Raw genomic sequence first — 56,813 nt, 5'->3', positions numbered from 1 at the left:
CCATTATTTATCACTCCAATGGGACTCAATAAAACCGGCTCTGCCCGAACCGACATGATATCGTTCGTAGTGCATTTTGTTTTTCTTATAATAATGCTGATGATATTCCTCTGCTGGATAAAAAGGACCTGCGTCTAAAATTTCTGTAACGATTGGCTTTTTGAAAATCCCGCTTTGGCTCAGCTGCTCTTTCGATGCTTCAGCTAGCTTTCGCTGCTCGTCATGATGAACATAAATACCTGTACGGTAAGATTCCCCTCTATCGCCAAATTGCCCGCCATCGTCTGTTGGGTCTATTTGCTGCCAATACAGCTCTAGCAGCTTCTCATACGGGAACACGTCAGGATCAAACGTAATTTGAACCGCTTCTCTATGTCCCGTTGTATTTGTACATACTTCCTCATAGGTCGGATTCACTGTATGTCCGCCAGTATACCCTGATTCAACTTTGATAATGCCCGGCTGTTCATCAAAAGGTTTAACCATACACCAGAAGCAGCCTCCTGCAAATGTGGCTAATTCTTGTTTTTCAGACATATTAGTGCCCCCTTCATTTAAAAAATGGTATCATCATATTATAACATGATAAAAAATAATGAAAATGATACGACTTGTATACCAAAATAAAAGAAAGCATGACGTCGTATCTTTAAAATATAATGGGGGTTTAATGATTGGAACAAAGAAAACAAATGATGTACGAAATGGACACTTTACTGAGAACCGTATTTAAGCAGATCCGTTATGAAATTAACAGCCTGCTCGAAAACGAATTATCTCGGAATGAATTTCTTATTTTAAATCTGCTGCGTGAGCAAGGTGCAAAAAAAGTAACGGAATTCGCTTCCATTCTTGGAGTGTCAGCAAGTCATATTACCGCTGTGACTGACACACTCGTAGAAAAAGGCTGGATCACCCGTATCCGCTCAAAAGAGGACCGCCGCATCATCAAAATCCACTTAACCGATAAGGGTAAGGAAATTACTGAGCATTTTGAGAAAAAGAAAACGGAATACTTTATGGAGCGATTTGAATCATTTGATGACGAAGAACTAAAAACCATGATCAAATTATTTAAAAAGCTGGATAAAAGTCAAAAGGATTAAGCATAGATTTTAGCGCTCAGGACATGCTACGGATAAAAAGAGGTGGAAATGAACCATGACAAGCCCTTACCTTTGTCCAAACTGTAAAACAAACAGAACGCGCTTTAATCTCATTGAGCAGCTTTCAGAACCTGTCAAGCTAGATCCAGCAACAGGAGCAGTTGTCGAAAGATACGAAGGAGAACAGCTGTCTCCTTTTCACTTGAGCTATCAAGGTCCTCAAATGAAAGTCCAGTGCGGTGTTTGTGGTTTAATTGAGGATGAAAAAACGTTCATTAAACTAGCTGAATATCATCAATATTCTTCTCCTTCTTAACATGCCGGCCTGACGGAATACGTCAGGCTTTTTTCTATGCTTCTTTTGCCTATACAGATCGTCTTTTTCATGCATACGCTACAAAAAACACCATTGCATGAGAAAGAAGGGATTGATGACATGCAGCAGCTCCTTTATCATGACTTTCCATATCGGCCATTCGCTGGCACCTACGAGCATCTTCAAAGCAGCCCTTCATCAAAAGCCTTTATTCGATTATTTCACGCTGCACCAGATCTCAGTGAGCTCGCTGTTTATGTGAACCGGAAGCAGGTAATGAAACCAATGCCTTACAGCCATTTGACCGCTTATATGGAGTGGGATGAGGGAATGTATGAAATAGAAGTGTTCAAACTGGCTACAAATGAGAGAATTCTTCATTCCCGCATTCGATTTAAGAGCGGCGAGGTCTACACATTATGTATCACAGGTGCCCGTGCAGGCTTTGCACTGCTGACTGAGCAGCAGACTCCTTTGATTAAACAAGAAGACCTGTCAGCACTTACATTTGTACAGCTGTCTCCGGACCTTCCTTCTATAGATATATATGAACGAGACCAAGGGATCATATCGAAGGAGCTTGATTATGTAAACAGCACCCACATTCATCATTTCTCTCCAAATAAATATCATTTTGAATTGAAAGCCGCCGGCACTCAAAGTGTACTGCTTGATATCCCAAAAGTTCATCTGCAAACAAAGCGTGCATACCTGATCCTGCTTCATGGTTTTGCGAACGGAGAACCTGAACTTATGGCAAAGGTGGTCTTGTCTCGGCAACTATAAAAAAGAGCCTTTCCTAAAATGGAAAAGGCTCCTTACGAGACATCTTCAGCTTTTTCTTGCTTTTGAAAATCAAAAGCAAGAATCATCGTGCCAAGAAATAATGCACAGTAGGCAATATTTAAGTAAAACTGATCGATATTTTCTGCTTTTAAAGCATTGGCAGCTGTTATGCCGAAGTACGCAGCAAATAAAAACGACAGTAAACTAAAATATTGATAGACTCGCTTCATGATAACACTCCTGACTCACACGTTCTATTGCTTTGGATGATAATATGAAAATTCAATTTCATCGTTCTGTAGATCAATTTTGTTTGCTTTTACATACATATCATTCGTCAGCGGCATTTCTGAAAGACGCACTTCAACCGTTTTTTGATCCGGTTTTACATGAACGAACTCTGGCAGCTCATAGAACTGACCCATGTAGCTTAAAACAAAACTAATCGGAATGCTCAATTGTCCAATTGAAAAGTCATCCACTTTCAAAAGCACATCACCATTATCTTCAACAGTTGGCGTAAATGAGACGTTTGCATCAATCGTTGAAGAGAAAGCTTTAATTGCGCCTGTTACTTTCACATCTTGATCGATTGCTACATGAAAGTCTGGCATATCATTTGATCCTTGATTTTTCAAATAATCATTCACAAAGCTGGTGAGTGATTCCTTTGAGCTGGATATATTAAAAGCATATTCGCTTTTCACTTCTTTGGTTGAAGCGGATTGACCGCCTGGCAGCAGCATCAAAATACCGCAGCCAATCACAATCAATAGATTGATTGCAAGTAAAATAAAAAATAAGCTTTTCCATTTTTTCATCTGTTTCACCCTATTCCTTCGGCAGCCCTTCTTTTTTCACTTCGGAGAATAAACGATTTGCCATAAGAGAGTACCCCTTTTGGTTTGGGTGGAAATCATCTTCTGCCAGTAATTTTTCATCAGAACCTTCTTCAAATAAATCTGCTACATTGACCATATCCGCATTGCCGTCTTTTTTGAGTTCCTTTTTGGCAGCGGCATTCCAGTCTTGAACGACTTCATCAATATCTCGCAGCTCAGACAAACTGAATTTAAAAGGATTGTACATGCTGACATACATGATTTTCGCATGATCATTCTGTTCTCTCAGTTGAGCAAGAATGGTTTTAAAGCGCTCTTCAAAAGGACCCTGCTCTTTTTGAAAAGGAGCAAACGTCAAATTAAGCACATTTTGACGGACAACATGCATGAGATCATTCCCGCCGATCGTAAAGAAAATATAGTCAGCGTCTTTCAGTCCGTCCTGCACCTTTTTTTCTTTTAATCTTTTTAATAAATCTACTGTTCTACTGCCTTTAATAGCATAGTTTTTTAATGTGACAGACTGCACGCCGTCCACTGCTTCTATCTTGTCACGGGTCATGCCTGCATAGCCTTTTTTATCTTGATCTCCGATTCCTTCTGTTAAGGAATCTCCAACCGCTGCGATGGTAATATGTTCTTTTACTTTTGGTGTGTCTTCTAGTTTATCCTTTATGCCAGCCTCTTGCGCGGAACATGCAGAAAGAACAAAAGCTAGAGACATCACAATCAAAATCAAACGAGCCTTCAAACGATGATGTCCCTCCTTTTTCTGATTAAAAAAGTGTATCATGTTTTCGCCCATTTGAACATCCTTATGCTAGCTTCGGTTCAGCGTTTTGATGTCCTTGATGATGTCATCATAAGGTGTGTTTTGCACCCCATCATAGTTTTTCATCACTTTCCCATCTTGATTGACAAGGAAAAACAGGGACTGATGAATCACTTGGTCTTCATCTTCAGGTTTTTTTACAATGGTTTTAAAACTTTTCATTGCGAATTTTTCAATTTCTGACTGTGAATACCCAGTGAGAAAATCCCAATTTTTAAAGGACAATGGATAGGCTTTTGCAAATTCCTTTAGCTTTTTCGGTGAATCGACCTCTGGGTCCACGCTAAAGGAAATGATATGCGCTTCCAATTTTTCTTCTTTTAACCGTTTTTGCAGCTCTGTCATATGAGCAGTCATCGGCGGACAAATCGTTTCACAGCTTGTGAAAATAAAATCAGCGACCCATACTTTCCCCTTCAAATCATCCAATGACACCTTTTGGCCATCTTGGTTTTCAAACTCAAACGGCTCTATTTGATAATTTAAAGCATCCTTGATTTGTCCATTTGAACATGAGACTAAAAGAAGCACGCTTACCATCATAAGCGCACCAAGTAAGGCTCCCCTTTTTCTATACATGATATGTCCATCCCCTTTTTCTATCAATCGGTATAAAAAGTAAAGCCTATTGCGCCCTTTCCAGTATGACACGAAATAATCGGTGTTGTGTAGGCGATGTCAATCAGTGCTTCAGGTGTGTGATCAAGCAGCGCTTTTTTTAGCTTTTCAGCGAGTTCTAATGCATCTGCATGTGCGATCCCAATGGCTTGAACTGTTTTTCCCTTCACCGCCTGTACATACTGTTTTGTCAGATGGCGGACAAGCGCAGAGTAGCTTCTCACATTCGCTTCTGGCGTATATACCCCGTCTGTTAAGCTGGCAATAGGTTTGATGTGAAGAAGTGAGCCGATGAGCGCCTTTCCTCTTCCAATTCTGCCGCCTTTGACGAGATTTTCTAATGTATCGATCGTGACATATAGCTTTGTTTGATGACGGATTTTATCTAATTCTGTGATAATATCTTCACGGCTTGCACCCTTTTTGGCTAGTTCTGCTGCTTTGATGACTTGAAATCCTAATCCATAGGAAATAAAATTCGAATCAATTACCGTGATATTTCCATCTACCATTTTCGAAGCGCTTTCAGCAGTTTGAACAGTACCACTCATTCCACCAGTTAAATGGATACTGATCACTTCACTTCCATCTACCGTCAGCTTTTCATATAATTCGACGAATTGACCGATCGCAGGTTGAGACGTTTTCGGCAGTTCCTCAGCGGCCTCCATTTTTTCAATAAATTCATCTGGCTGTATATTCACTCGGTCAATATAATCAACTCCAGAAATGGAGATATTGAGCGGAATCACGTGAATGGAAAGATCATTGATTTTTTCTTGCGGAAGGTCCACAGTTGAATCTGTTACAATTTTAATTTGTTTCACTATCGTCTCATCCTTGCTGTCTTAGTCTTTACTTATGATATTACCTTATTTCCTGCACACTTGAAAACAACTGACCTAACGTTTTTGAAATTGTCACATTTTCTTCTTGTCATGAAAAAAATCCTTGCCAAACTGAGCAGCTGCCATTTCAAAATGGCTACCTCCCCCTTTTGACAAAGATTTCTGCTTACGCATTGTGTTTCAGTGTAGGCTCCTGATAGATCTGTTCATATGTGCTCCACTTGACGTTACGTTTCACATCCTCTCTGAAAGAGTACACAGCTCTCTTTCCTTTAGATACATAGACTTTTTTCAAGAAAGCTTCAAGTCTAAAGGTGAGCATGAAACGATACGTCTCATCTCCCTTTAGAACAGGGACTTCTGTTACCTTGATCTGAGCTCCATCCATCCGTCTAAAACATATTGTTTTGAGCAGCACAAACGATCAATCCTCTTTTCCAATTATCTGTTAAGCCTAAATAAATAGGTGGAATAAATCTTGATCTTTATTCACTTCAACATAGTGGAAGCCTTTTTTATCCATCCGCTCAATCAGCGCTGCATAGTCATCTTTTTCTTTCAATTCGATGCCGACTAGCGCAGGACCTTTGCTTCGGTTATTCTTTTTCGTATATTCAAAGCGTGAGATATCATCATTTGGCCCTAACACTTCATCTAAAAATTCACGAAGCGCTCCTGCTCTTTGCGGAAAATTGACAATAAAGTAATGTTGAAGCCCTTCATAGATCATCGAGCGTTCTTTGATTTCCTGCATTCTGCCGATGTCATTATTTCCTCCACTGACAATACAGACAACATTTTTCCCTTTGATCTCCTCGCGATGAGCATCTAATGCTGCGATCGGCAATGCGCCAGCCGGTTCTGCTACAATCGCACATTGATTATACAGCTCTAAAATCGTTGTACATACTTTCCCTTCTGGTACAAGACTGATTTTATCGACAACAGACTGAAGCGATGTAAACGTCTTTTCGCCAATCCGCTGAACCGCTGCTCCGTCTACAAACTTATCAATCGAATCAAGTGTCACAACCTCGCCCTTCTCATGCGAGGCATGCAGTGAAGCTGCGCCAAGCGGTTCGACTGCAATGATTTCGGTTTCTGGTGAGATATTTTTGATATATGTACCAACACCAGATAACAGACCTCCACCTCCGACACTTACAAATAAAAAGTGAGGCTCCACCTCGATATCATTTAAGATTTCGACAGCAGTCGTTCCTTGTCCTGCCATCACATCCAGATCATCAAACGGATGGATAAATTCGCGCTTCTCTTCATCTCCGCATTTTACGGCTTCATGATACGAATCATCAAACGTATCTCCGGTTAAGATAATTTCAACATATTCTTTTCCGAACAGCTCCACTTGTGATACTTTTTGCCTTGGCGTCGTAGCAGGCATAAAGATTTTCCCGTGGATGCCTAAATATTTACAAGAATAGGCAACACCCTGCGCGTGATTTCCAGCACTTGCACAGACAATGCCATTTTCTAGTTTATCTTTTGGAAGCTGGCTCATTTTATTAAAAGCGCCTCTTAATTTAAAGGAACGAACTACTTGAAGATCCTCTCTTTTTAAGTAGACATTGCATTCATATCGTTCAGAAAGTCGCTCATTTTTTTGAAGTGGTGTATGAATGACTACATCCTTCAAATTTTGATGGGCTTTTAAGATGTCTTTCACTTGAATTAGCGTATTTTCTTTGAGCAACGGTTTCATGTACAAGATCCTTTCTCTTTAACCTTATTTAATTTGTCATTATAACATGAATATTCAAAAAATAAACCAATAGATCACGATCCATCATAAATTTTATAAACTTTTTCGTTTTCCTGTACATTTGTTTTAATTGGGTGTTACAATTGAACCAATTAGAACCACAAAGAAAGGAATCACCCTATGGCTATACATTCGTTCACTTCTATATATGGAGATCATCAAGATATCAAGCATGCTATTCATCTGGCAAAACAATTCTCAGGAAACGAGCAGCCTGTCTTGATAACAGGAGACATCGGCACAGGCAAAACGCTATTCGCCCAAGAAATGGCGAACGTATCTGTTCCACACGCATCACTGACACACATGTATTGCCCCATCTTGAATGAAGAAACCTTACAGAAAGCCTTCACAGAAAAAAACAATCAAATTCTTTATTTAGATGAAATCGGTGCATTAAGTATTTCTATGCAGCACCAGGTCATTCACTTTCTAGAAACGTCACCTGCAACAAAAGTAATCGCTTCTTCGTCTTTATCAATAGAGGCACTCAGGGTTTCTTCTACCTTTTTACCCGAGCTGTTTTATCGTCTGAATGTTCTTCATTTGGCCCTTCCAGCTTTAGCCGAACGAAAAACAGATATTCCTGTGTTAACAAATGCTTTCTTTCAAAAGCTGAACATGGCACCGAATATTGATCCAAGTGTTTGGGAAGCCTTGCAGCAGTATCCATTTGAAGGAAATGTCCAAGAACTCAAAAATATTGTTCATTACGCTGCGTCCATACTCGAGGGCCACACGGTATTTTTACATCATTTACCGCCCTTTGTGTTAGCACCCCTTCCCTCAGCCGTGAAAGGTAAAAAGGAAGAACACCAGCTCACACTAATGGAAAAACAAGAGTTTGTTTTCTTGCTGGAAGCCATTAAATCTCTCAATGAAAAAGGAGAAGCAGCCAGCAGGCGTATCTTGTCTGAATTAAGCAAACAAGGAGACATCCCGCTGACCCCTCAGCAGGTGAGAAACCGCTTAGATGATCTTGAGAAAAAAGCATACGTGACAAAAGGAAAAGGCAGGGCCGGAACGAAGATTACACTTGAAGGTCTTTCATTCCTGAAGTCGCTTGATGGTTATATACCGGTTCAATAAAAGGAGGACATCCATTGTTTACTGTAAAAGAAGAAATTGCAAACGCCATTACACATGGCATTGGTGTTATTTTATCCATCCCAGCTATTGTGTTTCTCGTCTTATTCGCTGTTCAATACGGCACCGTCACAGACATTATCAGCTTTTCGATATTTGGTGTATCCATGCTGCTGCTCTATTTAAGCTCAACCCTGCTTCATAGCATTCGGCACAAAAAAACAAAAGATATTTTTGAAATTCTCGACCACTCGGCTATTTATGTATTGATTGCTGGTACATATACACCCTTTTTACTTGGACCACTAAAAGGTGCACTGGGTTATACACTCCTTGCGATTGTATGGGCGCTTGCTGCTGGTGGGATTGTCTTTAAAATCTTTTTCGTCAAACGCTTTATTATCGTATCTACCCTTGTCTATTTATTAATGGGCTGGATGATCATCATTGCCATCAAACCGCTTTATATCCAATTAACAGGTGCAGGATTTGGCCTCTTACTGTTAGGCGGCATTTTATATTCAGTCGGAACCATCTTTTATATTTGGCGGAAAATCCCCTATCATCATGCGATTTGGCACAGCTTTGTTCTCGGCGGCAGCGCCTCGATGTTCTTCTGTATTTTATTCTATTGTGTGAACGTTCCTGCTGCATGAAAAAAACCAGCATCCACTATTCGGATGCTGGTTTTTTTTATGCACGCTTTTGTGCGTAATCACTGATCATGACAGGAGCTTTAATATGAATATCCACATTAACAGGACGCAGTCTTTTCACGATCTTCCCAGTTAAAAGACGATCCGTTCCGCTAGTTTCAATCGGTACAAGCGGACAATCGTATTCTTCAGCAAGCGCTTCTGCAATGTGACGATATGCTTCTGAAAGCAAGATACTCTGCCCAGACATGACTCTTTCCTTTGCTTCTTCTAATAAGACCTCATCCGTTTGATTCTGATGAATAACCGCCATTTTTTTGAGCCATTGTTTTATAATCGGATACCGAAAGAGCTTCGGCTTTGCCATGAAAGCAAATGGCTTCTCAAGGTGGCCAATCAATAATGTCGTCGTGACTGGATTCAGCTCTTTTGTGACATAAATAACTGGGCCATCTGGCAGCTTCTTTTGCTGATGAATGGTCATGACTGATCCTGATTGATCAATACATCCCCGGGCAAACCTTTTTGCATGCTCATGAATGAGATGCATTCGTTTCGTATAGGAAATGCGTGGATCCGTTAATTCATGATCGTACAAATGCCTCATACTTTTTAAAAAGGATACAACAACATAAATCGTTAAAAACCAATAACGAAACAACCGTACTCCTCCTACTCACTTATCCTTTTTTGTCATAGACGACAAATTCATAATTGTAGGGGTTCTTTTCGTCACAATGGCCTTTTTCGCGTGATACAATCGTCCATTCATCTTCATTGTAATACGGGAAATAGCGGTCTCCTTCAAACGCATGGTGAATGTGCGTGATATAGAGACGATCCGCATATGGCATCATTTCTTCATACAGTTTAGACCCGCCAATGATAAAGAGCTCTGCCTCACTTTCCGCAATTGCCAAAATGTCAGCAATTGAATGAACAACCTCGCATCCTTCTGCTTTAAAAGAAGAACTTGTGGTCAGCACAATGTTTCGGCGATTAGGCAGTGCTCGTCCAATCGATTCAAAGGTTTTTCTGCCCATGACAATCGTATGACCGCCTGTGACTTTTTTAAAATACGCTAAATCTGCTGGTAAATGCCAAGGCATTTGATTATCTTGACCAATGACTCTATCTTTACCTGTCGCCACAATCATGGAAATCATACACTGACTTCTCCTTTAATATGCGGATGCGGATCATAGTTCTCAAGCACAAAATCATCAAACGTAAAATCAAAAATGCTCTTTACATCTCTCGTAATACGAAGTGTAGGAAGCGTGCGTTCTTCGCGCTCTAGCTGCATTTTCACCTGTGGAAGATGATTTTGGTAAATATGAGCATCTCCGAGTGTATGAATAAACTCTCCTGGCTCAAGATTTGTGACTTTGGCAATCATCATCGTTAGAAGAGCATATGAAGCGATATTAAATGGCACGCCTAAAAAGATATCTGCCGATCTTTGATATAGCTGGCAGGAAAGCTTCCCGTTTGATACGTAAAATTGAAACAGACAATGACAAGGAGGCAGCGCCATTTGATCAATTTCCCCCGGGTTCCAAGCACTGACGATCAGTCGTCTTGAATTCGGGTTGTGCTCAATATCATGAATCAGCTTTGCGATCTGATCCACTGTCTCGCCGTCTCCGCTCGCCCATGATCTCCACTGCGCCCCGTATACACGGCCCAGCTCTCCATTTTCATCTGCCCATTCGTTCCAAATCCGGACACCATTTTCTTGAAGATATTTGACATTTGTATCACCTTTTAAAAACCAAAGCAACTCATGAATGATTGATTTCAGGTGTAATTTCTTTGTGGTTAAAAGAGGAAACCCTTCCTGTAAATCAAATCTCATCTGATAACCGAACGTGCTGATTGTACCTGTACCCGTTCTGTCACCTTTTTCATCCCCGTGCTGTAATACATGACGGCATAACTCTTTGTATTGTTTCATTTTTTTCATCCTTTATTTATGTTCTTGTTGTAGTTTACCTTATTTCAGCATTTCTTGAAACCAAAAAAACACGCCTGCATGATGAGCAGACATGTTTTTCTTTTTATGCTTGATTCACTCGTTCCTGCTCTTCATCCTTAATATCTTGGTGTGAGTGAGCAATGCGGCTTGCAGCTGCTGCGGCAAGTGCAGCGACTAGGTCATCAAGGAAAGTATGCACTTCCCCTGGACGGCCTTCATCTAATTCACGAATAATACCAAATTTCTCTTTATCTAAATAACCGAAGTTGGTCAAACCGATTGATCCATATACATTGACAATGGAAAGCGGAATAATCTCATCAATTCCATATAGCGGCTCATCTGTTTCGACTAAGTGCTGTAAAGGTTCTGGCAAAAGCTTTTTTTCTGCCAGCTGATCAAGGGCAAGTCCTGTTAAAACTGCATGGACAATTTCTCTTTTATTCAGCACTTTTTCAACATTTTCAATACAGACACTAAGTGGAAGGTTTGGATGATATTTTTCTTGGAGCTTCAGCACAATGTGTGCGATATCTTCAATTTTCACTCCGCGATCGTTTAACATTTGTTTTGTAATCTGCACCATTTCGTTCATTGTATATTTTTTCAATTGGCATGACATCTCCTTCTAGTGGCTCATCCAGCTCGGCGGGGTGTTTTTATCCCAGTAAATATTACCGAGTTCATGATGCGTCTGGAATCCATCTTCTGCTGTATGGTAATGAAAGTTAAACCAATATCCGCTGTGAGGCGGCTGATCTCTTCTGACATGAAAACGGAGCAAATCTTCTCCGGTCTTGCGGTTGTAAATGTGGAAGATTTTTTCGCCATTTCCGCTTGAAGGCTGATCAGTTATCACAACATCTTGAAATTTTTCGTCATCTTTGAAATTTGTTAAATAGTCGGTTAACACTTGTTCAATCTTCGGCTGAATCTCTTCTCTGTACTCGTCCTCAATGACAGGTGTGATTTTACGGCCAAATTTGAGAAAGGATTGATTTTCTGCACTTGACAGCACCTCTTGCTTATATTGCTCAAAGGAGTCTATCTGCTCTTTGCTTTCCTCTTGCGTTAGTTCCCAGCTGCGCAATTCATCTGATGTATCATAAACAGCTGTATAAGGCGTTTTATCAGATGAAGAAAGTTCAGAGGGCTTGTCTGTCATCAAAGCCGGCGGAGGAGAGACTAAACCAAAAGTTGCAATCGTAAAGAGCACAACAAGCGTTTTTCTCATCCACATCTTCATGATATCTAATTCCTTCCATAAGTTATCATACTGCTATTCTAGCATATAATGAATTTTCAGTCATTCAATTTGGTCACCGATTTGAGACTTTCTTTTTTATAATAAAACGTTTACAATGGCAGTAAAGGCGACTAAAATTTGGGAGGAATGGGTATGCTTGAAGGTTTTTTTATTACGGCTTCCTTGCTGACATTATTTTATTTTGTCTATATGGAGATTACAGATTAAAAGCCCTGAATAAGGGCTTTTTTAGATGTTTGACAAGGAATTAAAAAGAATTGTCTGCACAGCTGAACCTTTAGCGAGGGCTTTTTTCTTTCTCAATATATCCATAATGAAATTGGGCTGTTTTTCGTTTTAAAACGTGAAATTGATAGGAGTCTGCTAGAAATCGGGTGCTTTTCCAATGATCTTTTAAAACCACTCTTTTTCTCGCCACTCTCAGCGCTTCTTGGACGGCTGTTTCGTGATCAAAGTGGTACTCTGCCGCATGACGGAGCGGAGCGATACTTGCAGATTCTTGAATCGCCTCCTCAAACATCGGGTCAAAATAGACGACATCAATTGATTCATCAGAGAGCTTTTTTAGCTGCTCGATACTGTCTCCACTTACAACAGATATCCGTTTCATTGCTTCATCTGCCTCTCTTACCCCTGTCTCCCATGTGTTTAATCCTTCTCGGACTAACAATGCTGTCATGGGATTCTTTTCGATACCAATGACCCTTCCATTCGGACCTACTCGCAAGCTGGCTGTAATGGCATCTGATCCTAGACCAAGCGTACAATCTAAAAAGGAATCGCCTGGCCGAAGCTGCGTGGCTTCGATTAAAGGATCCTTTTCTCCGCGCATGAGCCGCTTCACCCTGAACATTGCTGAGCTTGGATGGAAGAAGAACTTTTCACCATTTGGCTGATACCATTCGAATCTTTCTTTCCCCACAACAAGGACGTCTCCTCGTTTCATCGCAAGCTGCTTGACGGATTGTTTGCGCCTTTCAACATACTCACCATGTAAATCCTCTGCAAGGGCTTTTGCTGTTTCAATTGTTTGTTCATTTGCTCTAAAGCTTGTTGTGATAAGCATGCGGTTCCTCCATCATGATCAAGAAAAAATGCCCTGATTTGATCACAGGACATTTCAACATGTGTATTAGCAATGTTTTTCGAATGCAGATAAGACGTTGTTCATGATGTCTTCCATTTCATGACCTTCAATTTCGTCACGCGGAATAAAATGAACGAGTTCATTTCCTTTTAAAAGTGCCATAGATGGAGACGATGGCTCTTCTCCTGTGAAGTATTCTCTCATTTTTGCCGTTGCTTCCCTGTCCTGACCAGCAAAAACTGTGACAATTCGATCTGGTGTTTTTTCTGCCTTCATCACAGCTTGTGTAGCAGCTGGGCGTGCTAAGCCGGCAGCGCACCCGCATACAGAATTGACAACGACAAATGTCGTTCCTTCTGCTTCTTGCATCGTTTGTTCTACTTCTTCTTCCGTTGTTAGTTCTTGAAATCCTGCACTTGTCAGCTCTTGACGCATCGGTACAACGAGCTGGCGCATATATTCTTCATATGCCATTGACATAAAAAAGCCCCCTCTATAATCCTTATGTTGTGAATAAAGGATACTATAGAGAGAGCCAATTTTCAAATGTTCGATATCAGATTAAATTTTCATGATGCCGCCTGTATTGGCTGATGTCACAAGTTTTGAATATCTAGCAAGATAACCCGTTTTTACTTTTGGCTCAAAGCCTTTCCAGTTTGCTTTTCTTCTTTCCCATTCTTCCTCTGGAACATCTACGCTTAAAATGCGCTGTTCGATATCGACAACGACATGGTCACCATTTTCAACAAAGGCAAGCGGGCCGCCCTCAGCTGCCTCTGGAGAGACGTGTCCAATAGACAAACCGCGAGAAGCGCCGGAAAAACGTCCGTCTGTAATTAAAGCAACCTTTGGTCCAAGACCCATGCCGACGATTTGTGAAGTAGGTGCAAGCATTTCAGGCATGCCAGGTCCGCCTTTAGGTCCTTCGTAGCGAATAATGACAACATGTCCTGCTTCTACTTTTCTATTAATGATACCTTCAAGGGCTTCTTCTTGGGATTCAAATACGATGGCAGGTCCCTCGTGGCGTGTGATCCCGTCTTGTACCCCGCCCGTTTTAATGATGGCTCCATCTGGCGCAAGGTTTCCAAATAAAACGGCTAAGCCGCCTTTTTCAGTAAATGGCTTGTCAATTGGATAAATGACGTTATAATCTTTTACCTCATGCCCCGCAATGTTCTCGCCAAGCGTTTTCGCAGTGACGGTCATTGTATCTAAATGAAGAGCTCCTTCTTTTTTAGACAATTCATTTAGTGCTGCTGTAACGCCGCCTGCTTCATGTAAATCCTCAATATAAACGTCTGAAGCTGGAGCAAGTTTTGATAAATGAGGCACACGTTCTGCTACTTCATTGATACGTTCAAGTGAATATTCAACACCTGCTTCATTCGCAATCGCCAATGTGTGAAGAACGGTATTGGTTGAACCACCAAGTGCCATATCTAATGCAAATGCATTATCAATTGCTTTTTCAGTGACAATATCCCGTGGTTTAATATCTTTTTTGATAAGCTCCATGAGTTGTTTTGCAGACTTCTTCGCAAATTCTCTTCGCTCTGGTGATGTCGCCAAAATCGTTCCATTGCCAGGAAGAGCGATCCCGAGTGCTTCCGCTAAACAGTTCATTGAGTTAGCTGTAAACATACCTGAACAAGATCCGCAGGTTGGACAGCCAAACTGCTCTAATTCATTTAATTCCTCTTCATTGATTTTACCTGACTGGTATGCACCAACGCCTTCAAATACAGAAGAAAGAGAAATTTTTCTGCCATCACTTGTTCTACCCGCTTCCATCGGTCCCCCGCTCACAAAGACAGTCGGGATATTCACGCGCATCGCTGCCATCATCATTCCTGGTGTGATTTTATCGCAGTTAGGAATACAAACCATTCCATCAAACCAATGAGCAGATACAACGGTTTCCACAGAGTCCGCAATGATTTCACGGCTTGGCAATGAATATCTCATCCCGATATGACCCATGGCAATTCCATCATCGACGCCAATCGTATTGAATTCAAATGGAACCCCGCCAGCTTCACGAATAGCTTCCTTCACAATCTTCCCGAATTCCTGAAGATGGACATGTCCTGGGACAATATCAATATAGGAATTACATACGGCAATAAATGGCTTGCCGAAATCCTCATCCTTTACCCCCGCCGCTCTTAGTAAGCTTCGGTGAGGTGCTCTGTCGATTCCTTGTTTAATCATATTACTGCGTAGTTCTGCCATCTGTTTAAAAAGCCTCCTATACTACAAGTCTTGTTGACTGCATGATTTTGAGTTGATTTTATTTTACAAATTTTCTGTTTATTTAGCCACCTATGAATGACTGATGACTACCATGGCTGCTGAAGCAAGCGCTCAGCAAGGTTCGTGTCATAAAATCTGACCTCCAATATTCTATATTGGTACTACTATATAGAGTTTTTTCGCATATTTCAACAATATTCAAAATAATTTTTCTAAAAAAATTTTTCTTCTATCGTTTTTAGAAAAACAAGCTGCTTTTCATTGGCAGCTTGTTCATCTATCTCATCATTCTGATGCATTCTTTCTACTTTCTGTCATTTGCTTCCATACTGAGCCTTTTGCTTCTTCTCCATGCTCAATGCGCTCAATCGCCATTTTCACTTGAAGACTGACTTCAAACTCAGGGTCTTGCTCTGCTTCTTTTAATGCTACAAGTGCCGTTTCGTCCCCCTCTTCATAAAGGAACATAGCTGCACGCCAGCGGACAAGCTTACTCGGGTCCTTTAATGCTGCGATCATGGCTTCGATAGCACTTGGGTCACCAAGGTCTGAAATACAGTCGCCAGCCGTTCTGCGGACCGTCACTGTTTTGTCTTCGAGCCCCTTATATAAAATAGGCAGAATGGCAGGATCTTCAATCATGCCAGCATTCACAACCGCTTGTCTGCGAATAGACGTTTTTGGATCCTCCATTGCTTTCATTAAAACAGGTATGTCCTTTAGCTCTGGCTGCATTTGCTCTAAATGGGCAAAACGTTTTTTCCAATCTTCCTCTTGCAGCATCTCTTCTGTTACATCATATGCCTTTCGGTTCACCTGTCTATCTACAGCTTCCTGACCTTCTTTAACCGCCTCTGTTAATCGGGCTAAACGCTCGTCATCATAGGCTGCTTGCAGCTCCTCTGTGACTTCCTGACCGATATCAGCAAATTCTCCAAAACGAACGCCGTGTTCTTTCCACACACGTTCAAACACGACATTGTCTGAGCTGCTTCTAAGCTTTAAAATGGCTGCTTGAAAACGTTCAGGCATGCCAAACCGTTCTTCTCTTTCACCGTCTGACAGTTTGACCTGCATTGGAATCCCATTAAACATTTGGACAAACACTTTCACTTCACCAAATGTGTCATCGCCTGACTGAGCTCCTTCCTGAAGACCTTCTGTTTCTTGTCCAAAGGCTTCTCTGACCTGTTGTAAAATACCCTGCCAGTCAAACTTTGCATTTCGCTCAACCGCTAAGAAATCTGCAACATGATAAACCCCTTTTACACCTTCAATGCTTAAAATACGCTTGATCATTTCTGGTGCTTCGTCTTTTTGATCCTTTTTGTAGTTGTTGCTTTTACCGCCGGCAAGTGCTTCTGTCAAAATCACCTTCATGGTATTCGGACTTGGCGTTGGTTCTATTGCTGTTATTTTCATTGATATATCCTCCTTACACACATAAAGACCCTACTCATCTGTAAGGCCGCATTCTTCTTTCCACTTCTTGATAAATAAACTCATCAATTCATGCCGCTCATCAGCAAGCTGCTTTCCTGCATGAGTGTTCATCAAGTCTTTTAATTTGAGCAGTTTTTCTTCCATATGCTTTAGCACAGAGCCCTGCTGCGTGTCCTCTGTATAATGGGGCTCACCTGTAGCGCCAGCATACGTAAACACTCTAGCGATACCGCTTGCTCCTATCGCATCCAGCCTATCCGCATCTTGAACAATGGCCCCTTCTAACGTCATTGGCCTAAACTGCTTATGCCGATGACGAAAAGACATCGTTGTAATAATGTCCATGATATAGCGGATATCCCGCGTGTCCAATTCCCACAAAAGGAGCTGGTTCTCAAGCTGCTCCTTCGTAACCTTCCATTCACTTGACAGCTTTTCATCAATGACATCATGTACAATCGCCGCCATTTCGATGATAAAAAGAGAGCCGCCTTCCTGATTTGCAATACGAACGGCAAGCTGACGCACACGAGCAACATGAGCCGCATCGTGTCCAGTCGGTTCATTCTTCAGCCTGTCTGAAACAAAGGAGGCTGCTGCCTCCAATTGTTTTCGTTGCATGACTGTCACCATCTTATTTGTTAAGCAGAGCAATGATTGAGCTTTCTAATTCTTTTGGTGGTGTTTTCGGAGAGAATCGTTCAGTGACTTCTCCGTTTTGGTCCACGATAAATTTGGTGAAATTCCATTTCACTGTTTTTGTCCCAAGCACACCTTTCGCTTCACTTGTTAAATGTTTGAACAGCGGGTGCGCCTCTTCGCCATTGACATCTACTTTCGCAAACATAGGGAAGGTCACTCCATAATTCAAAGAACAGAACTCTTGAATGGCTTCTTCTCCTTCTGGCTCTTGGTTCATAAATTGGTTACACGGAAATCCTAAAATTTCAAGGCCCTTTTCATGATATTGATCATATAGCTCTTGTAATTGTTTAAATTGAGGAGTCAGTCCACATTTGCTTGCTGTGTTTACAATAATGAGCACTTTTCCTTTGTAATCTGCCATCGATTTTTCCTGACCGTTAATGGTCTTGACCTGAATATCATAAATTGACATCTCATAGCCTCCTAGGATTCACTTTTTCCTATCGTAACATGCTTCTTTTAGAAAATCGCTTTTTATGCTCCCGTTTAAAAGAGTCCTGTCACACTGCCGTCTTCTAATAAGTCCATTTCGAGAGCCGCAGGTTTTTTAGGTAAGCCAGGCATTGTCAAAATGCTTCCGGTTAAGGCTACAATAAACCCTGCTCCTACAGATGGCTTTAACTCTCGAATCGTAATGGTAAAGCCTTTAGGTCTGCCGATTAAAGCTGGATCATCTGAAAGAGAATATTGTGTTTTTGCCATACAAACCGGCAAATGAGCCCAGCCGTTTTCCTCAATGGCAGCCAGCTGCTTTCTTGCTTTAGTTGTGAGCGTGACCCCATCTGCCCCGTAAACCACTTTGGCCACTTTAGATAACTTTTCTTCGATGGAATCGTTCTCTTCATACAAATAGGTAAAGTTGTTCTTTTTCTTTTCAATGAGTGCTGCTAGTTCCTCGGCAAGAGCTGTCCCGCCTTCTCCTCCTTCTTCCCATACATTCACGGCTTTGACTGGATGGCCATGTTTGCCGCACCAATCTTCTATCGCTTGAATCTCTTCTTTTGTATCCGTTATAAATCGGTTTACCGCCACAATATATGGAAGACCAAAAGCTTGCACGGTTTCAATATGCTTTTCTAAATTATGTATACCTTCTAATACGGCGTGTGCATTCTCTTCTTTGAGTTCGGTTTTCTTCATTCCGCCATGCATCTTTAATGCTCTCACTGTTGCGACAATGACAACTGCACTAGGTTTGAAATCACCAGCTCTTGTTTTAATGTGCAGGAACTTTTCTGCTCCAAGGTCTGCACCAAATCCAGCTTCTGTAACGACATAATCAGCTAATTTTGCTGCCATTTTGGTTGCAATTAAACTATTGCATCCATGTGCAATATTAGCAAAAGGACCGCCATGGACAAGGGCTGGGGTTCCTTCAATCGTTTGAACAAGGTTCGGTTTGAGTGCGTCTTTTAAAAGTAGCGTCAGAACACCTTCATATCCAAGTGCTCCCACTGTGACTGGCTCGCCTTCTTGATTATAGGCAACAACAATAGAAAAAAGACGTTTTTTTAAGTCGTTTAAGTCTTCTGCTAAACAAAGGATCGCCATCATTTCGGAAGCCACTGTAATATCAAATCCGTCTTCTCTAGGATATCCATTTAACTGACCGCCAAGTCCGACAACGACCTGTCTTAATGCACGATCGTTTAAATCAAGCACCCGCTTCCACACAATGCGCCGCGTGTCGATACCGAGTTCATTTCCGTGATGGATATGGTTATCAATAAATGCAGATAAGGCGTTATGTGCAGATGTAATGGCATGAAAATCCCCTGTGAAATGAAGATTGATTTCTTCCATTGGCAGCACCTGTGAATATCCTCCGCCCGCTGCTCCGCCTTTAATCCCCATTGTAGGACCTAATGATGGCTCACGCATCGCAATGATCGCTTTTTTGCCAATTTTTTCGAAGGCTTGACCAAGGCCGACAGTTACGGTGGATTTCCCCTCACCTGCTGGCGTAGGGTTAATCGAAGTGACAAGAATCACGTGTCCTTCTTTTTGTTTCTTTAAACGGTCAAAAATAGTCAAAGAAATTTTCGCTTTTGTGAAACCATAGCATTCTAATTCTTCGTCATGTATTTGCAGCTTTGCTGCGATGTCTTGAATCGGTCTCAGCTTAGCCTTTTGGGCAATGTCAATATCTGATAAATGCTTTGTGATCATAACAAAACGGCCTCCTTTTTTTACAGAAACAGCATTCTTTTTTGCTCTATTTTTCATTGTAACATAATTGAAACATTGAAATATCGCCAGAAAGTTCCTATAATGAAGTGAAATTAGCTTTGGTTCAGGGGGTGGCGAGTTGCCTATAAACATACCAGTTCATCTGCCGGCAAAACAAATACTAGAGAGCGAAAATATTTTCGTCATGGATGAGACAAGGGCATTCAAGCAAGATATCCGTCCTTTGAATATCGTGATCTTAAATTTAATGCCAAAAAAAATACAAACTGAAACGCAGCTGCTGAGAATGCTCGGAAATTCTCCTTTACAAGTGTACTTTACGTTTTTGATTCCAAGTACACATACACCGAAGAATACGTCGAGAGAGCATCTAGATGAATTTTATACGACCTTTGAATCGATTCGCCATAAAAAATTTGATGGAATGATCATCACTGGCGCACCAATCGAGCACTTACCTTTTGAAGAAGTCTCTTATTGGAAAGAGCTGCAGGACATTTTGGACTGGAGTAAAACCAATGTGACGTCTACCCTTCATATTTGCTGGGGTGCACAGGCAGGTTTATATCACCATTACGGGATTGAAAAAATCAAGCTTCCTGAGAAAAAATTTGGCGTATTTGAGCATATTGTGAAAGAGAAAAAAGAAAGATTAGTCAGAGGTTTTGATGAAGTATACTATGTCCCACATTCTAGGCATACAGATATTAATACAGAACAATTAAAAAACACGCCGAATTTGAAAGTCTTGAGTATGTCTGAAGAAGCGGGTGTTTGTTTAATTGTTTCAGATGATGATAAACAAGTATTTTTAACTGGACATCCTGAATATGATACAGATACATTGATGCAGGAATATGAAAGAGATTTGTTGAAACATGATACAGTCCAAAAACCTGTCCACTATTTTATAGAAGATGGTGACACATTAATCCCAGTAAATCGCTGGAAAGCCCATGCAACCTTATTGTTTATGAATTGGCTTAATTATTATGTTTATCAAGAAACACCATATGTTTGGGAATAAAATAGACTGTGGTCTGATGATAAATCGTCAAAATGTGTTAAAATACAAATGGCTCTGTCTTCCATTATCAATTGAATCTGTTTGTTTTTTAAAATTAGTTTAATTCTTTCGTAACGAATGATATGCTCTAACTGTTTATATGTTATCTTTATGTATATGTAGACCTATGAGATTAATAGTTTTCGTACGAAGTTTTGTTGTTGTTGATTACATTTGAGGTGAATATTCTTGAATACCAATAAAAAAATATTAATCTTGACCGCAAATTATGGAAATGGACATATGCAGGTAGCAAAAACACTGTATGATGAATGCAAATCCCAAGGATTTGAACATGTTGTAGTTTCTAATTTGTATCAAGAATCGAATCCCATTGTGTCAGAAGTGACTCAATATTTATACTTGAAGAGCTTTTCCATTGGGAAACAATTTTATCGCTTGTTTTATTACGGTGTAGATAAAATTTACAATAAACGCAAATTTAACATTTATTTAAAAATGGGAAATAAGCGTCTCGATGAATTAATTCAGTTACACAATCCGGACATCATCATTATTACATTCCCAATGATTGTGGTACCAGAATACCGAAACAAAACAGGTAAAGTGATTCCGACTTTTAATGTCATGACAGATTTTTGTCTCCATAAGATTTGGGTACATGAAAACATCGACCGATACTATGTTGCAACCGATTATGTGAAACAAAAATTAGTGGAAATCGGCACACATCCAAGCGATGTCAAGGTGACAGGTATTCCTATTAGACCACAGTTTGAAGCAGACGTGCCAAAATCGATGATCTATAAGAAATATGGATTATCATCAGATAAAAAAGTTCTTCTCATCATGGCCGGTGCTCACGGTGTACTAAAAAATGTGAAGGAATTATGTGAGGCGCTGCTTCTCGACAGTGAAGTACAAATTGTTGTTGTATGCGGAAAGAACGCCGCGCTGAAACAATCGCTTAGCGTTCTTGAACAAGCACACCCAGATCAATTGAAGGCGCTTGGATATGTGGAACAAATTGATGAATTGTTCAGAGTAACAGATTGTATGATTACAAAACCAGGCGGCATTACTTTAACAGAAGCAACTGCAATCGGTGTCCCGGTCATTCTTTACAAGCCTGTCCCTGGTCAAGAAAAGGAAAATGCTCTTTTCTTTGAGGATTATGGCGCTGCCATTGTCATTAACAGACATGAAGACATTTTAGAATCTGTGACCAACTTGCTTCAGGATGAAGAAAAATTAGAAACAATGAAACAAAACATGAAAAAACTGCACTTAAAACAATCTTCTCAAACCATTCTGGAAGATATCGTCGAGCAGTCAGATCTCATCATGAATAACAAAACTTATGCTCGCGCATTATCATAAAAAGGTGTCCGTCAATGACGGACACCTTTTCTTCATCCTTGATTTCCATTTGTTGTGTATACTTCTTCAAACGGCTGAACGACAACAAAGCCGCTTCCGGTAAACTTCATTTGAATGGACTCTCCGCTTCCCCTGCCAATAAAAGTTTTAAATGAAACATCTGTCACAAATTCAGTTTTTAAATCCCCTGACCACGCAACAGTCGCATTCGGATCTGTATAAACAGAGTCACCTGGCTGAACAATGAGTGTCAGCGGCTCATAATGACTTGTGATTGCTACTAAGCCCGGCCCTTCTAATTTGACATTAAATAATCCACCTGCAAGCATGCCAGACACTTTTTTCATCAATTTGATATCCCAGCGGACAGATGGTTCAAACGCGAGCAGATCGTTTCCATTCACAAAAATGGATTCTCCTTGAGCCAAACGAAGAATCGAGATTTTTTTACCTTGATCTGCCACATATAATTTCCCATCACCTGTCGCCTTCATTAGTGAGGTGCCTTCTCCTGAGAGCATTTTTTTGAACATTTTTGAGACGCCGTGCTCAAAAACACCTTCACGTTCAAATTTGATTTTCCCACGATAGGAAACCATAGAACCCGTTTTTGCCCAAATCGTGTCAGTCAAATTAATTTCTAAAAGTCTTGATGTTTCAAGTTCGAAGACACCTTCTCCTTTATCTTCTTGCTGCGTATTCTGAACAAATTCTTCAAGTGTATAACGATTCATGATTGCACCTCTTTCTGTATTTTTTTTATATACGGACAAACTGCACGTGAGGTTCCGAAAAGAACGTTTTATATTTCATTGTTATTCACCAAAAAAACAAAAAAATCAAACATTCTGCTCAAAATTTGGCTCGCCTGCTTGACGCTTTACTTTTGATGGTGTATAGTGGAACCATCATTTAACAACTGCAAAGTCGTTAGGTGATGAAAATTTTTTTTAGTATGCCAAAAGGTGTGCTACAGTACTAGGAGGAAAAAGCAATATGCAAAACGGTAAAGTAAAATGGTTCAATAATGAAAAAGGTTTCGGCTTCATTGAAGTTGAAGGCGGAGACGATGTATTCGTTCACTTCACAGCTATCGAAGGTGACGGCTACAAGTCTTTAGAAGAAGGACAAGAAGTTTCTTTTGAAATCGTTGAAGGTAATCGTGGACCTCAAGCTGCAAACGTAACAAAACTTTAATCAACTAAATCAATGATGAAACGACAAAATAAAGAGAGGCTTATGCCTCTCTTATTTGATTTTCAGCTGAATTTCAATGGCTAAAATATTTTGCTTCAGTCGTTGTTCAATTTCAGAAATATCTTTTTCGAGAAAAGGTCTTCCCTTCTTTGCTACATCTACTAGCTGCTCTAGATCGCTGTATACCTCTTGAAATGTTCGATGTAATACCGTTTCGAAATCCTTATTATCCATGCCGGCCTTCCCCTTTTCCTCTATTATCCGTCACTTAGTCAAAAAGTAACTCAACCAAAACTTTCTATAGTTATATCGGCTCATTTTTCAGAATATGTTCTTTTTTTACACATTCTATCCGTTTTTTTTCATGAGCGGATGTTTGAGTAAGGAAAACCGGGGCGGCAGCGGCTTATTTTTTAAGCAGCGTCTGTCCGTATTCTTTTATTTTCTCTCCTACTGTGCATTGCTGAATACAAAAGGAGTGGGCGTATTTTTTGCCATATTCTTTTCGGAAGTGCTTCTTAATCAAACAATCTGAACAATACGTGTCTTGGAGATCCGTCAATTCTTGTACTGCTGTTTTTTTATCCACATTATTCAGCTCCGTCTGCTTCTAATTTCAATTTACTTTCGATTGGGACGTCTGCAAGCATCTGCCTTGCAAGCTGATCCGCTTCTGCATTTTGTTTACGATCGATGACTTCATAGGTTGGCGTGAGCTTCAGCTCCTTTAAAGCCGCTTCAATCCGGTCAAGCCATTTGTTATGTACATCATCATAACAAGGCCATTCTCCTTTTAATTGATTCATGACAACAAGTGAATCGCCTCTAATCGTGACAGAATTTCTACTTGCTCCAAGATCTTTTAATGCTTTGACTGCCTCAAATAAAGCCGCATACTCTGCTTCATTATTGGTGGTTCCTTTGAAGGGCTGATTTTTTCTCAAACGATAAGCATCTTCTCCGAGCTTATAGTAGACGACAACCCCAAGACCAGAGTCGCCTGTTTCTTTGTAAAAACTTGCATCAAAATAGACCTGAAGCTGATCAGGTTCAAGCTTTAGTTCTTCATTTAGCTTTTCAAGTTCTTTAATAGACCACATCGCCCCTTTTTCATCTTCAAATGATAGGAGGGACTGTGGTTCTTTTTTATCGATATGTTTGGCTAAAATCAAGGCCTCTTTTAGCTCCATCCAATCTTCTTGGAAAAAAGCAATGGACCCAATCGATTTCACTTTCATTGTATAGTGTGCTCTTAATTTCATTGATCACATCGCCTTCCCGTGCTTTTAAGGTAAACATACGTTATGCTATAATCAAAAAGTTACATTTTACAATGAGAAAGGAAGTTCATGTCACTTGTTTAATGAAGGTATTTGGATCTTATTTGCGATCATTAATTTTATCATTGTTCTTCTATTTTATAAAGGATTTGGCAAGATGGGCCTTTTCGTCTGGATTGGCTTTGCGACGGTTGCTGCAAATTTACAAGTGGTCAAAACCGTTGAATTGTTTGGCTTAACGGCAACACTTGGAAACATTTTATACGGCAGTGTATTCTTTGCAACGGACGTATTGAATGAAAAATATGGACAAAATGAAGCGAGAAAAGCTGTCTGGATTGGCTTTGCCACCCTTTTAACGCTAACCGTTGTCATGCAAGAGGCTTTACTTTTCCATCCCGCTCCATCTGACATTTCTCAAACATCGCTGGAAACCATATTTGGCTTTATGCCAAGGGTCGCACTTGGCAGTCTTGCTGCTTATATCATCAGTCAAATGTTAGATGTTTATGTATATTCGTTTATTCGCCGGATATTTCCTTCTGATGGTGCGCTCTGGGTGCGCAACGCTGGAAGTACGATGATCAGCCAGCTGCTTGATACACTGATCTTCACAACCATTGCCTTTCTTGGCACCTATCCATTTCATGTATGGATCGAAATCTTCATCACGACTTATGTGATTAAATTTATCGTCGCCGCGATTGCGACACCATACGCGTATGCAGCGAAAAGAATGGTTCCACTTGATGAAAGGGGGAAATAAATTGCCAGCTGAAATATACATTGATGGTGCTAGCGCAGGTAATCCGGGTCCTTCTGGCATCGGCGTTTTCATTAAATATGATGGAAAGGCAGAATCTTTCTCGATTCCTCTTGGATCAATGAGCAATCACGAAGCAGAATTTACCGCTCTCATTGAAGGGATGAAAATCTGCGTAGAAAAAGGACTGCGATCCGTTTCGTTTCGAACAGATTCACAGGTAGTTGACCGTGCGGCCAATGCAGGATTTGCTAAAAATCCAGCCTTTCAGCATTTTATAAAAGAGATGATCGAGCTTCAAAGCCAGTTTGATTTATTTTTCATTAAGTGGATTCCAAGCAAGGAAAATCAAGTAGCTGATCAGCTCGCTAGAAAAGCGATTCACCTTTCTAAAGGATGAATCGCTTTTTTTTCGGTTATGCTAATGTATGAGGTGATACTGATTGGATAAAGAAAATAAAGGTCGTGTCACAAATGGGACAACCCCTCAAGGTGATGCGCAAACAAAAGATAAGCAGCCACTATCTCAGCTCGAAAATAGAGCGAAGAAAAGCAATACAAAAAGATGAACCTTAGAGATCGGCTTAGCTGATCTCTAACAAAAGGCTAAAATGATTTTTATTTTAGCCCTTTGTCTTCTTTTCAGCGTGATAGAAAACCTTTGCAGCCCTAGGAAGGGCGAGTACCGGAGCGGAGCGAATTTGATATTCGTGAGCACCGGAGCGTAGACCTGCGGGCGAATGCGAGGGTTTGTCTATACGCTGAGAGATCGGCTTAGCTGATCTCTATTTTACTTAATCGATTCACCATCGGTTCAATCCCTTTGATTTGATGGTATCGCAGCATGGCAGCAGCCCGTTCTTGATTGATGTTCACCTTCGTCTCATCAATTGGACAGCTCAGCGGGACATCACATTTGATCTCTGCCAATAGACGAGAAAGCTTCAAATCTTCTAATCCTGCTTGCATTTTCTTTTGCTGGGCAGCCGTTAGTTCATGAACATTTTCTAATAATCCGTCAATGGTTTGATATGTTTGAATAAATTTTAATGCTGTTTTTTCTCCGATTCCTTTGACGCCTGGATAATTGTCACTTGAATCCCCCATAAGTGCTTTCATATCGATCAGCGCCTTTGGAGAGATACCCATTTCCTCTTCAAATAAGGCTTTTGTATAATGTTTATAGTTCCCGATTCCTTTTTGCATTAGAGCAACAGTCACTTGCTCATTCAAAATCTGAAGCAAATCTTTGTCTCCAGTTAGGACAGTCACACGTGCTTCATTCTGATAGAGTGCCGCCAGCGTGCCGATACAATCATCTGCCTCAAAGCCCTTTATACCAATGTTTACAATTCCTAGTTCCTCTGTCGCTTCTTTTGCTAAATCGAATTGTGGAATGAGCTCGACAGGTGCCTCTCCTCGATTTGCTTTATAATCTTGAAACAATTCATTTCGGTATGTTTGGCTTCCCATATCCCAGCAGCAAACAATATGAGTTGGCTCAAATGTCTGAACAGCGGTTAATAAATGCTTCAAATAGCCATTCACTCCATTTGTCGGGACGCCGTGATCATTTATCATAAAATTTCGATGGACAGCTGTTGCATAAAACGATCTGAACAGAAGCGCCATGCCATCAACAAGCAATACGTGTTTATTCATTCTTATAAACTCCCTTTTTCAAAACAATACTCCTATTCTATCATAGAACATAGAATTCGACATAAAAAAGGCGCCTTCTTCTTTTGGAAAAGAAGTGGCACCCGGGGGATTACTTTTGACCGTATTGCATTTTTTTCGATTCTGCTTCTGCGTAGGACGGCATCTCTTTTTGTTTAGGGTGACGCTCATCCTGCTTTTTTGCATGCTGCTTTTTTTCCATCATCATTCCCCTTTCTCGGTTCACTTGTTAAGATGACCCAAAAAGAGAAAGTTACTCTTTACTTCTGTTTTCGTTCGACATACTCCCTGACCATATCAATCGTGACATGCTTACGCAGCGGAACAATTCCGCCTCGTGCAAGCTCATTCATCTTCGAGGTAATTTCATTGATCTCGTCAGTTGTAAAAGGTTCGTTTTGCTCACACTTCAAAACAGCAGTCTCTATTGCCTGCTCTCTTTTCTGCTCAAGCGCAAGAAACGATTTGATATGAGCATTCTGTTTTTGTGAATGTGCGGAAATTTCTTCGTGTACGCTCGTCATTTTATCAACTGCTTTCTTTTTTATATAGTCTATCATGAATCAAATGGTTTTCAACTGGTTCTTCCATTCATTTGTTTGCTTGTATACTTGTTCTATCATCGCCTGCTCTTTCGCATCTGTCGTTAAGCTCATGATAAATGTTTGTTTTTGTTCACTCAGCTGCTTAAGCGCTTCTGTTTCATATCTTTCAGTAAAGGTCTTCACCATCATATCGTATCTGCTCTGTAATTCTTCTTTTTCTTTATCTGCCCATTTCGTCGTTAATTGGAAAAGGACATCTCGAATCGCTTCAATAAACGCTGCCTTCCCGTTCTGTTCAAAGAAAGCTTTCGCTGATTTTTGCTTCTTTAAGAGCGGCTCAAACGGCGTCAGGTCCACTTCCACTTCAATTTGTTTCAGCTCGGCATTTTTCTCATCTGGCGGCGACAGCCGGAGAGAAAAGTAAGGATCTTCTGCACACGCGGCCTGTAACCCTTTCTCCCACTCCTCTTTGAAATATTGAGTGATAAACGATTCCATTCGAATATCAAGCGCTTTTATCTCCTGTACAAATTCAAATTCATAATCCTTTAACGCTTGTTCCAGCGCTTTTTTCAACTCCTGTCTGAAGTCCCCTTGAGATATTCCAGGATAAAAGGCTGTCTTTAACAGATCATTTGCATAAAGTGACAAGCGCTGAACAATGTGGTAAAGCTGTTCGTGCAAGTCCTTTTTCACACTTTCTGTTACTAGCTTAGATCGTTTAATATGGCTCATTTGATCAACGATCGCTTCATAGGATGTGTTTATCTTTTTCTTTTCCGCTTGCTTTTCATCTTCCGACTGATGTAGCGTCTCATGCAGCTTGTCGACTGTTCTACATAATGTACTCGCTTCAAAATACAGCAGCTCAATCGCATCTTTCGTTAATTCTTCCTCAATAAAATAGTCGAGCTGTGTTCTAAGCTGTGCATACTGGTTATAAGGCGACTGTCCCTTTCCTTCGATCTCTTCCTTGCTGGATACGTGATGAAGGTTTGGATGCCGGATGCCTTCTTTTGTGAGCTCATTTTTCACATAGTCAAAGACGGTTTCAAGCTCTGTTTGATCCTTTGCGAGGTCAGCTGCATTGATAATAAAAAACATTTTATCCATGCTAAATGAATCTTTTACAAGCCCGAGTTTACGTAAAAATGACCGGTCTGCTTTTGAGAAAGAATGCTGGTAGTAAGTTAAATAAAGAAGGGCATCAGCATCCTTCATATATTGAAAGGCAATCTCTGTGTGACGTTTATTCATACTGCTGGCGCCTGGTGTATCAACAATCGTCAGTCCTTTATCTGTTAAAGGTGTACTTAAATAGACCGTCACTTCCTTCACCACACAAGAAACAGCCTCTTCTGCCACATATGGCTTTAATTCTTGAAGGGTGACATTGAGCGGCGTTTGTTTTTGAATCGAATCACGGAACTTTTCATGAGCGTTTAAAAAATGGTCAACAATGATGCGGTGATCCTGTTCAAGCTCTCTTTTTTTCAGCGATCGCTCGAGTTTCGCTTGAAACGTATCTCCCTTTTCTTCTGTTATAGAATAACCGAGAATTTGATCGAGCTCTTCTAATATCTCCTGTTCGGTTTTAAACACCACTTTCACACTTTCATGCGGATGGTCTTCTGTCGGCCGGGTCAGCTTATTGATCGTGGCCGTCGTTGGTGTAGGAGATGATGGCAGCACCTTTCTCCCAACAAGGGCATTGGCAAACGAAGATTTCCCCGAACTAAAAGCACCGAATAAGGCGAGTGTAAATTCCTTCGCTTGCAGCCGCTTTGTTCGTTTTTCAAAGGACTTTCTTTGAGATTGAAGCGCGTTTAATGGCATTAAAATTTGAGAAAGCTGCTCAAACTGGTCAATCGACTGCGCTGTCGGGATATGCTGTGATTGTCGCATTTGATCAAGCTTTATCTGCTGCTGATTTTCTTTTTCGCTTTCTTCCGTATGAGTTGATGCTTGATTCTGATTTAGCTCGTCATGCTGCATCCGGTGTTTTTTCACATAAAACCAATCTTCTTCGATCTGCTCATTTGTTCCGTTTTGCCATATATCCCATACATGCTCAATATCTTTTCTGATTTGATCATTTTTTTCCATGCATTGCTCCAGCGCTTGGAGCTCCTGTGCTGCCTGGGCCCATTTATCTTGCTGCTTTCCCTTTTCATTCAGGAGCTGGGTTTTCAGCATCTCGGTCATTTGTTCAATCAATGGTATTGCTTTCTGTTTCGTCTGTCTTTTCAGTGCTTCACCAGCATCTTTTGCATATTGCAAAACGTATTCATTTGAAAATGTCGCACCTTGATGGATCACGTTTTCAAGCAGTGATTCTTCTACAGGCGTTTCAAACGCCATCACTTGATTTAATAATTCTTCACCAAGCTGATGCTTCTTGACTTCTTTTTTGAGCAGTTCAGCAATATGCCAGTCTACTTCTGCTTTCATTCTTGCTTTGACATCTGCTAAGAACTCGTTCGCCCGCTTTTCTTTTTCCTGCTCGGTTTTATTTTTCGCGAACAGCAGTCCTACCTTAAAGCCAGGTGCTTTCGATTCAATATAATCACTTGCTAGCTCCCTCATTTTAAATGGGGTTAGATTTGCATTTTTTAAAATGTTCTCGACTTCAGAAGATACTTCATCTTCTAACTGTTTTGCTCCATTTTCAATGAAGCTGCTTTTCGCTTCAAGTTCCTTCACTGCTTTTCTTTTTTCTTGAAGCTGTAAATCAAGATCCTCTTCCTTCAGCTCTTCTTTTAATGAGTCAATATGTTCTTTTAAAACGTGCTCTATTTTCTGCTCGGTATAGGCGCGAAGCGATGCTTTCGGCAATGTTTGTAATTCTTGCAGTTTCTCGATTAAACGAATCATTTCGTTTCTTGGATGCGCCTCATCGGTTACAGATGTAAAGTATAGGTGTTCTTCTTCAATGCCTTCTTTTTGAAGCATATCAACTACTTGATTTTTGTAGTCTTCAAACGCTGTCTCATGCTCATCATGTCGATCGACTTGATTTACGATGAAATAAAGATTTGGCACTTTCTCTTTAATGGAGCGAATGAAACGAATGTTTTCCTCTGAATGAACATGGTTGTAATGAACGACATAAAAAAGAGCATCTGCTTGATGAAGAATAGACGCAGCAGATAAAAAGTGAGTATGATCCGTTGAATCAATTCCGGGTGTATCAATCACTGCCACCTTTTCTTCCAGTCCTCTATAGTCCCCGCTAATTTCCACCATTTCAATCTGTTCTCCATCCTTACAAAAACGCTGAACTGCTTCTTTATCATAAGAACCGCTCATTTTTGCAAAACGGCCATCTGAGGTGTGAAGCTTTACTTCACTCTCCCCTTTTCTCACGACGACCAAGTTTGCACTTGTTGGGATTGGGCTCGTTGGCAGGATGTGATCATGAAGCAGATGATTCACAAGTGACGACTTTCCAGCAGAATAGTGGCCGGTAAATGCGATATACACTTCTTCTTCTGCTTCCTTTTTGATAATTGATGCAAGTTTGGCTGCGCGTTCATGATCATCCCTTTTGAGAAGGCTTTGATATAAAGCACCTGTAGTTTGAACGAGCGAATCTCGAATAGACAAGTCTTCCATGACGATAAACCCCTTTGTTTTTAGAAAAGTCAGTTATGTATGTGATACCATTTTACACAAAATGAAGAGATTTTTCTTCTGATCTGAGGAAATAAAAAAATCTGCTGCCCGATCAGTCGCAATTGACTGCGATCAGGAAGCAGATTTTTTAGAAACACCTTTTAATACGAAGCCAATTAATAGGCTGTATACACAGACCGTACCGAGTAAGAAAACCATTGTCATGTGATCACCGTCCATCCTTCATGATTGAGAATGCTTATCATTAATGAAAGTGTATCACAATTGATAATGATTTTCAATATTAATTTAACAAATACTGATTGAGCGCTTGCTCTTCTGTTTGAATTCTCACAGCCATCATCCATGCATTTAAACATGTGAACAAAATGGCGGTAAAATAAGCATTAAACAAAAGCGGGATCAGCATAAGCTCAATTGCCACCACTACATAGTTAGGATGCTTTAACCAGCGATAAGGTCCTTTTTTCACCATCATCGCATTTGGTACAACTAAAATCTTTGTATTCCAATACGTCCCAAGAGAACATAATGCCCAGTATCGAATCACCTGTGTGGCCAGCAGGAAAACGAGAAGCACAAGAAAATAGCGCGACGGCGGCCTGTTTAACCCCCATACCTCCACCATAAGTGAGAGAAAAAAGCCCGCATGCATAGAGACCATATAAGGATAATGACTTGCACCAAATTCAATGGCACCGATCGCTTTTACTTTCTTTTCATTTCTTTTAGCCACAAGCATTTCAATAAGCCGCTGACAAACGAAGAAACCAATGACGAGCCAAATGATCATGATAAGACCTCCTCCCATTTCATGAGCAGCAGCTCTGAGGAAAAGCCCGGACCAAGCGCTCCGCAAAGACCCATATCTCCCGCTTCAGCAGATTGATGTTCAAGATAATGTTTGATCACATACAAAACTGTGGCAGAGGACATATTTCCGTGTTGTTTAAGTACTTCTTTTGATGAAAAAAGTTGATCCTCTTGTAAGGATAGACTTTCAATATAGGCGTCAATCACTTTTTTTCCTCCAGGATGAGCAAGAAAAACTGATAGATCTTCTGCCGAATACCCTTGCTGCTCTAAAAATTGATCAACCTGCTCTTTTAACCAGCCGGAAATAATGGAAGGAATGTCACGGGAGAAAATAACCCGAAAGCCGTCACTTGTAAATTCCCAGCCCATCACATCCTCAGACTCTTTCATTGTGACGGATTGTGTACCAATCACTTTAGGGACTGTTTTGAGATGGGTATATTCTGATACACCTTTTTCTCCAGTTAAGAGTACCGCGGCTGTCCCGTCTCCGAACAAAGATGTCCCGATTAAATTGCTTTTTGATTGATCTTGCGGCTGGAAAGTTAAACTGCACAGTTCACAGGCGACAACCAGCACCTTTGCTTCTGGAAATGCCCTTATGTATTCGTAAGCCCGAGACAACCCTGCCGCTCCGCCTCCGCACCCTAATCCCCAGATCGGCACTCGTTTCGTATAAGGCGAAAAAGGAAGAACATTCATCAGTTTTGCATCAAGACTTGGTGTCGAAAGTCCGGTGCTTGAAATAAAAAACAATGCATCGATCTCTTCATACGGAATCGGCTTTTTCAGAAACGCCTTCTCATGGAGACAGTGTATGACCGCTTCTTTTGCATGAGCCAATGCTTTTTCCAAATAGAGATTGTTTTTCTCCTCAAAAGAGTGGTGCGTCTGATACCATTCAATTGGCTGCACAAACTGTCTGCTCTCGATTTCTCCGTTTTGAAAAGCTCTGAGCAGCCGATCGATATCTTTAAACGATCGTTTAAATTGGGATCTAGCAAAATCTGCCGCCTTTTTCTGATCCACATGATGTTTTGGCAGACTCGTTCCAACAGAAAGAATGTACGCCATCGGCTTCACCTCTTTTTTCGATTAATATCCCCTATCGAAAAAAGGATATACATGCCAAAACGTCACAATTCAGTCAAAATATTTTCCTCCGGCTAACTTTTTGTCTTGACGACAATTGATAAATATTGGATAATATAGGTGAAAACATGATGTAGTTTTCCTCCTTCACAGGTTCGTTCTAAGCCAAGCGAACCTGCTTTTTTATGCAAAAAACACCTCTAAAAGAGAAGTTTTCAAACCGTAGACCCCCCCCTAAATCCTTTTGAATCACAGGCGTATAAAATGAATAAGCAAATGACTTTTCACGTTCACCTTTTACATAGTAGCCAATCTCTAATTCAGTTGTACTGACTTTGATTTCTTTTGTTTCTTCTTTATTTTGTAGTGGTAAGAACTTTTCTCTATGTTTTTTGAGATTAATCGCCTCTGTCTCCACTTTCCACATGAGCACCCTTTTTTCAATGAAATCGTCATTATACAACACTTTCATAAGGAATCTCCCTTTCGCTTTGAATTAATGGTCAAATCTGCTGCTATCTTAGCGTATAAATATTAACGTTTCGATCATTATTCGGAATGATTTTATTTAAACATGAATGGATCACCTTTTTTTGCTGATCAACACAAAGTAACAACCATATAAAAAGGATTTTTTCCACTATATACTTAATCAATATGAGTACCAAGAAAAACAGTGAAAAAAGAAAGGATCTACAACATGGTTCGGCTCTAAATTTAATTGACTGGAGTGATTGTAATGAAAAAGGTTTCCCAAAAAAAGAAACCCTACAACACGATACTTCTCTCAAAGGTAATTGGTTTAGTGCTTCTTACACTGTTTCTCTTTTTTATCTGGGATATGTCTAAACCCCATTTGCAGGCGACAAATGGGCAAGCAAAAAATGTTGCCAGCAGTGACTTCCGTGACACAAGCATCAGTCTGAAAGCAAAAGATCAGTCTACAAGAACATTGGATACACATTTTAAGACCAATTCAAACCAACAGGCAACGAATAAAACGGTCTTTTTAACATTTGATGATGGTCCTTCTGCTACATCAAATCAACTGTTAAATGTATTAAAAGCACATCACGTGAAGGCGACGTTCTTCATGCTTGGACCGCAAATCCAAGCACACCAATCAGCTGTGAAAAGACTTTATCAAGAAGGACATCAATTAGGTCTTCATGGCATGACGCATGATATAAACCTCTTTTATCAGAACAGCGAGTCTCCCGCAAATGAAATGAGAGAAGCTCAGCGTATTCTTGCCTCTGTTACTGGCGTCTACAGCCGTATTGTAAGAACCCCCTTTGGCAGTGTTCCAAATTTAACATATCATCAAAAAGTACGTTTAAACCAAAATGGCTTTATTTACTGGGACTGGACGATTGATAGCCTTGACTGGAGATATAAAAACTCACAATATGTTCCAGAGGTATTGAATCAATTGCAAATGTTTGAGAAAAATAAACCATGGGAACCAAAGGTTATTTTAATGCATGATCAACCCTCTACCACAAACTATTTAGATAGCCTGATTATACAGCTAAAAGCAAGGGGCTATACATTTGCAGTCATTAACGAAACAATGCCGCCGGTACAACATGAATAGTGCTAATCACAAAAAGCCCGTATCCAAAAGATGCGGGCTTTCAGCTTGTAGACAAACCCTCACACGCTCCTTCCTAGGATCCTAGGACTTCAAAGGTTTTTTATCAAGCTAAAAAGAAGACAAAGAGTTAAAATAAAAGGTTATTTTAGCTCTTTGTCCATCATCTGAACCCCTCTCCAAGAGAGGGGTTTACATAACAGATTGCTTAGGTTCTTCTACCAGGTCATGCCCGGCTTCTTTTTTAAAAGGAATCATGTGATAAATAATATGAAGCAAAATAGCGGTAAAGCTTCCGGCCACAATGCCGTTACTTGTTAATAATTTAATCGATTCTGGCAGATGCTCAAACATTTGCGGTACGACAGTAACTCCTAAGCCGATTCCCACGGAGCAAGCGACGATCAGCAAGTTCTCCTGCTTTGCAAAGTCCACGCGCGAGAGCATTTTAATACCGTATGCAATGACCATGCCAAACATGGCAACCATTGCACCGCCAAGAACTGATTTTGGAATAATCGTCGTAAAGGCAGCGATTTTAGGAAAAAGACCAAATAACATGAGCAATGCTCCTGTGACGACAATGACTTGGTTTTTCTTAACGCCTGTTAACTGGATCAATCCAACATTTTGCGAGTAGGCTGTATACGGAAAAGCATTAAAGATTCCGCCTAATAACACAGCAATCCCCTCTGCCCGATAGCCTTTAGCCAAATCCTTCTCTTTTAATGACCGGTTTGTTAAATCACCTAATGCGAAATAAACGCCTGTTGATTCAACTAATGACACAATCGCAACTAACGTCATGGTCATGATCGGTGCAAATTCAAAGGTCGGAATCCCAAAATAAAATGGCTCAATCATACGGAAAACCTGAGCGTTTGCCACCTCAGCTGTTTCCACTTTCCCCATAAACGCAGCAACAGCTGTCCCAAGAAGAATACCGATTAAAATGGCGATCGCCTTCATAAATCCTTTCGTGAATCGATAGAGCAGTACAATGATAAACAGTACAAGGAAAGCGAGTCCTAGATTTTCAAAAGAACCATAGTCTGCACTTCCTTCTCCTCCTGCCATATTGTTCATTGCTACAGGAATGAGGGTGATACCAATAATGGTGACGACAGAACCAGTGACAACAGGCGGGAAAAATTTCACAAGCTTTCCAAAGAAAAATGAAAGAAGAATGATAATACAACCTGAAGCGATAATACTTCCATAGATAGACGAAATTCCATACTTAGAGCCAATCGCAATCATAGGCGAAACAGCAGTAAATGTACAGCCTAATACAACAGGCAGACCGATCCCAAAGAAGCGGTTTTTCCATACTTGAAGCAATGTGGCAGCCCCGCACATGAAAATATCCGCCGAGATTAAGTAAGTCAGCTGTGCAGGCGTGAGCCCGAGCGCATCTCCAACAATGAGCGGCACAAGAACAGCACCGGCATACATCGCCAGCACATGCTGAATACCCAGTGAGAGCGTTTTGACTTTTTTAGCGGCACTCATGATTGTACCTCCCGTACAAACGTGACTTTCCCTTCCTCAAGTGATTCAATACGTGCGAGCGACTCAACGCGGTAGCCCATTTGCACAAGCGCATTTCTTCCAGGCTGGAATGATTTTTCAATGACAATGCCAAATCCGGCTACTTTCGCCTTCGCCTGCTTTGCAATCGCAGCCAGTCCTTTCGCAGCTTCACCATTCGCTAAAAAGTCATCGATGATTAACACACAATCATTTTCACTAAGATGCGTATTTGAGACAGCAATCGTGCTTTCTACTTTTTTTGTAAAAGAGTACACACTGGCTGTTAACAGGTTATCCGTTAATGTGAGTGATTGACGTTTTCTTGCAAACACAACAGGTACTTGAAGAGCAAGCCCAGCCATCACAGCAGGTGCGATGCCAGAAGATTCAATTGTGATGATTTTTGTAATGCCATCATGCTTAAATAATCTAGCGAACTCTTGTCCGATCTCATGCATTAACACAGGATCAATTTGATGATTTAAAAAAGCATCTACCTTTAACACTTGATTTGACAGAACGATTCCTTCGTTCTCAATTTTTTGACGTAACAATTCCATCATTCTTCCCCCTAGCATATTGGCAAACATTCAATTTTTGACATAAAAAAAGCATTGCTGTCCATGAGGAGCAAGCAATGCGAAAACGATCAACGGATCTTCAGCTCAAACAAGAGCTGTTTCATTTTGCTCACTCATAGTCGGACCGTATCGGTGTCCGGTAGAAACTTGCGTGCCATCATCACGCGATTATATGAGTGTTATAGTGTTCAAATTATAACAAGATTTCAGACGCTTGGAAAGCACTTTTCTAGAAAAATACCGAACTTAAATAATAGATCAGAACAAAATGTTCGTTTTTAGAATATTCAAGCATCAAAAAAGCACCCCTCTCATGAAAGGGTGCCCTTCTTTTATGATAAATACAGTTTCGTATATTTATCCGTTAAGTAGTCGATTAAATATTGAACATTTAATTCTTCGCCTGTTGCATCTTGAATGATTTCAGATGGCTTTTTCCGTTTACCATGCTGGTGAACATGTTCCGTCAGCCATTCTTTTATCGGTGCAAAAGACCCAGTTTGAATGAGCTCATCAAAATTTGGTAAATCTTTGATCATTTGCTGCTTTAATTGCGCTGCATACATATAACCAAGGGCATATGAAGGGAAATAGCCAAAGCTTCCATCAGACCAGTGAACATCCTGCAAGATACCGAGTGCATCATTAGGAGGCGTAATACCAAGATACGCTTGATATTTTTCATTCCAAAGTGCAGGCAGATCTTCAACTGCTACTTCTTCATTGAAAATCGCTTTCTCAATTTCATAGCGGATGATAATGTGAAGCGGATATGTCAGTTCATCGGCTTCAATTCGAATGTAAGTCGGCTTCGATTCATTCACTGCATGCACAAAGTCTTCTAAAGAAACATCTTTAAATTGCTCAGGTGAAGCTTCTTGCAGCTTTTGATAATACGTTTTCCAGAAATCTTCGTGTCTGCCGATAAAGTTCTCAAAGAAAAGAGACTGTGATTCATGGATACCCATCGAAGTCCCATCACATAAAAGTGTTCCGCTCAGTGCTTCATCAATGTTTTGCTCATAAATCGCATGACCACATTCATGAATCGTGCCAAAGATCGCCATTCGAAAATCATGCTCATCATAACGAGTCGTCACACGTACGTCACCTCTGCTTAACGTTACAGCAAATGGATGGACTGTTGTATCAAGGCGGCCTGCGTCAAAATCATATCCTAATTCTTTTAAGAAAAAGAGACTCAATTCCTTTTGTTTATCGATTGGGAAGCTTTTCGATAAAAATGAAGTATCCGGCTTATTAGGTGAGGCTTCGATTTTTTTCACAAGAGGAACAATAGCGTCACGAAGTGCACCAAATTTTTGATCAAGCTGTTCAACCGTCATATCTGGTTCATAGTTATTGAGCAGCACATCATAAGGCGTTTTTTTCACGCCCCAATATTGGATGAAACGCTTGTTAAAGTCAATAAGCTGTTTTAAGTATGGTGCAAAGAGTGAAAAGTCTGATTTCTCCCTTGCTTCTACCCATACATGCTCCGCTTTTGATTGCAAAATCGAGTATTCTTTAAATTCTTCTTTCGGAATTTTACTGTTTTCATCATACTCTTTTTGTGATAATTCGAGCGCCTTCTGTGTATCTTTTGACAGCTCATCTCGATGTTTGTTTAATGCAAGAAGAAGATCTCTCATTTCATCAGAAGTCTTCATATTAAAAATATCACTTGATAATTGACCGATCGTTTCAGCTCTAAAATCCGCACTTTTTTTAGGTGCTTGTGTTCTAGAGTCCCAATAAAGTAAATGGAGCGCCTCTGTATAATGGGCGATTTTCCCTAGTAATTGATAAAACGCTTTCTCAGTTGCTTCAAGACTCATGCGTTTGTTCCCCCAATCAATAAAATATGTATGTACGTTTCAAGGCTACTTCAATGAATGTTCTTTTGTCAATGAAAAAGGAGGATACACCGTGGTATCCTCCTCATTTGCAAGTTTTCACCTATTTAAGATGTGATGATGGGCTTCACTGGCAGGACGGATTCAATTTTACTTTGAAGCTTAGTATCTTCCTTACGATCAAAGTAAATATGAATGCTTCCTGCGTCTTGGCTTGTCCGGATCAGTCTTCCGATCCCTTGGCGTAAGCGAAGCAGCATATACGGAAGGTCAACTTCAGCATGTGCATCCTTTGCTTCATTCCGTTTCGCTTCAAATACTGGATCATGCGGCGGATAAGGAAGTCCCCAGATGATCACATTCGTTAATGATTCACCTGGAATATCAAGCCCTTCCCACAAATGAACTGAGCATAACACGGATGTCTCATCAGCTTGGAACTTTTGAACAATCGTGCTGATTTCCTCGTCTCCCTCAAAATATACGTCAAACGGCAGTGATTCATTTGCTGCTTCAAGTTGTTTTCTAAAGAAATGAAGTTCATCAAATGAAGGGAAGAGAATCAGAGATCGTCCTCCATTTTCTTTCAGCTGAGTCATCACTTGCTGTGCTTTTGCCTCTTGCTCAGCGAGCTGCTGAATTCCATGGAAATAAATCTTCATTTGTTCATCGTAATCATACGGCGAAGCGACACTCATTGATAAGTAATCTTTAATCCCAAGACTTTCAGCTAAATAATCAAAGGATTGATTCTCAGACAATGTAGCGGAAGAGAAAATATATGGTCTTTTTTGCGAGAATACTTTTTCGCCAAGTACCTCTGCGACCGTCTTCGGCATCACAACAAATGTTGTATCTAATTCCTGTTTTTCCAGCCAGCTAATGGCATTTTTTTGATAAAGCGATAAAGAATACGCCATTTGTTCAATGTATTCTTCCACAACAGATAATTCGTATTGATCGATCGTATACATCTCAGATTCAAACACGAGCGCTTCTCCGATTTTTTCAAGCAAGTCACACAATTCACTTGCAGAACGCTTCACCTCATCGACACGCCCAATTTCAAGCCGGTGCGAGCCTTTGACTTCTTTTGCATGCGTTTTTAAGAGATAAAAGAACTCATCGTTTGTTGCAAGTGCATCTTCAACAAGCTCTGCAAATTCTTCGCGTATGTCGTTTTGCAAAAGACGTTCCAAAAATGTTTCGAGCGTTGATTGCTTCACTCGGTACGTTAACGCTTTTTGTGCGGCAAACTCGAGAAGGTGTCCCTCATCAAATACGACGGAGCTATGCTCAGGAAGCAGCGGAAGCTGACCCTCACGTTTCCGGGATTCCTTCGTCCACACATGCTCCATGTAAAAATCATGTGAACAGATGATGAGATCTGTCGCTTTCCGGTAATGATCTCTTGATAAATTCAGACCGCAGCGATGACGCATATCGCACGTCAGGCAGTCCTGAAACGAGTCATAGCCAATTCGTGACCATTCATCATTTGATAACTCTGGATACTCTTTTCGATCGCCATACGGATAAAAGGTTTGCATGCCATGTGATTCATGAACAAATGAAGGCAGTGATTCATAAATATCGAGCCACTTTTCATCATCTTCACGCTGCATCGTTTTCTCCAGCTTTTTTAAGCATAAATATTGATCATGCGATTTACTTAATCTCGCATCTATTTGAATATCAAGGTGATTGGCAATTTTATAGATATCACCTTCTTGTTTAACGAGCTGTTCAATTAACGTTTCATCTGCACATGCAATAATCGCAGGCTTCCCTGTATACCTTGCATATGTGACGGCAAATAATAGATAGACGATGGTTTTGCCTGTGCCTACCCCAGCTTCGGCAAACATCACACTTTTTTCTTTAAAGGCTCTTTCTAGTTGAAAAGCCATAAATATTTGTTCATCTCGAAGATCAAAGCCCTTTTCTGGCAAAATGTCATAAAACACATCACCAATCCAGTTGCCCAGTTCTTCGTAAAAATTGTGTTCTTTTGATAATGAAAAAGGCAAACGAGATGCTGTCACCTGCTTCAACCCCCAACTTTTGAATCATTCAGACATTCAATAGTACCATTTACGCTGGGGAAAAACAATCTTTTTTTATGAGCGCAGGCGATGTTGATAGCTTTCCTTCATTAAAAATGCATGCTCAGAACGTTCTATGTATGCCTGAGCCAGCGCTAAATCTTCGATGGCTGCCGTAAGCTGAGCAGATTGTCCACCTTCATGCCCTTCAATTTCTTGAGCAGTCGAAGCGAGTGCTTTTTGGATTAACTGAATTTGATCATAATGAATCATGAAGACACCTCTTTTTTTAAAATCAAGTTCAGTTTATTCCGTCTCGCCGAGAGTTATACCTTTTCAGCATAAAAAAGCCGCACCTTCTTTCGGTGCGGCCATTTCTTACGATTCGGTTGGTTGCTTTCTAGGCGGGCGTTTTCCCCAATATTGATAATAGTCTGTTTTAATAAATCCGTTAAACAGTTTTCTCTTTTTCGTCGCTTTTCTTCCGAAGCACTCTTCGAATTTTTCGTGTGACGTTAAGATGTAAATGGACCATGTATCTAGGTTCTTAAACGCTTCACCCATTCCTTGATACATTTTTTCAACTGCTGGTTTATCACTCAGTCGTTCACCGTAAGGAGGATTTCCGACAATCACACCGTACTCTTCTCTTGTTTGAAAGTCTTTTACTTGCATTTGTTTAAACTCAATCAGTTCACTCAGTCCTGCTTCTTCTGCATTCATTTTTGCAATGTCTACCATACGATGGTCGATGTCACTTGCAATAATGCGGAGCGGCTGATCATAGTTTGCTTTTTCTTCTACTTCCACACGCGCTTTGTTCCATATGTCTTCACCGATCCATTCCCATGATTCAGACGCAAAATCCCGGTTAAATCCTGGGGCAATGTTTTGTCCTATCATCGCTGCTTCAATGGCGATTGTTCCTGATCCGCAGAAAGGGTCCACAAACGGACGGTCAGGTGTCCAGTTCGTTAATAAGACGAGCGCAGCAGCAAGCGTTTCTTTAATGGGTGCTCCGCCTTGATCCATGCGGTATCCGCGTTTATGAAGACCTACACCAGATGTATCAAGCGTAAGAACCGCTTTATCTTTTAAAAGAGCGATCTCGATTTTATATTCAGGTCCCGTCTCTTCAAGCCATTCAGACTGAATGTTGTAGGAGGATTTAAGCTTTTGCGCAATGGCTTTTTTGACGATGCGCTGGCAGTCCGGCACACTGGCAAGCTGAGATTTAACAGATTTCCCGATGACAGGAAACGTACTGTTTTTTGGTAAAAAAGCGGCCCAGTCAATCGCTTTCGTCCGTTCAAAAAGCTCATCAAATGTTTTAGCCGAAAATTCAGCAACTTGTACCTTGATCCGGTCTGCTGTACGCAGCCAAAGGTTTGCACGGCAAATCGCAAGAGCATCCCCCTTGAAAATCACTTTTCCGTTGTCGACTGTGCACTCATAGCCAAGGTCTCTTACTTCTTTTGCAACAATTGCTTCAATTCCCATTGGAGCTGTTGCGATGAGTGTATAGGTTTTCATTGATTTATCACCTGTTTTCTCGTCCTTTTATGTATTCAAGATAAAAGCTCTCCATATGTTGAAATAGGAGAGCTTTGTTTCATCATGTTTATTATAACGGATTTAACGTTCTGTAAGCCATGTTTTGTTCCATCGTACTGCAAACGGCAAATGCCTCGTACTCAGGTGGTAATCATCTATCTACAGAATTCTCTGTCCTTCTCTCCGTTTGGTTCCTTTGAGAAAGTTCCCCTACCAAGTTTGGGTTTCTCGCTCGAGGGGTTTACCGCGTTCCACTCTCACCATTTCTAGTGAGACTTCGTCACTGTGGCACTTTCAAGGATACTTTGCCATATCCTAAAAAGGACGTAGGCATTTTTCCTGCCGTCAGCCTTTCCCAGGCTGCCCTGGCTTATTTTTTCGCCAGGCACGAACACTACGGGCATCTCAGCACCGTGCGAGCATGGACTTTCCTCTGCAATGCCCTAAATAGCATTACAGCGATTACCCGAACGTTAATCAATAAGCGTTATTATAAACGACAATGACATCTGACACAAGCTTTTTCAGCAACACTCAATCATAAAGTTTGCTGCCAAATACGTGTTTCTCAAGGTTCGATAGTCTTTTTAAAATATCAAAGTTTGTTGTATTAGACTGTGCAGGCTGTCTTTTCCCTTGTTCAACAGCTTCTTCAAGCTGTTTTGACAAGTGGAGGTTTTCTTGTTGAAGTTTTTCGATTTCTTGGTTGAATGTCTCATAGTCTTTAATGACCATATCTAAAAATTTATCGACTTCTTCTTGTTTGTACCCTCTGACACCTGTTTTAAATTCTTTTTCTAAAATTTCTTTCGCAGAAAGCTTTACTTTATCAGCAAGCATCTTTTTCACCTCATATCGTGAATTCATAGTATATTTTTTCAGAAATACGTGACGTTGTCAAATTTTCTCTTGCTTTTAATCAAAAAACGGATCTTCCGCCTCAACCTGCGCTCTTAGATCATCCATCGTGATGTACATAATCGGGTAATCGGTATAGGCTTCCGCCTCCCTGATCATATACTTCGGCGATCCCTCATGCTCGGGATCATATAAGACGAGAAGACCATCTGTTTTTTCGATAAAAAAGCGGTTCTTTTGTTTAAATTGTGCCGGACTTTCGTACGGTCTATGCGTGACACTTTCTACAAAATCGGCCTGTGCAAGAATTCCTTCATACAACTCTTTGTTTTGTTCATTCCAGCGCTCTTCCTGTTCATAAAATGGCGTAATGACTGCAAGTTTTAACGCTGGATATTCCTCCTGAAGCTCAAACACCACTTCGGCTGTCCAAATTTCTGCCCCAAGCTGGCCTGAGATGAGAACCCATTCCAGACCTTCTTCGATAAGGGCTGTCAGCCTTTTTTGAAGCTCCGCTTTTATGTATTGAAGTGCAGGCTCGTCTTGTTTGAATATCCCAAGCTCAAAGGGCTTGTACCCTGTGACAGCAATAATTTTCATTTTTTCACCTGCTTTTAAAAAATGGGACTTATAAAAGTCCCATTCACTTTATCTGTTACAGCAAGGTCCACCGCAGTTAAAGTGTTGATGTGTTGTCGGGTCCACCTGAGAAAACGTATGCGGGAAGTAGTGAACATGTTTGAAATTATGGTGGTGAACATTTGTCACATGCTGCGGGTGGATATGCGGCACAATTGTTGTTGACTCGCTGTGTGTACAGCAATGATTCGTCGGATGAACAATTGGCTGTGTAACATTCGGATGGCAATGATGATGATGGTACATGTAGCATTCCCCTCTCCTTTATTTTCTTACATTAACAATGTATGAATTAAGAGGTGTACATGTACTAATGCATTAACCTATTTTAAAAGTTGGCAAGAAAAATATCTTTATAGTTTGAAAACACAAAAGCGACCAAAATGACCACAAGAAAAAACAAGTAGAAAAGACCCTTATACATGCTATACGCTCCTCATTCAATATCTAACGTTATTTTACAGGATTCGCGGACTTTCTACAATAAAAGTGCTAAACAATTTTTATTTTCGGCCGAGAGCCGAACGTTGTCATTTTTTGCGCTTTCCCGGGTAATAATATTTCATTGCCCAGCTTTTCTCAATAGCCGTTTTTTTCGCTTCTCAAGCTCTTTTGTGTCTCGCTCGCTTAACGATGAGAAAGATAATAAAGATTCCGTGATGGAAAGAGCTGACCTTGCATCTTTTTGGCGATGCTCTTTACACTTCGCAAGCTCTATACCCGCTTTTAATGCTAAATGGACATCACTTGATTCAAATAATGTTTCCCAAATTCGAACTGCTTCATCCCACTCGTTTAGACGTTTATATTGTAAGGAGAGATCAAAAGCCGCCTGATTGGCATGTTCAAAATCAGCACCTGTTAATTCCCGCAAATGCTTCGTAGCTTCCTGTACATCACGATGCGCAAGATGCCACCTAGCCAGCGCGTATTTCTCATCATGCTCCTTTACCGCATCCATAGATAGAATTTTTTTGGATAGATGAATGTAGAGGCTGATTAACGAAAGGACGTCTAATTCATTATGAGTCAAAATCCCTTCAATGAGCTTCGGATTTTGTTCCTTTAAAAAGTGAAAATAGATCATCGGTGCCAAAAAACCCGGTGTGTCTCCTTCCCGGTGAACGTGCAGCTCTTCTTTTTCAACTACAGACAGCGCCATTCGTTCATATTTATGCTTCCACAACCGTCTTGACCCATGCAGAAGATCAAAGTGGCCAAACTCTGGAAGCGCAGGGATTTGATCTCGCAGCAAAGTATGTCTCGTTTTCACTTGCGGCCAATCGAATGATTTTCCATTATATGTAACGAGTGATTCTACGTTCACTTCATCGAGAAAGCTTTTATAAAGAGCTGCTTCATTTCCCGGATTTGTGAGCAGGTGCTGTTTCACCACTACTTTGTCAGCAAAGACCCGCGCATGTCCTAGCAAGAAGATCATATTTCCCGTTCCGCCAGATAATCCAGTTGTTTCTGTATCAAAGAAAAACAGTTCATGCGGCTTGTAACCTTTAGCCGATAGAGAATGCTGGATGCTGCTTTTGTTCCATGCCTCGATGATCTTTGGCAGTTCCGCAAACGAGTAGAGTCCATGCTTATCATCTAATGAATAGGTGACTTCTCGAATGAGACAAAAAGAATCCTCAAAGTGATAAGGAGCTGCTCCCAATTGCTCCCATTCCTTTAAAAATGGAATGTTATCGGCCGTCACAGGCTGAGGTTGCCCTTCCACTGCTTTTTGCCGTTTTTCGTTTGGCTGGTTGTGCGACAGGTGCTTCTTCATTCGATTTAATTTCCCTTTTAAAGACATGAGTAGGTATCTTCCTCCTTCCCCTTAAAATACAGACATCAATTCAACAATGCTGCTTTTTCCGCTCACCTCTTTCATTTCCATGCCAATGCAGGATGGACAGCCGTTCTCACAGCGGCACCGCTCTATCAGCTGAATGGCTGCACCTGCTATTTCATCGAAACGAGCTTGGACTTCTTTGCTTAAACCGATTCCGCCAGGGTAGTGGTCATATAAAAAGACTGTCGGTTTACCGGTATGTGCCGCTTTAATTTGTGAAACAACATGAATATCTGAGCGGTCACACATCACAAAAGCAGGTACAATGTGCTGAAGAACATTTGCGATGCCAAGCAGCAGCTGTTCAAGTGTCTTCTCTTCAAATCTCCGCTCTGCCTCGTGTAATTCAAACCAAGCCGCACTCGTATGAATTTCTTCTTCCGGTAAGTGAATCGGTCCAGACCCGATATTTTCACCAGTACTGAGCCGGATTTTTTTGAAAATTGTTGGCATTGCGTTGACAGTCACATCACCGTAGTGAACAGATACTGCTTCTTTCTCTGTTGTCTGATCGATTTCCAGTACCTTGAGCTGAACAGCTAAATTCGCATCTGTATAGTATTCTACATCTACTTGTTTCACATAAGCCTTCAAATGCTCGTAATCTAGCTTTTCTACTTGATACTGAACCCCTTCATGTAAATAAATCGCCTCATCATGAAGCAGTGTCATTGCACTGAATCGATCCATCTCTCCAATAATCCGAACATTCGCTACGTCGGATTGATCCACAATTACCACATTTTCTTGGCTTGCAGACCGCAGGCTGATGCCATGCGCTGGGAACGATTGATCTGACCAATAATACCGGTTCCCGCTAAAATGAAGAACCCCTTCCTCATGTAAGTATTGCAAAATGTCCTCTACTTCCATGCCGCCAAACTGTTCATCCGTCCGAAATGGCAGCTCGTAGGAAGCACATTTTAGATGATCCACTAAAATAATGAGATTTTCAGGATTGATTCTGGCTGCTTCAGGCGGTCTATTAAAGAAATATTCAGGGTGTCGGACAATATATTGATCAAGGGGTGAGGAACTTGCCACCATGATAATGAGCGCCTCCTCATGACGCCTTCCAGCACGTCCTGCCTGCTGCCATGTACTCGCTACACTGCCAGGATACCCCGTCATAATGCATACCTTTAGCTGACCTATATCTACCCCTAATTCTAGTGCGTTCGTGCTCACGACACCTAGAATGTCTCCTTCTCTTAACCCCTTTTCAATCACGCGCCGCTCTTTTGGCAAATAGCCTCCGCGATACCCGCGAATCGATTTTGGACCAATTTCTTTTTTCACAAGCTCTTGAATATGACTTAAAATCACTTCTACTCGTACTCTGCTTCTAGCAAAAACGATCGTTTGAATTTTTTCTTTTAAAAATGTTTTAGCCAATTGGTTGACGACAGTGGCAGCGCTTTGTCTAATATTTAATGGTTTATTCACCACCGGCGGGTTATAAAACACAAAATTCTTTTTACCGCTAGGCGCTCCGTTTCGTTCAATAAGATGCACTTTGCTCCCTGTGAGCTGCTGCGCCAGCTCTTTTGGATTTGCAATCGTTGCGGAAGTACAAATGAAAATCGGATCACTTCCATAAAATGCACAAATACGTTTTAACCTGCGAATCACATTAGCCACATGACTGCCAAAAACGCCTCGATATGTATGAAGCTCATCAATGACAATATACTTCAAATTCTCAAATAAACTGACCCATTTCGTATGATGAGGCAAAATAGCTGAATGCAGCATATCTGGGTTTGTGATGACAATATGTCCTGCTTGTCTGACTCGCTGCCGAATGGCCGGGGAGGTGTCCCCGTCATATGTTTCACTATGAATCGGAACATCCATCTCGTGGATGATCTCGTTAAGTTCACTCTTTTGATCCTGTGCGAGCGCTTTTGTTGGAAATAAATAAAGAGAGCGGTTTGTCTGGTCTTCTGCAATCGACTGAAGAACAGGCAGATTGTAGCAAAGCGTTTTACCTGAAGCTGTTGGTGTAACCGTTACTACATGCTCACCATTCATTACTCGTTCAAAGGCTTCTTTTTGATGAATATACAGCTCTTTCACGCCTCGTTTTTCAAGCGCCTTTTTTAGCCTGTCGTCCACTCTTTCAGGAACAGGTGAGGTCTGTGCAGGCTTTGCTTCAATTTCATGCCAATGTTCTACCTGTTCGTCTTTCTTTAATTCTTCTATCAGTTCGTTCATTGTTTTTTTCATATTGCGTCCACCTCTCATTCTAGTGTACCGAATATTTGTTTGCATGACTAGGCGGCAATTTTTTGATGCGGACTTATGAGCAAATACTTTGAACTGTTGTAACAGTATCTATTACACTTCTAAAGTGAAATGATTTTATCAAGGAAGAAGATGATCAGATTGAAAAACGAATTTAAGCCTTTATTTGAACCATTTACGTTTCCAGGAGGCGCCTCTATTGATGGACGGTTAGTGGTTGCTCCAATGACACACTTCGGTTCTCATGACGACGGCACCATTTCAAAAGACGAAATTGACTTCATTACAGCTAGATCAAGTGAAATGGGCATGGTGATTACAGCATGTGCGAATGTGACTCCAGATGGGAAGGCATTTGAAGGACAGCCTTCTATCGCAAGAGATGAAGATATCCCTGGCCTGAAAAAACTGGCTTCAGCTATCCAGGCAAAAGGAACAAAAGCCATCATTCAAATTCATCACGGCGGCTCTCAGGCTCTCCCTCATTTAGTTCCAAACGGTGATGTGGTTGCGCCAAGTGATGTGTTTAAAGATGGAAAACAAATTGCACGCGCTTTAAAAGAAGAGGAAATTACGCATATTATCGACTCCTTTAAAGAAGCGGCAAGACGAGCGGTTCAAGCAGGGTTTGACGGCGTGGAAATTCACGGGGCAAACGGTTATTTATTACAGCAATTTTACTCACCGCATAGCAATCAGCGTACAGATCAATGGGGAGGAAACGAAGAAAAACGTCTAGCTTTCCCTATTGCTGTTGTAGATGCAGTTAAAGAGGCCATCAAAGAGCATGCGGCTAAACCGTTTATCTTTGGATACCGGTTATCTCCTGAAGAACCAGAAACTCCTGGTTTAACAATGACAGAGACGTTTACATTAGTGGATGTTCTCAAAACAAAAAGCCTCGATTATTTGCATATCTCTTTAATGGAGATTGGCTCTAAAGCAAGACGAGGCGCAGATTCTAATAAGACACGTATGGAACTGCTAAAAGAACGCTGCGGCGATGCTCTTCCGCTTATTGGAGTAGGCAGCGTCATTACAGCTGAAGATGCACTCCATGCTTACAATCAAGGAATTCCTCTCATCGCTGTCGCACGAGAGCTGATCGTCGACCCAGATTGGGCAAAGAAAATTAAAGAAGGCAGAGAACAAGAGATTGAAACCGTCATTAAACGCAGCCAAAAAGACAAGTATCTCATTCCAGAAGGATTGTGGTCTGTCATGGAAGCGAGTCAAGGCTGGGTTCCAATGGAGGATTAATGTCCTCACCTCAATAAAAAACTACCCTATCAATGGGTAGTTTTTTTTCATGAACTATTTCATTTTCACTGTAAAGAGCTTGGACGTCTGCTTTTCTACAGAGCCTTTTGGTTCTTTATCAAGTCGTTCGATAAGGTCACCGTTCATAATCACAATCGGTGTCACTGTACTTGACGCTTTCTCTTCAATCAGTTCTAAATCACACGTAATAAGAGGATCCCCGATTTTCACCTTATCCCCTTCTTTCATGTGCGCTTCAAATCCTTCACCATTTAACCCAACTGTTTCAAGTCCGATATGAATCAGAAGCTCAAGCCCCGAGAGTGTTCGAATGCCAATTGCATGTTTTGTATGGAAGAGCTGAATGATTTCACCCTCTACTGGTGACACAATCGTCCCACTTTTTGGTTTTACTGCTACGCCGTCTCCCATCATCTTTTGAGAAAAGACGGGATCTGGTACATCAGTCATATCCATTAACTCTCCATCAACTGGAGAATAAATGACTTCTTCCTTTACATCATCTTGGTTTTTTCCGAAACCGAATAATTTTTTCAGCAATGTCAATTTGCTCCCTTCAAGCTTTGCTTCCTAAATCTATTTCGTGTATGAAACTTTACGCCATACACCTTGCTTCATTCAACACTATTTAATCATAATTTTTTCCTCTCATCAATTGATAACCGCCTGAGCCCCCTCTGCATAGGCTGTAGATGAGAGGTGATTCAGATGAAACATGAAGGCGAAAAAAAACATGAAATGCTGGCAAATGAAGATATGCTATATGAAGCGATTGAACAATTTTTTGCATCCTCCCCGTTTCACGAGATATTAAATAGTGCAGAGGCACTCATGACCACATCGCATTCACTTGCATCCATTACGACCGATGTGACAGAGGATGAACAGAATGTGTATATCGAGATTCAATTTCCAGACCATTTTGTCGAAGGAGACATTGCGCTAGAAGTAAAAGCCCAATATTTACACTTATCAGTACAGGAAAAAATCAAAACGAATACGACTACCTCGTATTCAAGTTTTACTAAAACGATTTTAATGCCGGCAAAAATAGATGAGACAAAAATGAAGAGTGTGTGGAAAGATCAATCGCTTCATGTGTCTGCGCCAAAGCAAACAACCCAATAGTTCAATCTATTGGGTTTAGCTATGCTTTAAAAATGCTTGTAAATCCTTTCGCCAATGAGCCTACTTGATTCATTGTACTCATCATTTGGCCAGCTGTATCAAACATTTTGTTAAAATCGTATTGCCCATTCGTCTTTTTGAATTGTGACAGCACACTTTTAAATTGAGATGGCTGCTGTTTTTGCGGCCTTGGCAATGGATAAGGGTTCATAGGCGGCTGCATTTGGGGTGGATTCATCGCTTCAGGCGGCTGCATAAGCGGCACGTTTTCTTGGTATCCATAAGGCGGCTGATAAACAGGAGATGGTGTCTGATTCATTCCCCCTCCACCTTGATAAGGCGGCATGAAATAGTCTGGAGGCTGCGGAGGCTGCTGCTGCATCTCTGGATACGGAAAAGGCCTTTGCTTGAATTGATTGAATTCATAAGGCTGCTGGTTTGAATAAGGGAACATCTATCTCGCTCCTCTCGCTCTCAACACATATTGATGTCACTCATATATTATGACCAAGAGCAGAAGATGTGCCTAAAGAAGCCATAAGAAAAACGCAGCATCATGTCTTTAGCTGCGCTTTTTGATTTCTTCTATTAAAAGGTTCAGAGTGTAAACCACTGACTCAACTAAATTTTTCACACGGGGTGCGTGCTGTTTACCAAAATAAGATTGCAGGACAACCTCTTTACCATTTTCTTTTACGGCTTCAAGCTGTTCTTGGTGTAAATATCTAGGTTTGGCCTGCTCAATAAACGAGATCGCAGCGGTGAGCCACTCCTCCATTTTCTGATCAAATGTAACAACGGCCGGCTGAATATCCGTATAAAAATCATACGATGGGTACTCCTCTTCAGCCTTTCCCTTTTGGTACTGCTCATACGCTTCTTCGATCCATATTCTCAAGTTTTGTGTATGTTCAAGTAATGTTTGATTATCCAAAGTGTTCACCTCTATGAACCATCCTATCAAACGTTTACCTATTGCTCAAATAGAAAAGCTATCCGGCGTGATATGCCGGTCTTGCTGCCAGTTTATACTCGGCTGTATGAAGCTTCACTTCACAGTCCTTTACTTCTGATTCAAGCCGGTCAATCATTTGTTCTTGCTCTTCTATCGCTGCACGTTTCGTCTGCTTCACAGCAAGAGACAGCTCTTCCTCCACCGCATCAATTTTCCGCTCGATTTCCTCTAACAACTGCATAATGGATTCTTTTGATACAAATTCGCTCATCATCAGATTCCTCCTTTATTGTCTCTCGTTACATTCTCTTTTCTTTCTCCCCCTCCTTCACACATGACAAAACTAGAAGCAAATCGCCAATCTAAGTGTAGATGAGCGCTATTTCTTCCTTTTCGACAGATGCTTGTCCTTCTTTGTATGATTGCGTCCGATTGTGTAAATTCTAAGACAAAAGGAGGTAGATTTCATGAAAAAGCAGCCAGCACCAAAAGAGCAAAAGCCAAAAGGGAAAGAAAACAGTCCAGATCAGCTGGATAAAAAGCTCGGCGGTCCTAATCGTCCATCTACGTAAAAAAAAGCAGGCACCCCCTGCTTTTTATTTATGCAAAAAATAATGCTCTAATGAGAAAAGAAAACGAAGCTGTCTTTTTTTATGAAAATACCAGTCGGTCAGATCAATCTGCTTTGGCAGCGGCTCTGCCTCAAATAAAGATGGACTCAATTTCTTTTGAAACCAATCTTCCCTTTGATCGTCTAATGAATGTGTCATTACCGGATAAACCGTCCGAAGAAAAGGTGTTGACCTTCTAGCGATCCCTAAAAACGGCTCAAAATCAAACCGAGACCCCGTATGCGGAACGGTATGCAAAAAATGATAAAAATCCGAAAACAAATCGGCTCGAAATAATAGTTTCGCTAGTTTTTTACCTAATGTAATACGTTCCTTTACATTGGAAAACTTCCGTATGGTTAAGCCGTACAAATGCCCGTCCACCGTTGGAAAAACAACGGTTTGGAAATGTCCCCACTCGCTGAAAAGATATTGAATCGAGTGAAAAACATTCTTTTTCAGAAGAGGATTTTGTATAATAGGAGATTGTATAGTATATTGTTCATTTATGATGAGTGCATAAAGCAGACGCTCTGTGTCACGCTTTAGCCAGAAACGTTCCCACTCAGCTCTCATAAACCGAGACACGTAGAAATAAGGCAGCAGATGAAACAAAGGTTTATTGCACCTTTTAGACCATTCATACAAAAGAAGCTGAGGGTAAGCATCCGAAAAGATCAGCCAATTCGCTCTTTCATATGCTGTGAAAAAAAGGTGCCCCTGCTGATCCGTTAAACCTGGATGGAAGAGCTCGCCCTTTAAATCTGTCATGGACCACCCAGCATTTCTCGAGACAAAGGAAGCGAGCAGCGACCATTTCATCTCTGGATGCCGGTCATAAAAGCGCTTGTAAGCATTTGTCCTCGTCAGGTTGTCTTTATTTTTTGCTTTCGTTTCACGCAAAATTTGCTGAGTGATGATGTGCTCTTCTTGGGACAACATGGTGATCTCTCCAATACAAAATGCATTAAAAGGAGGCTGAAACTTGATGATTCGGTATCCAAACGGAAAATCGTATCAGCCCATTCAACAAATTGGGACAAAAAAAAGAATCAGTGGCGAATCCTCTTATAGTAACCGCGGGATGACGCTTGAGGCTGATTTAAATGAAACGAACCAATACTATTTGGTCAACGGGATCGCAGTCATTCATAAAAAGCCTACCCCAGTTCAAATTGTGAATGTGGATTACCCAAAAAGAAGTGCTGCTGTCATTAAAGAAGCCTATTTTAAACAATCATCCACAACAGACTATAACGGGGTGTATAAAGGCCGCTATATCGATTTTGAAGCAAAGGAAACCAAAAGCACTACCTCGTTTCCGCTCAAAAATTTCCACGACCATCAAATTGAGCATATGAAACAGGTTGAAAAACAAGGCGGCATTTGTTTCGTTATTATATCCGCTTTTGGCTCCGTTTATTATTTGCCCGCTTCAGATCTCTTTTACTTCTGGGAGCGGCAGAAAAAAAACGGCCGTAAATCCATTAGCAAAGACGAATTAATGGAATCTGGCCACATAATGACACTTGGATATTCGCCAAGAATTGATTATATTAAAGTAGTGGAGACACTTCATTTTTCGGATGAAAGCAATCAGCAATTACGTTCGAAAAAGGTTTAACACGAAAGGTTGAGATGTGATGTCTGATCAATTTACAAGTCGTGAACAGCGACGTAAAGCAAGTCAAGAAAACAATAAGAAGCAAAAGAACAAAAAAGGCAAAAAGAAAGCAGGTCTATTTAAAAAAATATTTTTATCTTTACTCGTGATCGGTCTACTTTGTTTAGTTGCCGGAATCACAACTTTTGCCGTTTTTGCATCAAGCGCTCCTTCTATTGATGATAGTAAGCTTAAAACACCATACTCTTCAAAGCTTTATGATAAAGACAAGAAAGTGTTTGCAGAAGTTGGTGCAGAAAAAAGAACGTATGTCTCGATAAAAGATATACCCGATGTGGTAAAAGACGCATTTATTGCGACTGAAGATGCACGTTTTTATAAGCACCACGGGATTGATCCAATCCGTATCGGCGGTGCCCTTGTCGCAAACGTTGAGGACGGCTTTGGGGCTGAAGGCGGAAGTACCATTACACAGCAGGTTGTGAAAAACTCCCTCCTAACCAATCAAAAGACGTTAAAACGGAAAGTACAGGAAGTATGGCTCTCGATTCAGCTTGAGCAAAAATACTCTAAAGATGAAATTTTAGAAATGTATTTAAACCGTATTTTCTTCTCTCCTTATGCTTATGGTGTTGGGAAAGCAGCTGAACAATTTTTCGGAGTCACAGATTTAAATAAACTAACCGTTGCACAAGCTGCTACACTTGCAGGGATGCCGCAGAGTCCTTCTGCCTATAACCCAGTGAAACACCCCGAGGCAGCGGAAAAACGCCGTAATATCGTTTTAAGCCTTATGAAAAAACAAGGCTACATTTCAGAAAAAGAATATGACGTTGCAAAAGCAACCCCTGTCAGCAAGACAGTTGTTTCAGCTAGTAAATATAAGAGCCAAAACTCTAGTAAGTACTCTGCCTACATTGAAGAAGTGATGGAAGAAGTACAGAAAAAAGCCAAAGTGGATGCATCAACTGATGGATTAAAAATCTATACATCCCTTGATCGAAATGCACAGGATCACCTAAATGATATCATCAATGGAGATTCAGTTGGATTTACGAAAGGGATGCAGGCGGGTGTCACCCTGCTTGATACGAAAAATGGTGAAATTCGCGCCATTGGCGGTGGACGTGATGTACCAGCCGGCGGCTTTAACTATGCGACGGATGCAAAACGCCAGCCAGGGTCCACAATCAAACCGATCTTAGATTACGGTCCAGTCATTGAAAACAAAAAATGGTCAACATATCAGCAAATTGATGATGCACCGTATACGTACTCAGATGGTACACCGATTAACAACTTTGACAGAAGACATTTAGGTAAAATGTCGATGAGAAGTGCTTTGGCACAATCGCGTAACATCCCTGCACTTAAAGCATTCCAAGAAGCTGGTTCAGCCAATGCCGCTCAATTTGCTAATAATTTAGGCATGGACTTACCTTCTGATATTCCAGAATCTTATTCCATTGGTGGATTTGAAGATGGTGTGTCTTCATTAAAAATGGCAGGTGCATTTAGTGCATTCGGTAATAACGGATACTATAATGAACCGCACGCTGTCACATCTGTTGAATTTAATGATGGGACAAAGCTTGACCTTACGCCGGACTCAAAAGCAGCAATGAGTGATTACACAGCATTTATGATCACAGATATGCTGAAAACTGCTGTCCAATCTGGTACTGGTACACTTGCACAAGTACCGAACGTTCAAGTAGCTGGTAAAACAGGTACAACGAACTTCACACAAGACGATATTAATAAACACAATATCCCTTCTGGCGGTGCGAAAGATTCGTGGTTTGTCGGTTATACGCCGCAATATACAGCAGCCGTTTGGACTGGAATCGGTAATTCAAAAGATGCAGACGGAAAAATATGGCTGAATGATTACGAGCAGCGTGTGGCCAAAATCGTCTTCCAGCGATTGATTTCTCAAATTGATGATGGAAGCGGCTCATTTGAAAAACCAGACAGTGTCGTTGAAGCTACGGTTGAAAAAGGATCCGATCCAGCGAAATTAGCAGGACCGAATACACCAAGTGACAAGAAGACAACAGAATACTTTGTAAAAGGAACGGTTCCAACAAAAGTATCTGACACATATGAGAAGAAAGAAGCCGACAAGCCTTCTGATTTAAAAGCAGTGTATGATGAAGAGAAAAAATCCATCACACTGACTTGGGGCTATTCTGACGACGCTGATGCTACATTTAATGTCAAGCAAGCAGTTGATAATGGCGGCTATAAAGAGATTCAAAACAGCTCTGCTAAAGAAGCGGTCATCTCTGATGTGAAGCCTGGCTCCACTTATAAATTCCAAGTGACAGCCACTGTAGATGATGTCACGAGTAAAGCGGCTTCTACCTTCCTCACCATTAAGGATGACGCAGATGAGGAAGAAAAAGCGGATGATGAGAATAAAGAAGAAGAACCGCAGCAGCCTGACGACGAGCAGACAGACCAAACTGACGATAACAAAAATCAGCCCCCTGGCACTGATGAACAAAAGCCTGATGACAAAAAAGATCAAGATAAGGATAAGGATCAGGACCAAGGTGGAAATACAGAAAACGGAAATAATGGTTCTTCAGAAAATGGCTCAGACAGTACAAATGGGAACAGCAACTCGCAAACTGATAATAAAGATAAAAAGAAAGATGATGAGAAAGCCAACTCGCAAAGTTCCAATTCGCAATCAAATGCTACTTCTCGAAAAGAAGATGAATAATGAAAAAGCACTTGCCTCCTTGGCAAGTGCTTTAAGATTGTTGACAAAGGGCTAAAATGATCTTGATTTTAGCCCTTTGTCTTCTTTTCAGCGTGATAGAAAACCTTTGCAGTCTAGGAAGGACGAGCATCGGAGCGGAGCGAATTTAACATTCGTGAGTACCGGAGCGCAGGACTGACAACGAATGCGAGGGTTTGTCTACACGCTTGAAAGCACTTGCCTCCTTGGCAAGTGCTTTTTTTAACGCTGCTGTCTGATTTTTTTTAATGCTTCATATTTTCCATACTGCTTTTTTAATTCCGTGTATAGCTCGTCCAATTGAATAAAGCAGTGATATTGAGTTGGTTTTAGCAAAATGAACTCTAAACGTTCCGTCCAATTAATCGGAGCAACAGGAAATGTCTCTTGCTTGATATGTTCCCATTCAAACGTTTGGACACTCTCCCCTTTGATCCAGTAAAACATCGCAATCATACTGACGATTCCTTGCAACATATCATCTTCTTCAC

The 56,813-nt window shown here is 40.9% G+C and carries 65 protein-coding genes, 1 other RNA gene, 1 pseudogene and 1 riboswitch (2 of these 68 only partly in view); of the genes and pseudogenes, 17 read left to right on the top strand and 50 right to left on the bottom strand.

Going from position 1 to position 56,813, the window contains the following annotated elements:
* Together msrB and msrA are read right to left on the bottom strand one after the other, a co-directional pair.
* Positions 1-4, bottom strand: the 5' portion of a protein-coding gene (gene msrB, locus M1D84_RS09060) for a peptide-methionine (R)-S-oxide reductase MsrB (protein WP_185854491.1). Its footprint begins 428 nt before the window's first position; the window shows 4 of its 432 coding nt (coding positions 1-4); its start codon is at positions 2-4; its stop codon lies beyond the left edge, outside the window.
* On the bottom strand, positions 4-537 hold the full coding sequence (gene msrA, locus M1D84_RS09055) for a peptide-methionine (S)-S-oxide reductase MsrA (RefSeq protein ID WP_024422720.1): 534 nt from the start codon (positions 535-537) through the stop codon (positions 4-6). Before msrA ends, msrB begins: the two co-directional genes overlap by 1 nt.
* A 137-nt stretch (positions 538-674) precedes the next feature.
* Here msrA and M1D84_RS09050 point away from each other — a divergent pair, with 137 nt between their 5' ends.
* The 3 genes from M1D84_RS09050 (at position 675) to M1D84_RS09040 (ending at position 2,208) form a co-directional block, all read left to right on the top strand.
* A complete protein-coding gene (locus M1D84_RS09050; protein WP_007500780.1) occupies positions 675-1,106 on the top strand; it encodes a MarR family transcriptional regulator in 432 nt (143 codons plus the stop codon).
* A gap of 55 nt (positions 1,107-1,161) precedes the next feature.
* Entirely contained in the window at positions 1,162-1,422 is a 261-nt protein-coding gene (locus M1D84_RS09045) for a hypothetical protein (RefSeq protein ID WP_024422721.1), read from the top strand.
* Between the two features lie 69 nt (positions 1,423-1,491).
* Positions 1,492-2,208: a DUF4397 domain-containing protein gene (locus M1D84_RS09040; protein WP_238549967.1), complete on the top strand. Its 717-nt coding sequence runs from the start codon at positions 1,492-1,494 to the stop codon at positions 2,206-2,208.
* A gap of 32 nt (positions 2,209-2,240) precedes the next feature.
* On the opposite strand, the gene ypmT is transcribed toward M1D84_RS09040, so the two are convergent.
* The 7 genes from ypmT to ilvA form a co-directional block, all read right to left on the bottom strand.
* Positions 2,241-2,438 (bottom strand): protein YpmT, encoded by a 198-nt coding sequence (gene ypmT, locus M1D84_RS09035; protein ID WP_024422723.1) that lies wholly within the window; start codon positions 2,436-2,438, stop codon positions 2,241-2,243.
* A gap of 24 nt (positions 2,439-2,462) precedes the next feature.
* The gene (locus M1D84_RS09030; protein ID WP_024422724.1) at positions 2,463-3,029 is read right to left on the bottom strand and encodes a YpmS family protein; all 567 of its coding nucleotides are present in this window, start codon (positions 3,027-3,029) and stop codon (positions 2,463-2,465) included.
* Positions 3,030-3,039: 10 nt separating this feature from the next.
* On the bottom strand, positions 3,040-3,801 hold the full coding sequence (locus M1D84_RS09025) for an SGNH/GDSL hydrolase family protein (RefSeq protein WP_024422725.1): 762 nt from the start codon (positions 3,799-3,801) through the stop codon (positions 3,040-3,042).
* A 69-nt stretch (positions 3,802-3,870) separates the two neighbouring features.
* Positions 3,871-4,461: an SCO family protein gene (locus M1D84_RS09020; RefSeq protein ID WP_044335178.1), complete on the bottom strand. Its 591-nt coding sequence runs from the start codon at positions 4,459-4,461 to the stop codon at positions 3,871-3,873.
* A gap of 23 nt (positions 4,462-4,484) precedes the next feature.
* Entirely contained in the window at positions 4,485-5,327 is an 843-nt protein-coding gene (locus M1D84_RS09015; protein WP_044335180.1) for a DegV family protein, read from the bottom strand.
* Between the two features lie 187 nt (positions 5,328-5,514).
* The gene (locus M1D84_RS09010) at positions 5,515-5,766 is read right to left on the bottom strand and encodes a YpmP family protein (protein ID WP_024422728.1); all 252 of its coding nucleotides are present in this window, start codon (positions 5,764-5,766) and stop codon (positions 5,515-5,517) included.
* Positions 5,767-5,802: 36 nt separating this feature from the next.
* The gene (ilvA, locus tag M1D84_RS09005; protein ID WP_185854533.1) at positions 5,803-7,071 is read right to left on the bottom strand and encodes a threonine ammonia-lyase IlvA; all 1,269 of its coding nucleotides are present in this window, start codon (positions 7,069-7,071) and stop codon (positions 5,803-5,805) included.
* Between the two features lie 180 nt (positions 7,072-7,251).
* On the opposite strand from ilvA, the gene M1D84_RS09000 reads away from it, so the two are divergent.
* Positions 7,252-8,220, top strand: coding sequence for an AAA-type ATPase lid domain-containing protein (locus tag M1D84_RS09000; RefSeq protein ID WP_332284237.1), 969 nt, complete (start codon positions 7,252-7,254; stop codon positions 8,218-8,220).
* Positions 8,221-8,234: 14 nt separating this feature from the next.
* Positions 8,235-8,873 carry a PAQR family membrane homeostasis protein TrhA gene (gene trhA, locus M1D84_RS08995; protein WP_073205988.1) on the top strand — a complete coding sequence of 213 codons (639 nt, stop codon included), beginning with the start codon at positions 8,235-8,237 and terminating at the stop codon, positions 8,871-8,873.
* A 37-nt stretch (positions 8,874-8,910) separates the two neighbouring features.
* Here trhA and M1D84_RS08990 read toward each other — a convergent pair whose 3' ends face one another.
* The 12 genes from M1D84_RS08990 to M1D84_RS08935 form a co-directional block, all read right to left on the bottom strand.
* A complete protein-coding gene (locus M1D84_RS08990; RefSeq protein WP_073205991.1) occupies positions 8,911-9,534 on the bottom strand; it encodes a lysophospholipid acyltransferase family protein in 624 nt (207 codons plus the stop codon).
* 19 nt (positions 9,535-9,553) lie between these two features.
* Positions 9,554-10,039 (bottom strand): type 3 dihydrofolate reductase, encoded by a 486-nt coding sequence (gene folA, locus M1D84_RS08985; protein ID WP_073205993.1) that lies wholly within the window; start codon positions 10,037-10,039, stop codon positions 9,554-9,556.
* Entirely contained in the window at positions 10,036-10,830 is a 795-nt protein-coding gene (locus M1D84_RS08980; RefSeq protein ID WP_024422734.1) for a thymidylate synthase, read from the bottom strand. The genes folA and M1D84_RS08980 overlap by 4 nt, the downstream gene beginning before the upstream one ends.
* Before the next feature lie 103 nt (positions 10,831-10,933).
* Complete coding sequence (locus M1D84_RS08975) at positions 10,934-11,461, bottom strand: phosphatidylglycerophosphatase A family protein (protein ID WP_024428140.1); 528 nt, start codon at positions 11,459-11,461, stop codon at positions 10,934-10,936.
* A gap of 18 nt (positions 11,462-11,479) precedes the next feature.
* Entirely contained in the window at positions 11,480-12,097 is a 618-nt protein-coding gene (locus M1D84_RS08970; protein ID WP_122631012.1) for a YpjP family protein, read from the bottom strand.
* Positions 12,098-12,395: 298 nt separating this feature from the next.
* Positions 12,396-13,184, bottom strand: a complete 789-nt coding sequence (locus tag M1D84_RS08965; protein WP_024422737.1) for a class I SAM-dependent methyltransferase — start codon at positions 13,182-13,184, stop codon at positions 12,396-12,398.
* Between the two features lie 66 nt (positions 13,185-13,250).
* The gene (locus tag M1D84_RS08960; RefSeq protein ID WP_024422738.1) at positions 13,251-13,685 is read right to left on the bottom strand and encodes a BrxA/BrxB family bacilliredoxin; all 435 of its coding nucleotides are present in this window, start codon (positions 13,683-13,685) and stop codon (positions 13,251-13,253) included.
* 81 nt (positions 13,686-13,766) lie between these two features.
* Positions 13,767-15,443 (bottom strand): dihydroxy-acid dehydratase, encoded by a 1,677-nt coding sequence (gene ilvD, locus M1D84_RS08955; protein WP_024422739.1) that lies wholly within the window; start codon positions 15,441-15,443, stop codon positions 13,767-13,769.
* 306 nt (positions 15,444-15,749) lie between these two features.
* The gene (locus M1D84_RS08950) at positions 15,750-16,886 is read right to left on the bottom strand and encodes a conserved virulence factor C family protein (RefSeq protein ID WP_332284235.1); all 1,137 of its coding nucleotides are present in this window, start codon (positions 16,884-16,886) and stop codon (positions 15,750-15,752) included.
* Positions 16,887-16,916: 30 nt separating this feature from the next.
* Positions 16,917-17,528, bottom strand: coding sequence for an HD domain-containing protein (locus M1D84_RS08945; protein WP_226340829.1), 612 nt, complete (start codon positions 17,526-17,528; stop codon positions 16,917-16,919).
* A gap of 13 nt (positions 17,529-17,541) precedes the next feature.
* The gene (locus M1D84_RS08940) at positions 17,542-18,024 is read right to left on the bottom strand and encodes a glutathione peroxidase (protein ID WP_025093096.1); all 483 of its coding nucleotides are present in this window, start codon (positions 18,022-18,024) and stop codon (positions 17,542-17,544) included.
* A gap of 74 nt (positions 18,025-18,098) precedes the next feature.
* Positions 18,099-19,781, bottom strand: coding sequence for a formate--tetrahydrofolate ligase (locus tag M1D84_RS08935; RefSeq protein ID WP_458106448.1), 1,683 nt, complete (start codon positions 19,779-19,781; stop codon positions 18,099-18,101).
* A gap of 139 nt (positions 19,782-19,920) precedes the next feature.
* Between M1D84_RS08935 and metA the strand changes: the two genes are divergently transcribed.
* Positions 19,921-20,829, top strand: coding sequence for a homoserine O-acetyltransferase MetA (metA, locus tag M1D84_RS08930; RefSeq protein ID WP_024428133.1), 909 nt, complete (start codon positions 19,921-19,923; stop codon positions 20,827-20,829).
* 228 nt (positions 20,830-21,057) lie between these two features.
* Positions 21,058-22,209, top strand: a complete 1,152-nt coding sequence (locus M1D84_RS08925) for a diglucosyl diacylglycerol synthase (protein WP_024422744.1) — start codon at positions 21,058-21,060, stop codon at positions 22,207-22,209.
* A gap of 32 nt (positions 22,210-22,241) precedes the next feature.
* On the opposite strand, the gene M1D84_RS08920 is transcribed toward M1D84_RS08925, so the two are convergent.
* A complete protein-coding gene (locus M1D84_RS08920) occupies positions 22,242-22,943 on the bottom strand; it encodes an AIM24 family protein (RefSeq protein ID WP_024422745.1) in 702 nt (233 codons plus the stop codon).
* A 262-nt stretch (positions 22,944-23,205) separates the two neighbouring features.
* Between M1D84_RS08920 and cspD the strand changes: the two genes are divergently transcribed.
* Positions 23,206-23,406 carry a cold-shock protein CspD gene (cspD, locus tag M1D84_RS08915; protein ID WP_024422747.1) on the top strand — a complete coding sequence of 67 codons (201 nt, stop codon included), beginning with the start codon at positions 23,206-23,208 and terminating at the stop codon, positions 23,404-23,406.
* A gap of 51 nt (positions 23,407-23,457) precedes the next feature.
* On the opposite strand, the gene M1D84_RS08910 is transcribed toward cspD, so the two are convergent.
* The 3 genes from M1D84_RS08910 to M1D84_RS08900 form a co-directional block, all read right to left on the bottom strand.
* Positions 23,458-23,640, bottom strand: coding sequence for a hypothetical protein (locus M1D84_RS08910; RefSeq protein WP_008346368.1), 183 nt, complete (start codon positions 23,638-23,640; stop codon positions 23,458-23,460).
* Positions 23,641-23,812: 172 nt separating this feature from the next.
* Positions 23,813-23,995: a zinc-finger domain-containing protein gene (locus tag M1D84_RS08905; RefSeq protein ID WP_024422748.1), complete on the bottom strand. Its 183-nt coding sequence runs from the start codon at positions 23,993-23,995 to the stop codon at positions 23,813-23,815.
* A gap of 1 nt (position 23,996) precedes the next feature.
* The gene (locus tag M1D84_RS08900; RefSeq protein WP_377939909.1) at positions 23,997-24,668 is read right to left on the bottom strand and encodes a ribonuclease H family protein; all 672 of its coding nucleotides are present in this window, start codon (positions 24,666-24,668) and stop codon (positions 23,997-23,999) included.
* Positions 24,669-24,762: 94 nt separating this feature from the next.
* Here M1D84_RS08900 and M1D84_RS08895 point away from each other — a divergent pair, with 94 nt between their 5' ends.
* From M1D84_RS08895 to M1D84_RS08885, 3 genes are read left to right on the top strand one after another with little or no spacing between them, the layout of a single operon-like run.
* Entirely contained in the window at positions 24,763-25,452 is a 690-nt protein-coding gene (locus M1D84_RS08895) for a queuosine precursor transporter (RefSeq protein WP_025093094.1), read from the top strand.
* A gap of 1 nt (position 25,453) precedes the next feature.
* On the top strand, positions 25,454-25,849 hold the full coding sequence (locus tag M1D84_RS08890; RefSeq protein WP_025093093.1) for a reverse transcriptase-like protein: 396 nt from the start codon (positions 25,454-25,456) through the stop codon (positions 25,847-25,849).
* A gap of 43 nt (positions 25,850-25,892) precedes the next feature.
* Positions 25,893-26,018: a hypothetical protein gene (locus M1D84_RS08885; RefSeq protein ID WP_003215584.1), complete on the top strand. Its 126-nt coding sequence runs from the start codon at positions 25,893-25,895 to the stop codon at positions 26,016-26,018.
* A 205-nt stretch (positions 26,019-26,223) separates the two neighbouring features.
* Here the strand turns inward: M1D84_RS08885 and M1D84_RS08880 are convergent, their stop codons facing one another.
* The 7 genes and pseudogenes from M1D84_RS08880 to M1D84_RS08850 all read right to left on the bottom strand — a co-directional run.
* A complete protein-coding gene (locus M1D84_RS08880) occupies positions 26,224-27,111 on the bottom strand; it encodes a 5'-3' exonuclease (protein WP_458106447.1) in 888 nt (295 codons plus the stop codon).
* 278 nt (positions 27,112-27,389) lie between these two features.
* Entirely contained in the window at positions 27,390-27,653 is a 264-nt protein-coding gene (locus tag M1D84_RS08875; RefSeq protein ID WP_024422753.1) for a YpbS family protein, read from the bottom strand.
* A 39-nt stretch (positions 27,654-27,692) separates the two neighbouring features.
* Positions 27,693-31,289, bottom strand: a complete 3,597-nt coding sequence (locus M1D84_RS08870; protein ID WP_458106446.1) for a dynamin family protein — start codon at positions 31,287-31,289, stop codon at positions 27,693-27,695.
* A 132-nt stretch (positions 31,290-31,421) separates the two neighbouring features.
* A complete protein-coding gene (locus M1D84_RS08865; RefSeq protein WP_226340839.1) occupies positions 31,422-31,508 on the bottom strand; it encodes a Fur-regulated basic protein FbpC in 87 nt (28 codons plus the stop codon).
* A gap of 85 nt (positions 31,509-31,593) precedes the next feature.
* On the bottom strand, positions 31,594-32,103 hold the full coding sequence (locus tag M1D84_RS08860) for an isoprenylcysteine carboxyl methyltransferase family protein (protein WP_404461211.1): 510 nt from the start codon (positions 32,101-32,103) through the stop codon (positions 31,594-31,596).
* Positions 32,100-33,200 (bottom strand): type III polyketide synthase, encoded by a 1,101-nt coding sequence (locus M1D84_RS08855; RefSeq protein ID WP_458106445.1) that lies wholly within the window; start codon positions 33,198-33,200, stop codon positions 32,100-32,102. Before M1D84_RS08855 ends, M1D84_RS08860 begins: the two co-directional genes overlap by 4 nt.
* Before the next feature lie 236 nt (positions 33,201-33,436).
* A pseudogene (locus M1D84_RS08850) lies at positions 33,437-33,690 on the bottom strand (IS5/IS1182 family transposase); the annotation flags it as partial.
* A gap of 267 nt (positions 33,691-33,957) precedes the next feature.
* Here M1D84_RS08850 and M1D84_RS08845 point away from each other — a divergent pair.
* Complete coding sequence (locus tag M1D84_RS08845; RefSeq protein WP_332284227.1) at positions 33,958-34,815, top strand: polysaccharide deacetylase family protein; 858 nt, start codon at positions 33,958-33,960, stop codon at positions 34,813-34,815.
* 189 nt (positions 34,816-35,004) lie between these two features.
* Here M1D84_RS08845 and pbuX read toward each other — a convergent pair whose 3' ends face one another.
* The 12 genes from pbuX to M1D84_RS08785 form a co-directional block, all read right to left on the bottom strand.
* Positions 35,005-36,324 carry a xanthine permease PbuX gene (gene pbuX, locus M1D84_RS08840; RefSeq protein ID WP_458106444.1) on the bottom strand — a complete coding sequence of 440 codons (1,320 nt, stop codon included), beginning with the start codon at positions 36,322-36,324 and terminating at the stop codon, positions 35,005-35,007.
* On the bottom strand, positions 36,321-36,905 hold the full coding sequence (xpt, locus tag M1D84_RS08835; protein WP_024422759.1) for a xanthine phosphoribosyltransferase: 585 nt from the start codon (positions 36,903-36,905) through the stop codon (positions 36,321-36,323). The genes pbuX and xpt overlap by 4 nt, the downstream gene beginning before the upstream one ends.
* 117 nt (positions 36,906-37,022) lie before the next feature.
* A riboswitch (purine riboswitch) is annotated at positions 37,023-37,122 on the bottom strand.
* A gap of 136 nt (positions 37,123-37,258) precedes the next feature.
* Positions 37,259-38,764: a carboxypeptidase M32 gene (locus M1D84_RS08830; RefSeq protein WP_025093083.1), complete on the bottom strand. Its 1,506-nt coding sequence runs from the start codon at positions 38,762-38,764 to the stop codon at positions 37,259-37,261.
* 125 nt (positions 38,765-38,889) lie between these two features.
* Positions 38,890-40,827 carry an ATP-dependent DNA helicase gene (locus M1D84_RS08825; protein WP_034623491.1) on the bottom strand — a complete coding sequence of 646 codons (1,938 nt, stop codon included), beginning with the start codon at positions 40,825-40,827 and terminating at the stop codon, positions 38,890-38,892.
* A gap of 75 nt (positions 40,828-40,902) precedes the next feature.
* Positions 40,903-41,100, bottom strand: coding sequence for a hypothetical protein (locus M1D84_RS08820; protein ID WP_024422762.1), 198 nt, complete (start codon positions 41,098-41,100; stop codon positions 40,903-40,905).
* Positions 41,101-41,205: 105 nt separating this feature from the next.
* Complete coding sequence (locus M1D84_RS08815; RefSeq protein ID WP_024422763.1) at positions 41,206-42,360, bottom strand: THUMP domain-containing class I SAM-dependent RNA methyltransferase; 1,155 nt, start codon at positions 42,358-42,360, stop codon at positions 41,206-41,208.
* A gap of 108 nt (positions 42,361-42,468) precedes the next feature.
* Positions 42,469-42,855, bottom strand: an RNA gene (gene rnpB, locus M1D84_RS08810) — RNase P RNA component class B.
* Between the two features lie 60 nt (positions 42,856-42,915).
* Positions 42,916-43,221, bottom strand: a complete 306-nt coding sequence (gpsB, locus tag M1D84_RS08805) for a cell division regulator GpsB (RefSeq protein WP_012010336.1) — start codon at positions 43,219-43,221, stop codon at positions 42,916-42,918.
* Positions 43,222-43,296: 75 nt separating this feature from the next.
* Positions 43,297-43,839, bottom strand: coding sequence for a DUF1273 domain-containing protein (locus tag M1D84_RS08800; protein WP_029706022.1), 543 nt, complete (start codon positions 43,837-43,839; stop codon positions 43,297-43,299).
* A 48-nt stretch (positions 43,840-43,887) separates the two neighbouring features.
* Positions 43,888-44,124 (bottom strand): CotD family spore coat protein, encoded by a 237-nt coding sequence (locus M1D84_RS08795; protein WP_080652975.1) that lies wholly within the window; start codon positions 44,122-44,124, stop codon positions 43,888-43,890.
* Positions 44,125-44,440: 316 nt separating this feature from the next.
* A complete protein-coding gene (locus tag M1D84_RS08790) occupies positions 44,441-45,688 on the bottom strand; it encodes a ribonuclease H-like domain-containing protein (protein WP_024422764.1) in 1,248 nt (415 codons plus the stop codon).
* 24 nt (positions 45,689-45,712) lie between these two features.
* A complete protein-coding gene (locus M1D84_RS08785; RefSeq protein WP_458106443.1) occupies positions 45,713-47,956 on the bottom strand; it encodes a DEAD/DEAH box helicase in 2,244 nt (747 codons plus the stop codon).
* Positions 47,957-48,115: 159 nt separating this feature from the next.
* Here M1D84_RS08785 and M1D84_RS08780 point away from each other — a divergent pair, with 159 nt between their 5' ends.
* A complete protein-coding gene (locus M1D84_RS08780; protein WP_024428115.1) occupies positions 48,116-49,234 on the top strand; it encodes an NADH-dependent flavin oxidoreductase in 1,119 nt (372 codons plus the stop codon).
* Positions 49,235-49,288: 54 nt separating this feature from the next.
* Here the strand turns inward: M1D84_RS08780 and M1D84_RS08775 are convergent, their stop codons facing one another.
* Positions 49,289-49,795: a PTS sugar transporter subunit IIA gene (locus M1D84_RS08775; protein WP_024422767.1), complete on the bottom strand. Its 507-nt coding sequence runs from the start codon at positions 49,793-49,795 to the stop codon at positions 49,289-49,291.
* A 168-nt stretch (positions 49,796-49,963) separates the two neighbouring features.
* Between M1D84_RS08775 and M1D84_RS08770 the strand changes: the two genes are divergently transcribed.
* Positions 49,964-50,383 carry an Hsp20/alpha crystallin family protein gene (locus M1D84_RS08770; protein WP_024422768.1) on the top strand — a complete coding sequence of 140 codons (420 nt, stop codon included), beginning with the start codon at positions 49,964-49,966 and terminating at the stop codon, positions 50,381-50,383.
* A gap of 19 nt (positions 50,384-50,402) precedes the next feature.
* On the opposite strand, the gene M1D84_RS08765 is transcribed toward M1D84_RS08770, so the two are convergent.
* The 3 genes from M1D84_RS08765 to M1D84_RS08755 all read right to left on the bottom strand — a co-directional run bounded on the left by M1D84_RS08765 (position 50,403) and on the right by M1D84_RS08755 (position 51,609).
* On the bottom strand, positions 50,403-50,837 hold the full coding sequence (locus M1D84_RS08765; protein ID WP_458106442.1) for a YppG family protein: 435 nt from the start codon (positions 50,835-50,837) through the stop codon (positions 50,403-50,405).
* A 108-nt stretch (positions 50,838-50,945) separates the two neighbouring features.
* Positions 50,946-51,326, bottom strand: a complete 381-nt coding sequence (locus M1D84_RS08760; protein ID WP_224426683.1) for a YppE family protein — start codon at positions 51,324-51,326, stop codon at positions 50,946-50,948.
* A 49-nt stretch (positions 51,327-51,375) separates the two neighbouring features.
* The gene (locus M1D84_RS08755; RefSeq protein ID WP_232624203.1) at positions 51,376-51,609 is read right to left on the bottom strand and encodes a DUF5446 family protein; all 234 of its coding nucleotides are present in this window, start codon (positions 51,607-51,609) and stop codon (positions 51,376-51,378) included.
* A gap of 196 nt (positions 51,610-51,805) precedes the next feature.
* On the opposite strand from M1D84_RS08755, the gene sspM reads away from it, so the two are divergent.
* Entirely contained in the window at positions 51,806-51,910 is a 105-nt protein-coding gene (gene sspM / locus M1D84_RS08750) for an acid-soluble spore protein SspM (RefSeq protein WP_024422772.1), read from the top strand.
* A 24-nt stretch (positions 51,911-51,934) separates the two neighbouring features.
* Here sspM and M1D84_RS08745 read toward each other — a convergent pair whose 3' ends face one another.
* Positions 51,935-52,891: a DUF2515 domain-containing protein gene (locus M1D84_RS08745; protein WP_213405088.1), complete on the bottom strand. Its 957-nt coding sequence runs from the start codon at positions 52,889-52,891 to the stop codon at positions 51,935-51,937.
* A gap of 46 nt (positions 52,892-52,937) precedes the next feature.
* On the opposite strand from M1D84_RS08745, the gene recU reads away from it, so the two are divergent.
* A complete protein-coding gene (gene recU, locus M1D84_RS08740) occupies positions 52,938-53,573 on the top strand; it encodes a Holliday junction resolvase RecU (protein ID WP_024422774.1) in 636 nt (211 codons plus the stop codon).
* 19 nt (positions 53,574-53,592) lie between these two features.
* Positions 53,593-56,304 (top strand): PBP1A family penicillin-binding protein, encoded by a 2,712-nt coding sequence (locus tag M1D84_RS08735; protein WP_103132009.1) that lies wholly within the window; start codon positions 53,593-53,595, stop codon positions 56,302-56,304.
* A 240-nt stretch (positions 56,305-56,544) separates the two neighbouring features.
* On the opposite strand, the gene M1D84_RS08730 is transcribed toward M1D84_RS08735, so the two are convergent.
* Positions 56,545-56,813, bottom strand: partial view of a YpoC family protein gene (locus tag M1D84_RS08730; RefSeq protein ID WP_103132008.1) — the 3' portion only. 241 nt of this gene lie beyond the right edge of the window; the window shows 269 of its 510 coding nt (coding positions 242-510); its start codon lies beyond the right edge, outside the window; its stop codon occupies positions 56,545-56,547.

The sequence above is a fragment of the Bacillus sp. PK5-006 genome, from assembly GCF_054161415.1.
The sequence above is the reverse complement of the archived record's forward strand: the minus strand, read 5'-3'. Positions and strand labels throughout refer to the sequence as shown.

Excerpts from the sequence above, each read along its gene's own strand:
- M1D84_RS08770 (WP_024422768.1), top strand. The coding sequence starts at position 49,964 with ATGAAACATGAAGGCGAAAAAAAACATGAAATGCTGGCAAATGAAGAT.
- recU (WP_024422774.1), top strand. The coding sequence starts at position 52,938 with ATGATTCGGTATCCAAACGGAAAATCGTATCAGCCCATTCAACAAATT.
- M1D84_RS08945 (WP_226340829.1), bottom strand. The coding sequence starts at position 17,528 with ATGCAACGAAAACAATTGGAGGCAGCAGCCTCCTTTGTTTCAGACAGG.
- M1D84_RS08910 (WP_008346368.1), bottom strand. The coding sequence starts at position 23,640 with ATGGATAATAAGGATTTCGAAACGGTATTACATCGAACATTTCAAGAG.
- M1D84_RS09000 (WP_332284237.1), top strand. The coding sequence starts at position 7,252 with ATGGCTATACATTCGTTCACTTCTATATATGGAGATCATCAAGATATC.
- M1D84_RS08830 (WP_025093083.1), bottom strand. The coding sequence starts at position 38,764 with ATGAGTCTTGAAGCAACTGAGAAAGCGTTTTATCAATTACTAGGGAAA.
- M1D84_RS08820 (WP_024422762.1), bottom strand. The coding sequence starts at position 41,100 with ATGATTCATTATGATCAAATTCAGTTAATCCAAAAAGCACTCGCTTCG.
- gpsB (WP_012010336.1), bottom strand. The coding sequence starts at position 43,221 with ATGCTTGCTGATAAAGTAAAGCTTTCTGCGAAAGAAATTTTAGAAAAA.
- M1D84_RS08815 (WP_024422763.1), bottom strand. The coding sequence starts at position 42,360 with ATGAAAACCTATACACTCATCGCAACAGCTCCAATGGGAATTGAAGCA.
- sspM (WP_024422772.1), top strand. The coding sequence starts at position 51,806 with ATGAAAAAGCAGCCAGCACCAAAAGAGCAAAAGCCAAAAGGGAAAGAA.
- folA (WP_073205993.1), bottom strand. The coding sequence starts at position 10,039 with ATGATTTCCATGATTGTGGCGACAGGTAAAGATAGAGTCATTGGTCAA.
- M1D84_RS08745 (WP_213405088.1), bottom strand. The coding sequence starts at position 52,891 with ATGTTGTCCCAAGAAGAGCACATCATCACTCAGCAAATTTTGCGTGAA.
- M1D84_RS08865 (WP_226340839.1), bottom strand. The coding sequence starts at position 31,508 with ATGGTTTTCTTACTCGGTACGGTCTGTGTATACAGCCTATTAATTGGC.
- M1D84_RS08795 (WP_080652975.1), bottom strand. The coding sequence starts at position 44,124 with ATGTACCATCATCATCATTGCCATCCGAATGTTACACAGCCAATTGTT.
- M1D84_RS08880 (WP_458106447.1), bottom strand. The coding sequence starts at position 27,111 with ATGAATAAACACGTATTGCTTGTTGATGGCATGGCGCTTCTGTTCAGA.
- M1D84_RS08920 (WP_024422745.1), bottom strand. The coding sequence starts at position 22,943 with ATGAATCGTTATACACTTGAAGAATTTGTTCAGAATACGCAGCAAGAA.
- M1D84_RS08765 (WP_458106442.1), bottom strand. The coding sequence starts at position 50,837 with ATGTTCCCTTATTCAAACCAGCAGCCTTATGAATTCAATCAATTCAAG.
- ilvD (WP_024422739.1), bottom strand. The coding sequence starts at position 15,443 with ATGGCAGAACTACGCAGTAATATGATTAAACAAGGAATCGACAGAGCA.
- M1D84_RS08855 (WP_458106445.1), bottom strand. The coding sequence starts at position 33,200 with ATGGCGTACATTCTTTCTGTTGGAACGAGTCTGCCAAAACATCATGTG.
- ilvA (WP_185854533.1), bottom strand. The coding sequence starts at position 7,071 with ATGAAACCGTTGCTCAAAGAAAATACGCTAATTCAAGTGAAAGACATC.
- M1D84_RS09040 (WP_238549967.1), top strand. The coding sequence starts at position 1,492 with ATGCATACGCTACAAAAAACACCATTGCATGAGAAAGAAGGGATTGAT.
- M1D84_RS08960 (WP_024422738.1), bottom strand. The coding sequence starts at position 13,685 with ATGTCAATGGCATATGAAGAATATATGCGCCAGCTCGTTGTACCGATG.
- M1D84_RS08900 (WP_377939909.1), bottom strand. The coding sequence starts at position 24,668 with ATGAAATTAAGAGCACACTATACAATGAAAGTGAAATCGATTGGGTCC.
- M1D84_RS09045 (WP_024422721.1), top strand. The coding sequence starts at position 1,162 with ATGACAAGCCCTTACCTTTGTCCAAACTGTAAAACAAACAGAACGCGC.
- M1D84_RS08735 (WP_103132009.1), top strand. The coding sequence starts at position 53,593 with ATGTCTGATCAATTTACAAGTCGTGAACAGCGACGTAAAGCAAGTCAA.
- M1D84_RS09030 (WP_024422724.1), bottom strand. The coding sequence starts at position 3,029 with ATGAAAAAATGGAAAAGCTTATTTTTTATTTTACTTGCAATCAATCTA.
- pbuX (WP_458106444.1), bottom strand. The coding sequence starts at position 36,324 with ATGAGTGCCGCTAAAAAAGTCAAAACGCTCTCACTGGGTATTCAGCAT.
- M1D84_RS08800 (WP_029706022.1), bottom strand. The coding sequence starts at position 43,839 with ATGAAAATTATTGCTGTCACAGGGTACAAGCCCTTTGAGCTTGGGATA.
- M1D84_RS08785 (WP_458106443.1), bottom strand. The coding sequence starts at position 47,956 with ATGAAAAAAACAATGAACGAACTGATAGAAGAATTAAAGAAAGACGAA.
- xpt (WP_024422759.1), bottom strand. The coding sequence starts at position 36,905 with ATGGAATTGTTACGTCAAAAAATTGAGAACGAAGGAATCGTTCTGTCA.
- M1D84_RS08870 (WP_458106446.1), bottom strand. The coding sequence starts at position 31,289 with ATGGAAGACTTGTCTATTCGAGATTCGCTCGTTCAAACTACAGGTGCT.
- cspD (WP_024422747.1), top strand. The coding sequence starts at position 23,206 with ATGCAAAACGGTAAAGTAAAATGGTTCAATAATGAAAAAGGTTTCGGC.
- M1D84_RS08950 (WP_332284235.1), bottom strand. The coding sequence starts at position 16,886 with ATGAAAATAACAGCAATAGAACCAACGCCAAGTCCGAATACCATGAAG.
- M1D84_RS09020 (WP_044335178.1), bottom strand. The coding sequence starts at position 4,461 with ATGTATAGAAAAAGGGGAGCCTTACTTGGTGCGCTTATGATGGTAAGC.
- M1D84_RS08980 (WP_024422734.1), bottom strand. The coding sequence starts at position 10,830 with ATGAAACAATACAAAGAGTTATGCCGTCATGTATTACAGCACGGGGAT.
- M1D84_RS08860 (WP_404461211.1), bottom strand. The coding sequence starts at position 32,103 with ATGATCATTTGGCTCGTCATTGGTTTCTTCGTTTGTCAGCGGCTTATT.
- M1D84_RS08940 (WP_025093096.1), bottom strand. The coding sequence starts at position 18,024 with ATGTCAATTTATGATATTCAGGTCAAGACCATTAACGGTCAGGAAAAA.
- M1D84_RS08755 (WP_232624203.1), bottom strand. The coding sequence starts at position 51,609 with ATGAGCGAATTTGTATCAAAAGAATCCATTATGCAGTTGTTAGAGGAA.
- M1D84_RS08790 (WP_024422764.1), bottom strand. The coding sequence starts at position 45,688 with ATGTCTTTAAAAGGGAAATTAAATCGAATGAAGAAGCACCTGTCGCAC.
- M1D84_RS08845 (WP_332284227.1), top strand. The coding sequence starts at position 33,958 with ATGAAAAAGGTTTCCCAAAAAAAGAAACCCTACAACACGATACTTCTC.
- ypmT (WP_024422723.1), bottom strand. The coding sequence starts at position 2,438 with ATGAAGCGAGTCTATCAATATTTTAGTTTACTGTCGTTTTTATTTGCT.
- M1D84_RS08965 (WP_024422737.1), bottom strand. The coding sequence starts at position 13,184 with ATGCTTATCACAACAAGCTTTAGAGCAAATGAACAAACAATTGAAACA.
- M1D84_RS08935 (WP_458106448.1), bottom strand. The coding sequence starts at position 19,781 with ATGATCACAAAGCATTTATCAGATATTGACATTGCCCAAAAGGCTAAG.
- M1D84_RS08875 (WP_024422753.1), bottom strand. The coding sequence starts at position 27,653 with ATGACGAGCGTACACGAAGAAATTTCCGCACATTCACAAAAACAGAAT.
- M1D84_RS08970 (WP_122631012.1), bottom strand. The coding sequence starts at position 12,097 with ATGAAGATGTGGATGAGAAAAACGCTTGTTGTGCTCTTTACGATTGCA.
- msrA (WP_024422720.1), bottom strand. The coding sequence starts at position 537 with ATGTCTGAAAAACAAGAATTAGCCACATTTGCAGGAGGCTGCTTCTGG.